Raw genomic sequence first — 57,671 nt, forward strand, 5'->3', positions numbered from 1 at the left:
CGTCGACCGGCCGTCTGGCCTCGAGGTACGCCCCGAAGGTACTCACAGGCGATCACCGCCGGACGTGTGCCGCTCGAGGCCGCCGCCGGATGATCCACGCTCGAGCCGTCCGTCCTTCGGCGTTCCGGACGCCCGATTCCGCTGGCTCCGAGTCACCTGCTGCTCGAGAAACTGCCGAACGGTCCCCATCGTCTCCTCCCACGTCGGGTGGCACGCCGCCGTCTCGAGGGCGGTCGCGCCCAGCGCCGCGAGGCGGTCGCGATCACTCGCCAGCCGCTCGACGATGGCGGTGATTGCGCCCGGCGTGCCCGGTTCGACGAGGTAGCCGTTCCGCCCGTGGTCGACGAACTCGCGCGCCCCGCCGACCGCGCTCGCGATCGGGACGACGCCGTACTCCATCGCCTCGAGATACGCCATCCCGAACCCCTCGTAGGTCGCGGGAACGGCGAGGACGTGCTGGCACTCGAGGATCGACGCGAGCCTCGCGTCGCTCACCTCGCCGGCGAACGTGACGCGGTCGTCCAGCCCGGCCTCGGCGACCGTCGCGGACACCGACTCCGCGTGTCCGGAATCGGCCTCGAGGCATCCGACGACGGTGAGTTCCCACGCGCAAGCCGCCCGGTCGAGGCCCTCGAGCAGCGTCGGGAGCCCCTTTCGCGGGATCACGTTCCCGAGGAAAGCCACCCGGAGCGGTCCGGCCGTCCGGGCACGCGCCTCGACCTGCTCGACGCCGAGTGCGACCCCCTCGACGCGTCCAGCGGGCGGTGCCACGAGCGTCGGCACGTCGGCGAGTTTCGCAACCCGATCGCGCGTATCACGGCTCGTACAGACTGCGGCGTCGACGCACCGGAGATAGCGACGCTCGACCGCGGCTTCCACGAGTCGTCGCGGATCGAGCCGGTGGCGGGACCGACTCGATGGGCCGGACCGCAGCAAGTGCACGAGCGAGACGATTGCTCCGGGACGCTCGAGCCGACCGGTATGGTGCCACAGCGACGGGTGACAGAGTTCGTCCTGCAGCAGCACGTCGAACGGGCGGTCGAGCCGTTCCCGGACCGACTGTGAGCCCCCATCGAGCAGGTGCCGTCCGTACGACCGCCAGGGTAACGCGACGACCTCCACGTCGTCACCCTGTCGCTCGAGGTGGGCGACCAGCCGCCTGTCGTAGCGAAAGCCACCGGAGATTTCCTCGAGGCCGCCGTAGACGACGAGTCCGACGTGCACGATCTCAGTCCGAGAGCGCCTCTTCGGTCAACTCTCGTTCGTAGCTTACCCGTGCGACGTCGTCTTCGTCGATGGCGACCCGGAGCGTCCGGACCCGATCGGACGATATTCGTGGGTCCGCCGCCAGCGAGTCGGCGACGACGCGGGCGAAGTGCTCGACGCTCGGATTCAGCCCGTCGAAGGCTGGGTGGTCGTTGAGCGTCTGGTCCCGGAACTCCTCGGCCACGTCGTCGACGGCGGCCGTCAGATGGTCGATGTCGACGACGTAGCCGTAGGCGTCGAGGTCCGGCGAGCCGACGGTCACCTCGAGCGTGTAGTGGTGGGAGTGACGGTCGCCTTCGGGGCCGGGGTCGGGCACCGTGAGGGAGTGCTGGGCGACGAACGACCGTGAGACCGACACGGTGTACATGCCCCTAGATACAGGCGAGTCGTCCATAAACGGTCCCCTCGCTCTCAGGAGTTCGATCTCGGTCTCGGTTTCGATTTCGCTCTCACGAACTCTCTATCCCGCTACTCCCATCGTACGTTACCAACACCTGCAGCGTCTCTTCCGGACGCTCCTCGAGCAAGCGGTAGGCCTCGCCAGCGGACTCGACCGGAACGCGGTGGGTGACCAGCGGCTCCAGATCTAGCCGCTTCAGCCAGTTCCAGGCGATCTCGTGGCGGCGCTCGCGGTCGTATCGACCTCGGTGTCGGGGGGCGATCGTGCTCACCTGGCTCGAGCGCACGTCGATCCGGTCGCGGTGGAAGCGTCCGCCGAGGTCGACCGAGACGGGGGTGCGGCCGTACCACGAGCCGACGATCACCCGGCCGTCGTAGCCCGTCGCCGCGATCGCGTCGTCGAGGGCGTCGGGACAGCCCGTCAGTTCGTAGGTCAGGTCCGCCCGTTCGTCACCGGTCGACGTGAGAACCGCCGCCGGGTCCTCGGCTGGCGGGATCGCCCGGTCGGCCCCGAGCCGTTCGGAGAGGCGACGACGCTTCGCGTGCAGGTCGACGGTCACGAGCGAATCCAGCGGCGTCTGTGCGAGTATCCCCGTGGTCAACAGCCCGACGACGCCCTGGCCGAGGACGACCGCCCGCTCTCCCAGCAGCGGTTCGCCGTCGAGGACGAACGTGACGGCCGACTCCACGTTGGCGAACAGGGCCGCGGTCTCCGTCGAGACGGTCTCGGGCACCGGGACGAGGTCGGCCGGGTCGGCGAGGAAGTGACTCTCGTGGGGATTGTACGCGAAGACCCGCCGGTCCAGCCACGACGCGGAGACCTCCGCGCCGACGGCCCGGACGCGACCGACGACGGCGTAACCGTAGGAAAGTGGGTACGACAGGTCTCCCTCGAGCGCGTCGATCGACTCGTCTGCCGGCAGCTCCGTCGGGGCCTCGTCGCGATAGAGAAGTCCCTCGGTGCCGGCGCTGATGGCCGAGACGGCGGCCTCGACGAGGACCTCGCCGGGACCGGGTTCGGGGACGGGGCCGCGCTCGACCACGGCGGTTCGTGGCCCGGTGAACGTGACCGTCCGCTGCTGTGGCTCGGCTTCCTCGTCGATGGCCGTCTCGGGGGCCGTTCGGTCGGAACTGTTCACGCGAATGACTCGTCCACCCGGGACCACTTGGCTATTGTGCGGAGTCTCCCCAGACGCGACGGATATCGTGCGAGTTGCACCTGACGCGACACGGCTATCGTATGAACACCCAGACGCGACTCCCGTGGGACGCCCCAGACACGACTCGAGTTCACCGCGACACGCGCGTCGTGACCACGAGCCAGTCCCACAGGAAATTCGCCAGAAACGGGACCGCGACGGCCGTGGTGAGCAAGACCGACTGCTCAGCGGTCGTGATCGGTGCGAGCGCGAGCCAGATCCCGAGGAGGACGGCCGCCGACACTCCAGCCCGGACCCGACTCGAGGGCAGGTCGCGAACCGGACGCCCCTGTCGCCGTCGCCACCACAGGCTCCCGGCGTAGAGGTACCGGGCGGCCCCGACCGCGAGGACGGCGATCGATGCTGCTCCCAGCGCGACCACGGCGACGGTCCCCACGAGCGTCGTGAGTGCGTCGAGTTCGGTGTCGAGGCGCGCACCGAGGTCGGTTTCCGTGCTCGCTCGCCGTGCGACCGTCCCGTCGACGCCGTCGAGGAGCCCCGCCGCGGCGAAGAGCGCGGCAGGAAGCCACCCCAGGGGCGCCGTTCCCGTGGCTACGCCGCCCCCCATGAGCATCTCGACGCCACTTCCCGGAGCAGTGGCGATACTCCCCAGTACCCCGACGAAACACGCGAGGATCGCTCCCCGTGCCAGCGTGATCCACGAGGCGATCGTGAGCGGTTCGGAGGCTCCCCCGCGAGCCGTCCGCTCGATGGTGACCCCCGCGACGATCACCACGACGGCGACTGCGAAGCCGATCCAGCCGGCGAACGTGACCGTTCGAGCGGGCCGCCAGCCGATGGTGACCCCGCCAGCGACGAGTGCCGTGAGCACGACGAGCACCGTCGCTGCCTCGAGCCAGCGACCGACCCAGGCGTCGATCCCGGATTCGGCCAGCCAGCGTCGCCCTTCGACGTCGTCGGCGGACCGCTCGTCAGGAGTCACGGGGTACGGACCAGCAGAATTGCAAGCACGACGATCAGCGCGATCTGTACGACCTTGTCGACGGCCTCGAGCGGACCGACGTCGCCGACGCCCGCCGGCTGAGCGATCACGAGCCAGGCGACGATCTGGGAACCGACGAACGGAATTCCGAGCGCGTAAAGCAGCCGGCGACGGACCTCGAGGGCGAAGAGCACGAGCGCGCCGGCGACGCCGAGCCCCGCGAGGACGAACGCCACGGCGATCGGGTCCGGGAGGAACGCGAGCCCGAGCACCACGTGGATACTCCCGGTGACCACGGCGAGACCCACGGCGACCCACTCGAGGCCCGACGCAGTTCCGGTCCTGGTCGAGACGCGTTCCCTGAGTCCCATCGGCAACGCGTTCGACGGCGTCCCAGAAGCCTCTTCGGGTCGTTCGCACGGCTCGTTGGTGTCGTGACGGTTCCTCGGTGCTCGTGACGGCTCGTCGTCACCGTCGACTACGTGATGGCCGACGTCGACGTGGGCTCGGCGATCCAGAAGTCATCCTGTACGGCAATTTCGTAGCCTGCGTCCGTCAGCAGTTCCCGACAGACGTCCGGCTCGGCCCCGTCGAGGCCGTCGCTGTGAGGCTCCAGCAGGATCGTCGGCCGGTGGCGCTCGAGGGTGTCCCGACCACCCCGGAGAACGGACGCAGCCTCGCCCTCGACGTCGATCTTGATCACGTCCGGTGGAGCCGCCTCGGCGATGAGGTCGTCGAGTCGTTCGACGGGGACCGGCTCTACCGCCGCCACGTCGGCTTCCCAGCGGGTCGCACTCGCCCGGTCGAAGCCCGAGAGCTCCGTGTACGTCGAGACGCAGAAGTCACGCTCGCCCGACTCGGCGCCGAGGCCACAGCGTCGAACCGCGATCCGATCGCCGAAGCCGTTCGCGCGGACGTTCGCCGAAAGCTGGTCGGCGACCACCGGTGCAGGTTCGACCGCGACGACGTGCCGATCCGGCTCACCGGCGGCGAGTGCGAGCGCGTAGACGCCGACGTTCGCGCCGACGTCGTAGACGACGCTCTCGGGACCGCAACGCGCCTCGAGTGCGGCGAGCATCTCGTCGCGTCCGTGGCGGTTGTAGAGTTCGTAACTGCGGACGGTCCCGCCGCGGGTCTGCTGGCGGGTCGCGAGCAGCTCCCGGTCGTAGTTCAGGTGGACCAGCCGGTAGTAGTTCCCGAGGGCCAGCCGTCGCAGCCGGACGTACAGGGCCCGGCGCACTGACGCGACCGACACGGCAGGGACGACGACAGCGTCCGGGTTGAGTGTTCCGCCGTTTACCAGTCTGGTCAGCCGGCCCGGCCAGCCAACTCGCTCACCAGTCATTGACACCCGCCTCGGACTCCCTTCCACAGACGAGGACACCGGTCCCAACGATTAGGGCCGACTACGTCGACCATCGACACGAATGCGGACGAGCGACGCCGTCGATCACCTCCCCGAACACGTTCGTCGACTCGTGGCCGAGGTCCTCGAGACGTCCATCAACTCGTGGTGCCGGCCGACCACGGGGTCGGTGTCGGAGACCTACCTGCTCGAACTCGCGGGCGAACCGTCCCACGTCGTCTGTAAACTCGACGGGGCGAGCGTCTGGACGGGCGCGGTCGTCGAACCGGCCATTCGCCGACTCGTCGCCGAGGGGACGACGCTGCCGGTTCCCGCGGTTCTGGCGTCGGGACGATTCGCTCCACGTAACACCGATGGAGAGCTGGGGAGCCCAGCCGAGACGACCTCCCAGCGCTCCTGGGCGCTCTACGAGTTTGCCGCGGGAGAGACTCCGTCGGCGGAACGGGAGTTGCTGAGTCAGTCGACCCGGCGACGACTCGTCGCCGACGCCGGATCGACTCTCGGGCAGTTGCACGCCTGGTCGAGGGCCGAACTCGAGTTCGATCGAACCGGCGGGCTCGAGCGAGCCCCGGACCATCCAACGGGACTTCGCGTCTGCGACCCGACGCCACCGTCGGCCGTCGACGCGCTCGTCCCCGTCGTTCGAACGCTGTCGGGCCGCTCTGGGGGGCAGCCGGTGCTCTGTCATGGCGACTACCAGCCCGACAACCTTCTGGTCGACCCCGACGGGTCGGTCACGGCGGTCCTCGACTGGGGGAACGCCCACGTCGCCCCCGCGGAGTACGCCGTGGCTCGAGCCGAAGTGCGGTTCGTCGAGAGCGATCGCTCGCGCTCCGCGGACGAGCGCTCGCAACTCCGCGAGACGTTTCGCGAGGCCTACCGGGAAGAGACGCGACTCGAACCCGGATACGCAGACCGGGCGCCGCTGTACAGGGGGCTGTGGCTCGTGCAGTCGGGACTCAACCTCGCGACCGTCGCCCGGACGGCGCGTGGCAGGACGCAACTCCGCCGTCAGTTGTCGACGTGGTGGGGGTCGTGACACACGAGACGGCGGTGAGGCCTGCGAGGGGCACGTCGGTACAGCGTCGAAGTTCGACCGACCTACGTTTCAGGCCGGTCTTCCCGTCGAACGTGGCCGTTACACCGGGTCGTCGGGGTTGTGCTCGTTGGCCATTCGCTCGACTTCGGTGGCGTATCGTTCTCGCAGGTCCGGGTCGTCGACGGTCCCGAGGTCGGTCGGCGAGACTTCCTTGGCGGCGCGCACGGTGTCGAGCGCCTGCGATGCGACCTCGCGACGGAACACCCGCTCCCCGTCGGGCGTCGCGTACTCGAGAACGATGAGATCCCGGTTCGTGTACCCGCGCTCGACGAGCCATACACGTACGTCGTCCGATTCCGATGCCATGGCCTCACACACGGACTGCTCGAGGGTAGTGTTTGGGCCGGACGCTCGCTTTGAACCCCGGGTGGACCGTCCGACTGTGCCCCGTCGGTGACCCGACGGTCACTGTGACGTCGTTCGATTCGCCCTCGAAACGGCTGCTCTCCACCGGATTCAATCGTCCTGTGGCGAATTCTGGACGATCGCGAACCACAACCCCTCGATCTCCAGGACGAACTCGAGGAAATCCTCCGGTTCGACCGGCTTCTGGACGTAGTGATCCGCCTCGAGTCCCTGTGACTCGACGACGTCTTTGCCCAGCTCCGAACTCAGTAGCACCACCACGGGAATCTCACGGAGGGCTGGTTCGTCGTTCAGTTCGGCAAGGACGTCCATTCCGTCCGTCCCGGGTAATTTCAGCTCGAGCAGGATGAGGTCGGGCCGTGGCTGGTCTGCGTGCTCACCGCGCTGGTGGACGAAATCGAGGGCGTCAGTACCGTTCGAGATGGTATACAGGGTGTTCTTGAGTTTCGCCTCGGTGAACGATTCCGTGAAGAGACGAGTATCGCCCGGATTCGGTTCGATCAGTAAAATGTTGGCCCGCGTTCCCTCCTGCTCGTCGTCTGGAGCCATTACGAGAAGTAACCTGTGAGCGTATTTAACGGTGCGGGCGCTCGAACCGGTAAGACGACTCGCTGTCGCCTCGCGTTCGCACTCGCTGGCCGTCTCGTCGAGCGTCAGGGAGACGGCCCGTACAGTTACCTTCGGGGCTGATCCGGTGAGCAATCCCGCTGGCAAATCTCTCCGGCAGAGTCGTCGATCGGGTCGGTCGGTACGGAACTGCGAGGGAAGTGCCCCTGCCTTTCGGGTGAGGAAGCCGTCACCCGTGTGCAGAACGCCCGAGTTCGTCTTCGACCGCCGCTACTCGATCCGTCGACTGCTGTTCCCGCCCCGGCTGGTGGTCGATCTCCAGAGACGTGATGACGCGGTCCTGATCGATGGCGTCGTGGGCTGGCGCTGCGGCCGCGAAGATCTCGTCTGCGTCGTCGGCTTCGATGACCGTATCCATCGGCGTGAGTTCGTAGGAGACGTCGAACTCGTCGAGTTCCTCGAGGGCGGCGGCGATCTGTTCTGACATTCGGTCGTCCGTCACCGGGATGATCTCGAATCTGGCGATTGCTGTCATTGTAACCCTCCGTCTGGGAACGGCGCCGCTCGCAGTTCCGGACTCCGTACGTCGACCGCCGTGAAAGGTATTCGTGCGGCAGTTGCCGCCCCCGTGGAGTCGGCTCGCCACTGGGGCCCCGCCTGGAGCGCTTCGGAATCTTACGGCTCGTCTTCGTCGCCTCGCACGGTATCACTCTCGCCGTCTCCGTCGTCTTCGGTCGGCCCGCCAGCGATGGCGAGTTCGAGGACGAAACTCGAGGCCGAGACGATGTCGCCGATGCCGACCGTGCCGGCGGGGTCGTCGACGACCCGGTTGGGACGGGCGACGACCGTCGGCGTGGTGAGCGTGCCGTCGTCGGCGTCCGCCCCGAGGTGGTCGGCGAGGCGGTCGATCGCGTCTCGGCCGTCCGCGGAGGGCTCGTAGGCCAGCCCCGTCTCGAGGTCCTCGGGTGCGGTAATTTCACCTCGAGCGGCCTTGGTCGCGGCGGCGACGGCGGCGAACGAGAGGCCGCGTCCGACGGCGTCCGGCGACAGGTACGAGTCCATCACTGCGAGGTGGTACTCCATGGCGTGCAACCGGATACAGTCGACGCCGAGGTCCTCCCGGAGCGCCTCGAGCATCCGGTAGTGGGCCAGAATTTCGCGTGGCTCGAACGGCGACGCGTTCGTCGGCACCTCTCCGATGCCTTCGAGGTCCACGTCGAGGTCGGCGTCGCCGAACAGGATCGCGAGTTCGTGGGCGTCGATGCCGACGACGTTGGCTTCCGGGAGGATCCACTCGGCGATGCTGGCCCTGAGTTCCTCGTCGTGGGTCGTGACGTACTCGACGTGGACCTCGAGGTCACCGCCGGACCGGAGTCGCCGGAGGACGTCTCGGGCGTGGCGGTGTGTCGGGCCATAGCCCGCCTCGACGTGGTCGGGGGTGAGGTTGTGGTAGCCCGCGAGCAACGCCCCGTCGACGGCGTCGCCGATCTGGTCGATGGCCTCGTCGAGCTGGCCGGCGTGCAGGTCGAACGCCGGCGGCCGCGAGGCGGCGATAAAGCGCGTGTTGCCGGTCGCCTGGACGCCGAACAGTTCGTCACCCTCGCGGAACTCGAACACCCAGTTGATCTTCGTACGCTCCGCGTCGACGGCGTCTGCGAGCGGGACGGGTCGAACCTGTCCGTCCTCTACCCGGGGGTACTGCACTGCATCCGGGTCGTCGAACTGCGAGAACTGGCGCTCGGAGAGCAGGTAGGTGTAGGTGATCGGTGACGCACCGAGCGCGGAGACGAGGTTGGTCATGATCCCTGCCTGCCCCCCCATCTGCTGGGCGTCGGCCTCGAGGGCTGCCTCGAGCGTGGCTGCGAGGTCGTCGGTCATCGCGGCCTCGTCCCCTCGCCCTGCGGCCATCGCGTGGGTGATCGCTCCTGCGAGGTCTCGCCTGGAGGCCAGCGGTGTCACCGGCGGATCGGTTCCCGGTTCGTCGGGATGCTCGAGGAACGCCTCGAGGTCGCTATCCACCCGGACGATCGCGTCCACGTTCGCGTTGTACGCGAGGAAGACCGAGACGTCCGTGAGTGCCCCGATTGCCTCCTCGAGTTGGACACCTGCAGGTTCCATGGTACCCGTCTCCCAGATCCAGCGGGTTAAAACCGACCAGCGAGGTGCCCGGCGCTCAAGCGGTGCGCTGGCGATGACGTCCAACAATCCGTGTGAAAGGTTTACCACGGTGCTCGTTGGAGCCGACGCCGGGTCTTTTGAGAGATGTACCTGAGTCCCGACAGCACGCCACCCGCGCGGCGGACGCCGTTCCGTCTGCGGGATTCGCGGGGGGCGGAACGACGCGAACGGTCGAATCGGCACCACAGCGGGAGACGGCGACCGGACAGGGAGGCGAGCGGATGAAAGCCGTCGTTCTGGCCGGTGGGTTCGCCACGCGGCTCTGGCCGATCACGCGCCACCGGCCGAAGATGTTCCTTCCGCTCGGCGAGACCACCGTCATCGATCGCCTCCTCGAGGATCTCGAGCGCGACGACCGGATCGAGGAGGTGTTCGTCAGCACGAACGAACGGTTCGCCCCCGACTTCGAGGCCCACGTGGTTGACGGGCCCTACGACAAGCCCCGACTGTCGGTCGAGCAAGCCCGCGCGGAAGACGAGAAGTTCGGCGTCGTCAGCGCGCTCGCCCAGTTGATCGACCGTGAAGGCGTCGACGACGACCTGCTCGTGATCGCCGGCGACAACGTCTTCGACTTCATGATCGAGACCTTCGTCGACCACTTCGAGCGCCACGAGGCCCCGACGATCGCGGCCTACGACGTCGGGTCACGCGACCGGGCGACTGGCTACGGCGTGCTCGAACTCGAGGGCAATCGCGTGGTCGACTTTCGTGAGAAACCCGACGACCCACCGGGGACGATGGTCTCGGTCGCCTGTTACGCGTTTCCCCGGGAGACGCTCTCGCTGTTCGAGACCTACCTCGAGGCGGACAACGATCCGGACGAACCCGGCTGGTTCGTCCAGTGGCTGCAGTCTCGCGAGCCGACCTACGCGTTCACGTTCGAGGGCACCTGGTTCGACGTCGGCACCCCCGAGAGCTACCTCGACGCGGTCGCCTGGCACCTCGGCGGTGACACACTCGTCGCCGAGTCGGCGACCCTCGAGAACGCGACCGTCGGCGAGAACGTCCACGTGATGGAGAACGCGAGGGTCGTCGACGCGACGCTCGAGCAGACGGTCGTCTTCCCGGACGTCGACCTCGAGTCGGCCACCGCTCGGCGGACGATCCTCGACGAGGGGGCCTCGGTCGCCGGAATCGATCTCGAGGGCGCGACGATCGGTGCCTACACGACGATTCCGGGGCGTCCGGCGGGGGCTGAGTCGGAGTCGGAGCCGACGTCTGGGTCGGAGTAACCGATCGATCCTCACGGGGCGTCGGCGCTCACCGGCACGCAAAACACCGGGACCGTGGCCTGCCGGACGACGTTCTCGGTGACGCTCCCGAGGAACCACTGGCCGACACCTGTCTGGCCGTGCGTTCCCATCACGATCAGGTCGACGTCCTCGTCGCTCGCGTGCTCGAGGATCGCGTCCGTCGCCGAGCCGGTCGTGACCGTTCCCGAGACGCTGACGTCTGCAGCCGCCGCTCGTTCGAGAATCGCGTCGACCGCCGCTTCCGAGCGCTGCTCGAGCGCCGCGAGTGCGTCGTCCGGACTCGTTACCTGGGCGATGGGGCCTGCGTCGACGGCCGAGAACGCGTGCAGCGTCGACTCGAGCGACCTCGCGAGGGCAACCCCCCACTGGGTTGCGATCGCTGCGCCCTCGCTCCCGTCAGTCGGCAAGAGGAGCCGATCGAAGGAGACGTCCGCGGCCGACTCGACGTCGGCGTTGGGCGGTACGGCGAGGACTGGCACGTGTGCCGTCCGGAGGACGTTCTCGGTGACGCTCCCGAGGAGGACCTTCCCGAGTCCCGTCCGCCCCGTCGTTCCCATGGTGATGACGTCGATTTCGCGTCGATAGGCGTACTCCCGGATGGTCTGGAACGGCGTGCCCCGTTTGACGACGGTCGTGACCGTGACGTCGTCGTGGTCGCTGACGAGTTCTTCGATCGCCTCGACCGCCTCGGTGGCGTCTTCCTCGAGTGCCGCGACGACGTCGTCGTCGAAATTCCGCAACCAGTCGGGGTCGTCGACGACCGCGAGGGCGTGGATCTGAACGTCGGCGTCGATCCGAGACGCGAGCGCCACGGCACAGTTCGCCCCGGCGAGGGCCCCGTCGCTGCCGTCGGTCGGGATCAGTATCGAGTCGATAGGCCGGCTCATGGGGTAGCGGTGATTCACCACCCCGGTGGATAACTGTGTGGGGGGTTGCCAGCCCGTCTCACCTACACAGGCTACACGCCAACCCCACCCGGCCACGACTCACGGCTCGCGATCGAGGACCGCTGTGAAGATTTCGAGCAGTTCCTCGAGCTGTCTGGGAAGCAGGAACTGCTCTCTGACGTGTTCTCGTGCGTTCTCGCCGAACTCTGCCCGTCGCTCGTCGTCTGCGACCAGCGCGACGACGCGGTCCCCGGCGGCGTCGGTGTCGTCGGGATCGACCAGATAGCCGGTTCGCCCGTCGTCGATCTGCAGCGGGATACCGCCGACGGTCGACCCGACGACCGGCGTACGCTTCCAGAGCGCTTCCGAGACGACCAGCCCAAATCCCTCGCGCAACGATTTCTGCATCACGACGTCCGATTCCCGTTGCAAGACGTTCACTGCCGTGTCCGAGCGGTCGGTGAGCACGTGCACGTTCGGGTCGTCCATCGCTTCCCTCGCGACGCGTTCGTACACCTCGAGTCCCTCCGGGTCGTCGCCGGCCATCCCGCCGACGAGCGCCAGCTGGAGGTCCGGACGTTCTTCTTTGGCGTGGCGATACGCCTCGAGCGTTCCGAACTGGTCTTTCCACGGATCGAACCGCGAGATCTGGGTGAGAACCGGCGCGTCGAACGAGAGCGGATCCAGTCGGTCCCGCTCGGCGGCGATCGTCTCCGGCGCGAGTGACCGGTTCTTCTCGGTGAGTGGGTCGATCGACGGATAGACGACGCTCGTCGACGGCACGTCGATCCGGTCTTCGAACGCCGACCGGCTGACGATCCCGTGATCGACGCGCCGTGTGTAGCCGGTGACGAACTCGAGGGACGCCGGTTCGGGCTCCGTGAGGTCGATGTGACACCGCCAGACGACTGGCGCATCCGGCAACCGCTCGTCGAGCCGATCGAGCATGCCGAGTGGCTGGGGATCGTGGATCACGACGAGGTCGTACTCGCCGTCGATCTCGGCGCCGTTCTCGTCGGTCACCGCCCGGTAGGTCGTTTTCATCGCTTCGGTCAGGGGCTGTCCGCTCCCCTGGAGCCCGTTGTGGATCGCCTTGGTCACCTCGAAGAAGTCGTCGTCGGCGTCCATGACGAGCCAGTCGGTGTCGATACCGAGATCCGTGCTGAGTGGCACGATCGACCGGAGCAGTTCTGCGACGCCGCCGCCGGCCGCCGTCGAGTTCACGTGGAGAATCCGGACGTCCTCCAGCGCGTCCGCGAGCGAATGCAGTCGCTCGAGGCGGCCTGTAGGCGTCACGCGGTCGTACGCCGCGATCGATCGGTCCGGGAGTGATGGCTCGTGCATCGTCCGTCCGGGTCCCTACCACGATGCCAGTGGTATCTTTGTGGGGTGCTTTCAACTGCCGCCTCGGGTGACGAATGCGAGCCGCTCAGCCGGCGACAGTCACCAGGATAGCCCCGGCGACGATCACCGTCGCGGCTCCGACCAGCCGTAGCGTCACGCGCTCGAGTCGTCGCAGGAAAATCGCCGACAGGACGATCACGATCAACGGGCTCGTCTGCATGATCGGGACGACGATGCTGACGCGCGAGATCTCGAGTCCGGTATAGTATGCAAGCAAGAACCCCGTGTTGGCCAGCCCGGCCAGCACGTACCAGTGGAAGTGAGGTGTCTGCAGCGTCCTCACCGTCGGCAGCTGATTTCGCCACCGGAGAAAGACGGCGTAGGCGACGAACGCCGTGACCGTCTTGATCGCGAGGCCCACGAACACGTCGGTCCCCTCCTCGAGCCCGACCGTAGCGAAGATCGGCTCGAGGCCGAAGAAGAACGCCGCTGCGAGAGGGAGCGCCAGCGCACTACGGGGAACGTGCGTCCCGCTGGCTCTGGCCGATAGCGACCCTTCCCACGAAACGAGCGCGATTCCAACCACGATCAGCAAGACGCCCGCCAGCTGTGGTCCCGAGACGTGCTCACCGAGGACGATGGCGGCAAGCACTGTCGCGTGTAACGGCATCGAGGCCTTGATCGGCTCGGCCCGGCTCGCACCGACGCGCTTGATTCCGGAGTAAAACAGGAGCCGACCGAGAATCGTTCCGACGACACCAGCCGCGGTGAACGCCAGAACTGCGGTCGGAGTGACCGTGAGACTGTCCGCGAGCACCGGGACGACCGGGACGAGCACTACGACGTTGACCAGCATGACGACGAACAGCACGTCGGTGGTCGCCCCCTCCCTCGTCGCCAGACGGATCGAAAGCGACTGACACGCCAGTCCGAACGCCGCCAGCACCGCCAACACTACGCCCGCTAGGAGCAACATGCCACTGCCGAGACGATGACTCATCAAGTAATTCTCGAAACCGGACAGCTACTCGTTCGTCTGTCGGGTAGGACAGTTCTGCTACAGTGACCGGTACCTGATTCTTTTACCGACAACGGTATTTGAACGCCTGCACAACTGTTCGGCATGTCCGAGACGAGCGACCGACTCCGTCGGTACCTGGCGGACGAACTCGGTGAGTGCCGTTCCGAAGACCTCGAGCGTCGCCGCGACGAACTCGATTCCCTCGAGGCGGGACTCGAAGCGGACGTCGTCTCGAAGGACGTCCAGACGCTTTCTGCGCTCGGGACTGAGACGCGATATCGGCTGGTGCGGCTGCTCGTCGAGGCCGACGAGGAACTGTGTGTCTGCGAGATCGTCCCCCTGATGGACGTCAGCGACAGCGCGGTGAGCCACGCGCTCTCGACGCTGGTCGACGCAGGACTCGTCCGAAAACGCAAGGACGGCCGCTGGCGGAAGTATCGCGCGACGGGTCGTGCACACGCGCTGCTCACGGTGCTCGACGGGGCGCGTTGACCGGAGTATCGGGCACCATATCCACCGGACCTGCCACGGTTGGCCGTCGCTCGGCCGGCGCGCGGGTGCGAAGAGATGGATAGGCTTTTGCCTGAACAGATGTTCAAACAACCCATGGCTAAAGATGTCGGGCGCACTTCGGCCGAAGTCACGAGGTTGAGCAGCGAGAGCAGACGTCAGCGCGAGGGATCGAGCAACGTCGGCGCGTTCGGCAGCCGAACGGGCGACTCGGATCTCGTCTTCCTCGAAGGAATCCTCCCCGAGTCGAACGGGACGATGATGAGCGATCGTTCAATCGACGAGCAGACGGTTCACTGTTTCGACAGGCTCGAGGAGATCCTCGCTGCGCGGGGACTGGACCGCTCGAGCGTGGTGAAGGTGACGGTTCAGGTGACCGACCCGGTGGACCTTTCCGCCGTGAACGACGTCTACCGGGAGCGATTCGACGGCGCGTATCCGCCGCGAACGACGGTCGGCGTCTCGTGGCTCCCGGGCGATGCCGGCGTCCAGTTCGACGTGATCGCTGCAGCGGAGTAACTGACTGACACTCGCCATGACCGCTGACACATTCCCGGACGGTCCTCGACGTATCGTGAGCCAGCCGCTCCCTCGAGACGGTGATCGCTGATGGGGGGACTCGAGCACGACCACGGTCCCGACTGTGGCTGTCCGGACTGTGGCGACCCGCGATCGATGGACTTCCTAGACAAGTACCTGACCGTCTGGATCTTCCTCGCGATGGGGGTCGGCGTCGGTCTCGGCACCGTTGCTCCCGGTATCGTCGAGCCGATCCAGCGGTACCACCTCGTCGAGATCGGGCTGATCGCGATGATGTACCCGCCGCTGGCGAAGGTCAACTACGGACAACTGCCGCGGGTGTTCCGCGCCTGGCGCGTCCTCAGCCTGAGCCTGATCCAGAACTGGCTGATCGGACCGACGCTGATGTTCGCCCTCGCAGTAGTCTTCTTCAGCGGGCTCGTCCCACCGTTTCCGGCCCATCCCGAGTACTTCCTCGGGCTGATCTTCATCGGGATGGCTCGCTGTATCGCGATGGTGCTCGTCTGGAACGACCTCGCCGACGGCTCCTCGGAGTACGCCGCCGGACTGGTCGCGTTCAACAGCGTCTTCCAGATCGTCACCTACGGGGTGTACGTCTGGTTCTTCGCGCTGTTCTTGCCCCCGCTGCTGGGGATGGACGCGCTGGTCGCTGGCATCGGCGCGTTCGAGATCACCGTCGGGCAGGTGTTCTGGGCGATCGCTATCTTCCTCGGCATCCCCTTCGCCGGCGGCATCCTCACCCGCCTCGGCGGCGTCCGCGCGAAAGGCGAGGAGTGGTACGAAGAGCAGTTCGTCCCTCGTATCAGCCCCGTCACGCTGCTCGCCCTCCTCTTTACGGTGATCGTGATGTTCGCCACGCAGGGCGAGGCCATCCTCGCCCAGCCGACCGACGTGCTCTGGATCGCCGTCCCGCTGACGATCTACTTCGTCGTGATGTTCCTCGTCAGCTTCGCGATGGGGCGGGCGGTTGGTGCGGACTACTCGACGACGACCGCCATCGGCTTCACCGCCGCCTCGAACAACTTCGAACTCGCCATCGCCGTCGCGGTCGCCGTCTTCGGCGTCGGCTCCGGCGTCGCCTTCGCCACCGTCGTCGGCCCACTCATCGAAGTCCCGGTCCTGCTCGCACTGGTCAACGTGGCTATCTACTTCCAGCAGCAATTCGACTGGACTGGCTTCGACACCGACCAGCTCGAGTCGACCACCGCCCCTGCCGACGAATCGACCACGACCGACCTGAACGACGACTGATACCACCACACCATGACACTCGAGTTCGAGACACTGCTGATACCAACCGACGGAAGCGAGCGGGCCGAAGACGCTGCCAGACGGGGGTTCGACCTCGTGGCGGCCCTCGAGGCCGACGTCGCCGTCTGCTCGGTCGCGGACAGTTCGATCGCCACCGGAACGGGCTACTCGGGCGACTCCGAGTCGATCCGAACACGACTCCGTGGACGCGCCACCGACCGGGCCACGCGCCTCCGCGACGAGGCCGACGACCGCGGGCTCGAGGCCGAGGCCGTCGTCCGTGAGGGGATTCCGGCGACCGAGATCCTCGACGTCGCCGACGAACTGGGCGTCGACGGGATCGTGATCGGGACCAGCGGTCGCGGCGGCGTCGCCCGCGCCCTGATCGGCAGCGTCGCCGACCGGGTCCTCCGGCGGGCCGACGTCCCCGTCGTCACGATCACGGCCGACGCTGCGACCCACTCGCCGGCCGAGACCGGATTCGAGGACATCCTCCTGCCGACCGACGGCAGCGACGCCGCCACCGCGGCCCACGACGCCGCGTTCACGCTCGCCTCCCGTCTCGAGGCAACGCTCCACGCGCTCGCGGTCGTCGATAGCCGGGTGACGGCGACGCTCGAGGCTATCACCGACGAGGACCCCGAGCGAGCGCTCCGGGACCGTGCCGACGCGACCCTCGAGTCCGTCGCGAGCGACGCCCGTGGCCGGGGACTCGAGGTCCTCACGGCGACCGAGACCGGTCGTCCTGCGTCGGCGATCTGCGAGTACGCGAGCGACGAGGCCGTCGACCTGATCGTGATGGGAACTGCCGGCCGCGGTGGTGTCGAACGAGCGCTGGTCGGCAGCGTCGCAGACCGGGTCGTCAGGACGGCACCGGTTCCCGTCGTGACGGTCCGCCCCGCAGCTGGTGCCAGTGAGTGACGAGACGGGGACACGGATGTGGGCACGGAACGGCGTCGACGGGGTCTGATCTCTGACCCGCTCGCGTGAGCGCCGGTATCGACTGGCGGTTCGACAGGTCCGTACTCCTCGTCAGAGTCACTCGAGGCGCGGGGCGGCCCTTCGAACCATCCGACAGCCTTCGTCGCCGCCACACATCGTTGGCATCGGGTTTTTCACGGTCGGGTGAAATATCTGGATGATGATCCAGTTTCAGTTTCAGCTGCAGTTTCTGCTCCAGACCGATCCACCGGCGGCGGCCACGCTCGACCTCTGGGGGATCGGGACCTCGATTCTGCTGTTCGCCGTGGGGTTTCTCGCAGTTCTGGCTCTCGGGAAGACCATCCTCGTCCCGGCCGTCGACCGAGCGTTACGCTCGCGGGAGTTCGACGAGGTGGTCCACAACCTCGCGACGAGCGGCGCGAACCTGGTCGTCTGGGTCGGTGCGGTCGTCGTCGCGTTGACCGTCGCCGGCTACGGCGCGTTTCTCTCCGCGTTTGCGATCTTCGGCGGTGCGATCGGGCTGGCCGTCGGCTTCGCCGCACAGGACCTCGTCGGGAACTTCGTCGCCGGCATCTTCATCTTGCAGGACCGGCCGTTCGAGGTCGGCGACTGGATCGAGTGGGAGGACCGCTCGGGCCGCGTCGAAGAGATCGACCTCCGCGTGACCCGCGTCCGCACCTTCGACAACGAACGGATCACGGTCCCGAACAGCGAACTCGCGAACAACGCCGTGACGAACCCGGTCGCCTACGACACGCTCCGCCAGAAGTTCGTCTTCGGTATCGGCTACGACGACGACGTCGACGAGGCCACCGACATCATCCTCGAGGCGGCAGCCGACCATCCGGACATCCTCGATGACCCGGCCCCGTCGGTCCGACTCGTCGAACTCGGCGATTCGGACGTTGGGCTTCAGGCGCGCTGGTGGATCGCGAATCCCGAGCGTTCGAACTTCGTCGGCGTCCGTTCGGAGTACGTCCAGACGGTCAAGGAAGCGTTCGACGATGCCGGGATCGATATCCCGTACGTTCACCGGGAACTGACCGGCAGTGTGGAAGTCGTCGAACAGCAGCTCCAGTAGCCCGGCTGGACGCGGTTTCACCACCCGCTTGCCACGTCGTCGATGCACCGATTCTGACCGTCGAACACGGGCAGAATTTATCCCGCTCGAGCACCTACTACCTGCTATGCGAGGAAACCCGTTCGACGATCTCGAGGAACTGATGGACCGAATCGGTCGACAGGTCGAAGAGGGAATGGTCGGCGGCGGCCTCCAGGTCCCCGGCGGCGTTCCCGTCGACGTCGTCGACGCCGGCGACGAGTTCGAGGTCACAGCGGAGTTGCCGGGCTACGAGACCGACGACATCGACCTCACCCTCTCGGAGGGGACGCTGCGACTCGAGGCGAGTCGAACGGACGAATCGTCCTACACCGAGGGGCAGTACCTCCGCCGGGAGCGCTCCCAGAAGGCGACGAGCCGGCGGATTCGGCTGCCCGAGCCGGTCGACGAGGACGAGGTGTCGGCGGGTTACGAACAGGGCGTCCTGACGGTTCGACTGCCAAAAGTCCACGGCGAGGACGAGTCGAAGTCGATCGACATCGAATAGCCCAGCCGATCCATTTTCGTCGCCGAAAGCCCACGTGAGCGGGGCTGATCGCAGCAACCAGCTACTCGAGAGCGAGTCGATGGAAAGGTATAGGGAGGGCTCTCTCGCATTCGTAGACAACAGATGAGCGACGCGGGATACGACCACGCGGCGGTCGAACGGCGCTGGCAAGAGGCGTGGGCGGACGCTGACGTCTACCGGACGCCCGACGACGTTTCCGACCCGACCTACGTCCTCGGGATGTACCCGTATCCGTCGGGCAAACTCCACATGGGACACGTCCGGAACTACACGATCACGGACGCCTACGCCCGGTACCGACGGATGCGCGGCGACGAGGTCCTCCACCCGATGGGCTGGGACGCCTTCGGACTGCCCGCAGAGAACGCGGCCAAAGAACGCGACACCAACCCTCGCGACTGGACGTTCGACTGCATCGAGACGATGCGCGACCAGATGAAGGCGATGGGCTTTGGCTACGACTGGGACCGGGAGATAACTACCTGTACCCCCGACTACTACAAGTGGAACCAGTGGCTGTTCACCCGCTTCCACGAGGAGGGACTGGTCGAACGCCGCGACGCCGAGGTCAACTGGTGTCCGGAGTGTGAGACCGTCCTCGCCGACGAACAGGTCGAAGGCGAGGCCGAACTCTGCTGGCGCTGTGACACGCCCGTCGAGACGCGCGAACTCGAGCAGTGGTTCCTGCGGATCACGGAGTACGCAGACGAGTTGCTCGAGGCTATCGACGACCTCGAGGGGTGGCCCAATTCGGTGCGACAGATGCAGCGTAACTGGATCGGCCGTCAGTACGGGTCGGAGGTTGACTTCGAAATCGAAGACCACGGCCCCGTCACGGCTTTCACGACCCGTATCGACACCATCTTCGGCGCGACGTTCTTCGCGCTCGCGCCGGATCACCCGATCAGCGAAGCGGTCGCCGCCGAGGACGACGACGTTCGCCACTTCATCGAGCACGAGGCCGATCCCGACGGCGACGAACCCAACGGCGTTGCGACCGGCCTGACCGCGACCAACCCCGCCACCGGCGAGGAGATTCCGGTCTACGTCGCCGACTTCGTCCTCTCGGACGTCGGGACGGGCGCGCTGATGGCCGTCCCCGGCCACGACGAGCGCGACCACGCGTTCGCGACGAAACACGACATCGACATCGTCCCCGTCGTCGCCCCCGAGCCCGACGACTGGGACGGTGAGACGGTCCCCGAGGCCCCCGACGTCAGCGAGGAGGCGTTCACCGACGACGGCGTCCTCGTCGACTCCGGGGAGTACTCCGGCCTCGAGAGCGAGGCCGCCCGCGAGCGCCTGACCGCAGACCTCGAGAGCGCTCAGGAAACGACGCAGTACCAGCTGCGCGACTGGGGGATCTCCCGCCAGCGATACTGGGGCACCCCGATCCCGGTCGTCCACTGTCACGACGACTGCGGAACCGTGATGGTCCCAGAGGAGGACCTCCCAGTCGAACTCCCCGAGTTCATCAACACCACCGGCAACCCACTCGACGCCGCCGAGGAGTGGAAACAGACGACCTGTCCCGAGTGTGGCGGCGACGCGACCCGCGAGACCGACACGATGGACACCTTCGTCGACTCCTCGTGGTACCCGCTGCGATTCGTCTCGCCCGGCCTCGAGGAGGCTCCCTTCGACGTCGAGCAGGCCAACGACTGGATGCCGGTCGACCAGTACGTCGGCGGCATCGAACACGCCGTGATGCACCTGCTCTACTCGCGCTTTTTCACCAAGGTGCTCGCCGACCACGAGGGACTCGAGCATCGGGAACCCTTCACGAACCTGCTGGCACAGGGGATGGTCCAGCTCGAGGGCGAGAAGATGTCCAAGTCGAAGGGCAACGTCGTCAGCCCCCAGCGGATCGTCGAGGAGTACGGCGCTGACACCGCGCGGCTGTTCATGATGCAGGCCGCCCAGCCCGAGCGCGACTTCGACTGGAGCGAGGAGGGCGTCCGCTCGACGTACGCCTACCTGACGCGGCTGACGGAACTGGTCGAGGGGTTCGTTTCCGACCGTCCCGACGGTGACGACGACGCCATCGCCAGCTACGTCGACGCGGAAATCGACGCCACGATCGCCATCGCCACCGCCGAGTACGACGACCTGACGTTCAACACCGCGCTGCGTGAGACCCAGGACCTCACGCGGACGCTCCGGCAGTACGCAGAGTACACCGAACCCCACGCCGAGACGCTCGAGCGCGGCCTCTCTGCAGTCGTTCGCCTGCTGGCTCCCGTCGCGCCACACGTCGCCGAGGAACTGTCTGAGACGCTCGGCTACGACGGCTTCGTCGTCGACGCCGACTGGCCCGCGGCGAAGATCGACCGCGACGCCGTCGAAAAGCGACGCAAACTGGTCGAGAACACCCGCGAGGACGTCCGCGACATCGTCGACGTCGCCGGCATCGACGACCCGAAGGCGATCGACGTCGTCGTTGCCCCCGAGTGGAAGTACGACGCCCTCGAGATCGCGATCGAAAGCGACGCCGACAACCTGATCGGCGAACTCATGCAGCAGTCACACATCCGCGAACAGGGCGACGCCGCCGCCAGCTACGGTCAGGACCTCCAGGCCGAACGCGAAGCCCTCGAGTTGACCCTCGGTCCCGACGCCGAACGCGAGGCCCTCGAGTCCGCGGCGTGGCTGCTCGAGCGCGAGTTCGACGCGCCGGTGTCTGTCCTGCCCGCCGACGAGGCCGACGCGGGCACGGTAAAGAAGGCCGAGCCGGGGCGGCCAGCGATCGAAATCGAGGACTGAGCGGGCTCTGTTCTCGAGGGCTGTACCCTCGAGCGTCGTCACGGGCTCGAATCGCGTTGGGACACTCGATTTTTATCGTGGGCGTGTAACTGCAGCACAATGTGTGCGGAAATCGAGATCACCGACGGGACCGACGACGTCCTCGAGTCCCTGCAGGCGGATATTCGACGAGAGACGGGACGAGACGTGACGAAAGGGATGCTTCTGGAACGGATCGTCGCCAACGCCTCCGAATCTGACGACGTCGCATCGTTGTTCGACGAGAATCCGAACGCTGACCAGTGAGTGAGGGACAGACCGGACGACCTGAACCGACTGCCAGCAGAAAAAACTCGTTCGAGACCGACGTGATCAGTCCGCCGCGACCTCGAGTTTCGCCTCTTCCTCGGCGCCGATGGCCTCGACGATGAGTTCGGCGATGTCGACGATCTCGATGTCGTCTTCGAAGCCGCCGGTCTTGCGGCCGTCTTCGTACATCGTCATGCACATCGGGCAGGCGACGACGAACTTCTCGACGCCCGCGCCGGCGTCGGTGTCCTCGAGTGCCTCGCGGATGCGCTCTTCGCTGGGTTTGGGTTCTTCTTCGAAGTCCATCCAGAGGCCGCCACCGCCGCCACCACAGCAGAAGGCGTTGGCGCGGTTGCGTGGCATCTCGTCGAGTTCACAGCCGGTCGCACGGATGAGGTCGCGCGGTGCCTCGTACTCGTCGTTGTACCGCCCGAGGTGACACGGGTCGTGGTAGGTGACGGTGTAGTCGAGTTCGTCGCCGTTCAGGTCGAGTTTGCCCTCGGAGACGAGTTCCTCGACAGCCTGCGTCCAGTGGTAGACCTCGACCTCGCCGTCTGCGTTCCACTGTTCGTCGTAGTCGAACGGCATCAGTTCGTCGTCGGCGTGTTCGTCGAAGTTGACCTCGGGGTACTCGTTTTTGAACGTGTTGTACGAGTGGGGGTCCGTACAGACGATCTTCTCGAACTCACAGTCTTCCCAGGTCTCGACGTGGTGACCGGCGAGTTCGACGTAGAGCAGTTCTTCGCCGACGCGGCGGATGTCGTTGCCGTCGTACTTTTCGTCCTCGAAGAGGATGCCGAAGCTGACGTCGGCTTCCTTGAGGATGGTCGCCAGCGAGCGGGCGACCTGCTTGTTGCGCTCGTCGTAGCTCGGGAAGTCACCGACGTACCAGAGGTACTCGACTTCTTCCTCGCGGGCGTCTGCGACGTCGAACTCGAGTTCCTCGCTCCAGTCGCCACGAGAGCGCGGGGAGTCGCCGAACGTGTTGCCGTTTTGCATCACGTTCTGGAAGACGTCTTGCATGCTCGGGGCGATGTCGCCCTGGTCGGTCATCTGGCGGTTGAGTCGGGTAAAGGACTGCAGGTGTTCGATGTCGACCGGGCAGGCGTCCATGCAGGCCATACAGGCCATGCACGATTCCATCGTCTCGGTCTCGATGACGCCGCCGTCGGCGATGATCTCCTTCTCGTCGCCGCCGTTCTCGAGATGTTCGCGGTACTTCTTCAGGTCGAGGATGACGTTTCGCGGGTCCAGTGGGCGGTTCGAGGCCTTCGCAGGGCAGACACCGGAACAGCGGCCACACTTGGTACAGGCGTCCTGGTCGAGCAGTTCGGACCAGGTAAAGTCGTCGATGGATTCGGCGTTGGTCGCGTCGAGGTCCGCCGGGACGTTCGGGAGTCGACGGCCGGCCTTCTCGTCGGCGACGACGACGTTTGCGAACGACGAGAGCATGTGGAACGGCTTGGCGTAGGGGATCCAGGCGACGAAGAACAGCGCCAGCAGGGAGTGGCTCCACCAGAGCAGCCAGTGGAGGCTCTCGGCGTTGTAGCCGAAGGAGGCGATCGCGGCGTAGTCGGTCCCCTCGAGCGTCGCTTCGACGGCGGCACCGGTGGTCGGGACGTCGATCGCCTGCAGGAGCATGGCGATGGCGTAGCCGACGAAACTGACGACCTCGTGGTCGGGCATGCCGGTCGCGTAGATGCGTGCGCCCTCGAGCAGGAAGCCGCCAACGCCGAGCAAGAACAGGGTCCAGATGAAGATGTCGTCCTCGCGGGAGGTGTGACGGCCCCAGAGGCGGTGGTTACGGACCCAGTAGCGACGGTACATCGCCATGCCGATGCCGACGACGAACAGCAGGCCCATCGCGTCGACGATGAACTGGTAGGCGAGGTAGAAGTCGCCCTCCCAGAAGACGAAGCCGAAGATGAGCTCGGTGGTGTACTGCTCGAACCCGATGATGAGGGTGGCGATCAGCAGTGTGAGGAACCCCCAGAGGATGAACGAGTGCATCAGCCCGCCGTAGAGGTCCCTGTTGAAGTTCTTCTCGTTCGTGATGACGGTCCTTGCTGCGCTGGCGATTCGTCCGCCGAGGTCGTTGAGTCGGTCGAACGGATCGTCGTCGCCCTGCGCGTAGCGGCTGAACCGCTGGTAAACGCCGTAGACGAGCACGGCGAGGGCGATCACGACGAGGAGATAAAACAGCGCGTACTCGGTGTTGCTGATCCCGAGGTAGGTCTCCCTCCCGACGTCCGACTGTGCGACGACGTTCATACTCATGGTCGGGGGGTGATGTGACTTAATTCTTGTTACAGCGGGTCAGAGTCGACCCCGACGCCGTCTTGCGGAAATTATCCCAGCGCAGATCGTTTATAATAGTTGTCCATGGTCGATTCCCCACGCCAACGCAATCTGGCAACAGGCTTAAATAGACGCCCGTCGGGAGTGTCCACCCATGAACGACAAAACCGAGGAACTCCGGGACATCTTCACGAACGTCACCGACGGTGCAGAGACGGTCACCGAGTCTCAGGAAGACACCCGCGGGACGCTCTCGTCGGCCGATCGGAGCGACGCAGAGCGCCTCGAGAACGTCATCACGCAGATGCGCGAGCGGTACGACTTCGAGACGCCGCTGGGGACGGAAGATCTGGTCGCCGTCGCCAGGGGGTTCTACGACGACGAGGACGACGCCACTATCGCCGATGGCCTCGAGGCGGACGTGGACGGGGAGACGGTCTTCGAAGCCCGGATGTCGTTGCACCTGTTCGACGAGGGCGACGCAGACGAGGTCGACCTCGCGGCGATCCGCGACCGCGAGGAAGACGACGCGACGCTGGCCGACGAGTACGACGTCACCGGGGACCAGATCCGTCGATACCGCCGCGTCGCAGCCGCAGAAGACGAGTCCCGGGCGGCGAACGACCGCTACCGCGACGAGTTCGACAGCATCCTCGCCGACGCCGACATCGCCGGTCGTATGACAGGCGACGTCCACGAGGACGGCCTCGAGGACGCCACGGAGGGCATGGAGACGAACGTCGACTTCTAGTTCGAAGCGCTCTCACTCCGGCTGTGATCCGTTTCCAGCGACCAGATCGGCGGGGTCGAAGATATCCTCGATCGCACAGTCGAAGTACGCCGCGAGTTCGAACGCCAGCTCGAGCGACGGGTCGTAGCGGTCCCGTTCGATGGCGTTGATCGTCTGGCGGGTGACGCCGACGGCCGCGGCCAGGTCTCCCTGGCTCAGGTCGGCTTTCTCCCGGCGTTCGCGAAGGTCGTTTTCCATGGCGTCAGGCTCGGAGTCGGACGTACGTGTAGGTACCGCCCCAGAGCAGCCAGACGGCCGACCAGGCCCAGAAGACCGCCAGCAGTTCGCTCGACCAGGTGAACTGGCCGAGGATCGAGCGGACGAATAGCGAGACGAACACGACGAAACCGCCGAAGCCGATCCCCGTCAGGACGAGCTCGCTCGCGCGTGCAGCCAGTTGTTCGTCGCGTTCGTCGTAGACCGGCCTCGAGGTGGCGCTGGGAATCGCCACGCCGAGGGCGAATCCAGCGACGTAGGCCACGACGCCGAGCAACGGCTGGCCGAGGGCGAGTCCGGCAACGAGAGCGACGATCCCGACGACGTAGCTCGCGTTGGACGCTCTCCGGTACGTTCGTGGGCTGAATCGGTCGGTTGCGGTGGGTTCGATCATCGGTGACACCGGGTGCCTGTGTGTAAAGCACCCTTTACAGTAAAGTGTACTTTACACACTGTGATAAAGCCTCGCACTGGTCGGGTCGACAACCTGTTTGGCGTTCTCATCGCCGACGAATCCTCCTCGAGACACTCGAGCGTACGACCGTCACGGAGTCTCGGGACGCTGTACTCGAAGGTCGACGCTCAGGTGCGAGTGGCTGGGTTCTCGGCCAAGTAGGTGCCAGCGACTTTCGCGGTCGAAACGGCCGGGTGGCCGGTAACTCCGTCCACTGCCCTCTCAGACGTTTGCCTTTGCTGCAGCGAGTGTCTCGTACAGCTCGGTAGCGAGTTCGGCCGCGCGCTCGCCGTCCCGAGCTTCCGCTGAGATGCGGACGAGCGGTTCCGTCCCGGAGGGACGTGCGAGCACCCAGGCGTCACCGTAGTCCAGCCGGTAGCCGTCGCGGGTGTTGAGTTCGGCGTCTGCGGAGTGAGCGTGGTTGGCCGCGGCGTCGAGCATCGCGTCGCGTTCGGCGGTCGACTCGTACTCGAGGTTTCGCCGGACGTTGGCGTAGCCGTCGTAGGGGGCGACGATCTCGCTGACCGGCTGGTCGGCGACGAGTTCGAGGAAGCGCGCGGCGGTGTAGGCGCCGTCACGGGCGAGCCGGTACTCCGGGAAGAAGATTCCGCCGTTGCCCTCGCCGGCGATGGGGACGCTCCGGCCGTCGGCCTCGAGTTCGCGGATGCGGGTGATGATGTTGGTCGAGCCGATGGGCGTCAACTCGAGGTCGGCGTCGGCCTCGTCGGCGACGTCGACCAGCCGCTGGGAGACGTTGACCGCGGAGACGACGGTGTCGCCGGCCTCGAGCTGGGCCGCGGCGAGGGCCGCGAGGGTGGCGTCGCCCTGGACGACCTGACCGTGTTCGTCGACGAAGATCGCGCGGTCCGCGTCGCCGTCGTGGGCGATACCGACGTCGGCCTCGGTCGCGCTGACGAGCCGTTCCAGGTCGCCGAGAGTGTCGGGGACGGGTTCGGGGTCGCGGCCGGGGAAGCGCCCGTCTGGCTGGGCGTTGACGGTGACGACGCGACAGCCGAGGTCCCGGAAGAACTGGGGGCTCGTGAGCGATCCCGCGCCGTGGCCGGGATCGAGTGCGACCGTGAGGTCGGCGTCGGCGATGCGCTCGCGGTCTGTCGCCGCGAGGAGGCCGTCGACGTAGTCGCGGCCGACGGCCTCGACGGACCGAACCCGGCCCGTTTCGTCCCACGGCGCGTGATCGTAGTCTTCGGCGAGGAGGGTCTCCTCGATCGCCGAGAGGTCGGTGACGGCCAGTTCGACGCCGTCGGGGCCGACGAGCTTGATTCCGTTGTACTGGGGCGGGTTGTGCGAAGCCGTCACGACGACGACCGGGACGCCCTCGCGTTCGGCGTAGAACTGTGCCGCCGGCGTGGGGACGACCCCGAGCCGGTCGACGTTCGTGCCGGTACTCGCGAGCCCGCTCGCGACGGCGTCGGCCAGCATCCGACCGGTTCGGCGCGTGTCGCGGGCGATGCCGGCCCGGTCGACCCCCCAGACCGTCCCCGCAGCTTTCGCCACGCGCAGGACGAACGCGGGCGTCAGTTCTTCGTTGGCGACGCCCCGCGTCCCGCTGGATCCGAACACTTCCATCGCGTACTAGTCCGTCGGGCCGCCTCAAAGGGATTCCGAACCCGGACGAACCCACACGGAGTGTAGCGCGGTCGAGACGAGCCGAGACGGTTCGCGACGGACCGGGCACGGACTGGTCGCCACGACCAGTATTGCAGACGGAACGCTTTCGGCCGTCGCGCTCGAGCCCTTCGGTATGCACTCCATCGAGGAGAAACGGGTCTACGGCGACCGGTCGGGTGCGACCCACGCCTACGTCGCGAGCGGGACGGGTGTCGTTCGCGTCCGGATCGCCGGCGATGCCGTCGGCGAGTTCTCCCTCCCCGTTCGCTGTGCGGCCCGCGACCTCGCGACGAGTCCAGACGGCCACCTGCTCGCGGTCGCGACCGACGAGGACGTCCTGTGCTGTCGCCTCGAGGCCGATGGCCGGTCCGATGGCGGCTCGAGCGATCCTGCCCACGACGAGTCACTCGAGGTCGTAGAGACGGGCTTCGGGCCCGCAGTCGCCGTCGGCGTCGACGACGAAGACCTCGTCGCGGCGGGACCCGACGGTCGACTCGCCCGGTCGTCGGGAGAGATGTGCGACTCGATCGAGGACGACGAAACGGACCGGCGAGGAGCGGGTGACCGGGATCGGGAACCGGACTGGCAGTCGCTTTCGACCGACCGAATCGACGACGTTCGCGCCATCGACGGCGACCTCGTCGGCACCGACGATGGCGTCTACCGCCTTCGTGACGACCGCCTCGAGCACGCCGGCCTGACCGACGTCCGGGACGTCTCCGCGGCTGGTATTCCGCTCGCTGCCGCCGTCGACGGTCTCTACAAACTCGGGAACGGCTGGATGGAAATTCTCGAGGACGAGACGGTCGACCGCGTCGCAGCCGACGCGGCGGCCGAGTTCGGGCGACTCGAGCGCGCCCACGCCGTCGCTGGCGAGACGCTGTTCGAACTGGGGCCCGACGACGAGTGGCGATCGGTTTCGTTGCCCGACTCGCTCGAGTCGCCGGACGATCGTATCGTCGGCGTCGCCTACGGCGAATCGGTCTACGCTGCGACCGAAAACGGCCGGGTACTGGCCCGACGCGACGGCGGCGGTGCAGCCGACGTAACCGACGTCGACGACGCGAACGCCACGACCGAAACGGCCGACCCAGACCAGTGGCGCGTCCACACGATCGGCGTCCAGAACGTGACCTCGATCGAGTGCGGACCCGACCGGACGCCGTAGTTCGACGGTCGCTCGCGGCTGTCCTCGCCCGTTCGAAACCGACCTGCAGCCACGGAGAACGAAAACGGGTTTACCCCGGGGACTGTCCCCTCGAGTATGATCGTCAGCGGATCCGCCTCACAGTCGCTCGCGGCCGAACTCGCCCGCGAACTCGAGGAGCCACTCGCAGCCGTCGACTACGACCGGTTTCCAGACGGCGAACTGCTCGCGTCGATTCCCGATCCCGATCTCGAGGGGGCCGAGCGAGCGATCGTCGTCGCCTCGACCGTCTCGAGCGACGCTCACGTCGAACTGCTCCAGTTGCAGGACGCCCTTCGCGAGGCCGAGGTCGACGAGGTCGTCACGGTCCTGCCGTACATGGGCTACGCTCGTCAGGATCGAATCTTCGAGGCCGGCCAGCCGATCTCCTCGCGCGCGGTCGCCCGGGCCATCTCGAGTGGCACCGACCGCGTGCTGACGGTCACCCCTCACGAGGCGGCCGTCTGTGACTTCTTCGAGCCGAGTGCGACGGCGGTCGACGCGGCGGGTCGGCTGGCCGAGCCGCTCCCCGAGGACCTCACCGACCCCGTCTTCCTCTCGCCGGACGCGGGTGCGATCGACCTCGCAGAGACCGTCCGCGACGCCTACGGCGACGGCGAGACCGACTACTTCGAGAAGGTTCGCCACTCGGGGACCGACGTCGAGATTACCCCGAGCGACGTCGACGTCGAGGGCCGGGACGTCGTCGTCACCGACGACATCATCGCCACCGGCTCGACCATGAGCGAGGCCGTCGCCGTCCTCGGCGACCGCGGCGTCGGCGACGTCTACGTCACCTGCGTCCACGCCCTGCTCGTTCGCAACGCCTACGCGAAACTCGCTCGAGCCGGCGTCGAGGCGATCTACGGGACGGACACGCTCGAGGGGCCGACCAGCGCGGTCTCAGTCGCTCCGATCGTCGCTGAACACCTCTGATCTGTTCTCGTCTCTGCGTTTCGACGCGGTTCCCGCTCACCCTCGAGCGACGAGCCCTCCTAAACGATTAAGTGGTCGCCGGTCGCGTCTGTTCCTAGACTGGTCGACTGAGCAACGAGTCACGAGAACTGATCCGTCGACACACCACACACTCCAATGCACGGCATCGTCCACAAGACGCTCGAGGCGTACGTCGTCGATCGAACAGACGAGGAGACGTGGGACCAGCTCCTCGAACGCGCGGGCGTCGAGGCCGCGCTCTTCTTGCCGGTCAGTTACTACGACGACGCCGACCTCGAGGCGATCCTCGAGGCCGTCACCGACGCCGCAGTCCAGGACCGACGCCAGATCGAACGCGGCTTCGGGCGGCGACTCGCCCCGGAACTGCTGTCGACCTTCGGTGCACACGTTAGCGACGACTGGGACCTCCTCGCGTTGCTCGCCTCGCTCGAGTCGGTCGCCGAGAGCGTCGACGCATCGTCTACCGAGGCGACGCTGCCGGACGTCTCGGGCCGACGCGACGGGCAGGCGACCGTCGTCAGCTATCGGTCGCGACGCGATACCCAGTACTGCGGTCTCGCCCACGGCATCCTCGAGGGACTGGTCGACGCCGCCGACGAGTCGGCCACCGTCTCGAAACACGACTGTGTCGAGACGGGCGACGAGGCCTGTACGTTCCGCGTCGCACTCGAGTGATCGGCCGGACCCGACGTCGGGTCCGCGCCGAACGAGACCGTCCTACCGACGACCGCGACTGCCCTGTCCGAGCAGCGCAACCGAGAGTCCGACCAGCAGCGCGACGAGCGCCCCGGCGACGCCGAACCCGGACACGCCGTCGACGCCCGGCACCGGCGAGTCCTCCACGACGACCGTCGCGGACCGATCGTCACTCTCTCCACCCTGCGTGCCAACGGCGACCTCGTATTCTCCTTCCCCGTCGAAGACGAGTTCCTGCTCGAGCGTCGTCGATTCACCGCCGGCGAGCAAGACCGGATGCTCGGCGACGACGCCCTCGTGGGTCCGGAACAGGACGATCGCCGCAGCCGGATCGTCGCCGACGTTCTCGAGCGTCGCCTGCGCCGTCACTGGCTCGCCGGGAGCAACCGTGGTGGGCTCGATCCCGAGCACGCTGCTCGTGACGCTCGCGCCCGACCGGACGAAGACCGTCACGCGCTCGTCGCCGACCCGGAGGTCGTAGACGCCCGGCTCGGTGGGCGTCCACTCGAGGGTCTCGGTCGTCTCTGCGCCCGCCTCGAGCGTTGGCTGGGCGTAGTCGACCACGCGGCCATCGACCGCGAGGGTGGCGTCTGCGGTCCCGTCGCGGTCGCCGACGTTCTGGACCGCCACGTCGACCGTCACCGACTCGTCGACCGGGACCGCGGTGACGGCCTCGTTACCCTCGTCTTCGAGGAACTCCCAGGCTCGGCTCTCTCCCTCGAGGGCATCGCGCTCGAGTTCGTACGCGAAGGTCACTCCCTGCAGGTCGAACGCCTCGCCGTGTTCGTGCTGGCTCCACATCTCTGGCGTCGCGCTCGTCTCGACGTACCGTTCGGCGATCGCGCGGACGTCCTCGCCGCCAGCCTGCTCGAGCACCACCATGTAGGCCTCGCCGTCGAGCGTTCCCTCGCCGGCGTTGATTACGCGGAAGACGTCCTCGGCAGTTCGATCGCCGTGGGTCGAAAGCCTGAGCTGGCGGTCGATCTCACCGTAGACGAGTCGGCCTTTCGCGTACTCCGTGTACTCGTCGTCCCACGTATCTGGCTCTGTGAGGACCGCGTCGGAAAACGGCGCACGCTCGCCGACCGAGAGGAAGCGGCTGTACTCCTCGAAGTCGATCAGCCCCTTCTCGAAGGCGAGCGTGGCCGCGTAGTAGTCGGCCTGGGCTTCCACGAGCCACCGCGTTTCGTCCGTCACGCCGACGTCCTCGCCGCGGTAACCCTGCCGAACGTGGACGTACTCGTGGAGCCAGACGTTCCCTGCCTCGGCGAGCGCGTTGTCGGCACCCACCCAGACGTTTCCGTCGCCGTAGTGGACGCCCTGTGGCCCCCAGTCGTCGTGGGCCGGCACCGCCACCACGAACACTTCGCCGCTGCGCTCGCCCACGTCGAGTCGCTGGCTGGCCCAGGCGAGCGTCTCGAGGATCTCTCCGGGATCGTCCACGAGGTCCTCTTCGGCAGCCTCGGGGACGACCAGTCGGATCGTCTCCCCGCCGACACTTCGCTCGTACTCGGTCACCGGCCCGAAGAAGGCGATATCGCCGCCGGTCGCCCCCGGCCCGTCGACGACGACGGTCTCCTCGAAGCCGACCGAGGAGGTCTGGCGCACCGAGACGCTGATTCCCGGCACCTGCACGACGGCCCACTCGCCGGTGTCGAGGAATGCGTAGCCGTCGTGGTCGCCGTGACCCCCGCCGACCCGGTCTGCCGGCATCCCGAACCGGATCGACGGCTCCTCGCTCTCCTCGTCCCAGCGGTAGGTCCCGTCGGCCGTCTCCTCGAAGCCGTCCAGCGCGACCACGTCGGCTCGAGAGCCGAGGTCGACCTCGAAGCCGACGACGGCACCGGGCACGTCGAAGGTCTTCTCGGTCTCGAACTCGCCCGGTCGGTCGGGCAGGTGTCTGAGCGTCGTCGTCCGGTGGAGGACGTCCTCGCTACTGCCAGTCGTCGTGCTCGCGACCGGCACATCCGGGCCACGGAGGAGCGTCGGCTCGAGACCGGACCCGGAAGCGACGTGACTCGAGGCGATTCCCTCGGCGTGGACGCTACTCCCGGCGCGGTCGCCGGTCCCACCGTAACCGGGACCGACGCCAGCCGCGCTGGCCACACCAGCCGGCAGGCTGACGACCAGCAGTGCAACGAGAACGAACGGGACCAGCTGCTTCATCGGGAGTAGTCAGCCGGTCAGCCAGCATGACTGTTGCGCTCTCGAGAGAATCCACCAAACAGACGAACACTCGATTCGGTGCCCAGCGATCAGTCCGACGCTTCCGCAGCCGCCACCGCCTCGATCGCAATCTCCATCGTCACGTCCTCGACCTCCCACTCCTTGCGGTGACCGTCCTCCACGGTTCGAAGTTCGTCGGCGCGAACTTCCTCGCGGATCAGGTCCTCGCGCTCTGCCACGAGGTCGGCGACGCGGTCGTCGTCGATCTCGAGATCGAGTGCGATCCGTTCCTCGACGTCGAGCTCGAGGTCTTTTCGCATCTCCTGAACGCGGCGGATGACCTCGCGGGCGTACCCCTCGCTCTCGATGTCGTCGGTGAGTTCGGTGTCGACGTAGACGACGCCGAGGTCGTCGCCATCGTGACCGAAGGCGGTTCCAGCGACGCCCTCGGGCGTCTCGGTGACGAACGAGACCATTTCCTCCGTCAGCTCGTCCCCACCGTCAAGGACGTCGTCGACCGCCTCGGTGAGCGTCTCGAGGCTCGGCTCGTCGATCCGGGCCTCGTTGAGTGCGGTCATGACCTCGCCGGCGCGACCGCCGAAGGCCGGGCCGAGTTCACTCATGTCGGCCTCGGCGCTGTAGGCGAGTTCTTCCCACTGGTCTTCGGCCGAGACGAGTTCGATCTCGCGGGCGTTGAGCCGGTCCTCGAGCAGGGTGGTGTGTCGGGAAACGGCCTCGGCGACGCGGTCGTCGTCTGCCGCCACGACCACCCGCGGGACGGGCCAGCGCAGCTTCCGACCGGCCTGCTGGCGGGCGTTCGCACCGGCCTCCTCGATCGAACGCAGGTACGCGAGGTCGGTCTCGAGCTGGTCGTCGACCCAGTAGTCGTCGACGGCGGGCCAGTCTTCCATGTGGACCGTCGGGTGACCCGCGTCGCCCGTGAGGTGGCCATAGATCTCCTCGCTGATGAACGGCGCGTAGGGTGCGAGCAGCGTGACCGATTCCCGGAGGACGTGGTAGATCGTCGCGTAGGCCGCCTCTTTCGAGGCGCTGTCCTCTTCTTCCCACATGCGCTCGCGGACCGCCTGCACGTAGAACCGGGAGACGTCCTCGACGACGAACTCGAGGAGTGCCTCGAGCGCGCGGTCGGGACGGAACTCCTCGAACGCGTCGGTCATCTCGGCTTTCGTCGACTGCAGCCGGGCGAGGACCCACTCGTCGACCAGCTCGAGGTCTTCATCTACTGCGTCCAGGGTCGTCTCATGCGGGTCGAACTCGTCCAGGCGCATGTACGGCAGCGGGAACCGGAAGACGTTCCAGAGCGTCCGGAGGTGGTTCTCCATCGTCTGCATGCCGTCCCAGGAGAAGCGCATGTCGTCGCCCTGCGGGTTGTTCGACAGCAGGAACATGCGCATGACGTCCCGGCCGTGGCGGTCGATGGCCTCGTGTGGGTCGACGAGGATGTCTTTGGACTTCGACATGGCGCGGCCGTCGGGCATCAGCGCGTGGCCGTGCATGAGGACTCGTTCGTAAGGGCTCTCGCCGAGTGCGGCGGTGGCCATCCCGAGCTGGGACCAGAACCAGCCGCGGGTCTGGTCGTGGGCCTCGAGGATGAGGTCGGCAGGCCAGAGTTCGTCGAATCGCTCCTCGTCTTCGGGGTAATCGAGGGTGCCCCACGTCGCCACCGAGGAGTCGAGCCAGACGTCGAAGACGTCGGGCACGCGGGTGTAGGTCGTGCCGTCTTCGGTGATCGTGAGGTCGTCGACCGTGTCCTTGTGGAGGTCGATCGTCTCGGGGTCGACGTCCTGGTCGACGCGCTCGGCGAGTTCCTCGCGCGTGCCGATCACGATGGCGTCGGCCATGTCGCCGTCCCAGCCTCCGGCGGCGTCGCCGCCTCCGTTCGCGGACGAGTCCGCGCCCCCCTCCGGAACCCAGATCGGCAACGGGATGCCCCAGTAGCGCTGTCGGGAGACGTTCCAGTCGGGAGCGTCCTCGACGAAATCCCGGAAGCGGTTGTCCCGTGCCCAGCCGGGATACCACTCGCTATCCTCGATGTTCTCGAGGAGTTCGTCCTTGACGTCCGTGATCGTGATGAACCACTGGTCGGTGACGATCTGGATGATACCCGTGTCACAGCGCCAGCAGTGACCGTAGCTGTGGGTGATCGTCTCCTCGGCCACTAGATTCCCGTTCGTCTCGAGGTCTGCGGTGATCTCCGCGTCGGCGTCCTTGACGAACTGCCCCTCGTACTTCCCGGCCCCGTCGGTGTAGACGCCGTCGCCGCCCACCGGACAGAAGATCGGGAACTCGAGTTCGGTGCCACGCTCGAAGTCCTCCTCACCGTGTCCGGGTGCGGAGTGGACGAGCCCCGTGCCGTCGCCGTGAGTGTCGACGTAGTCGGCGGTGTAGACCTCGCAGGCCCCCTCGTGGTCCGGGTGTTCGGGCACCTCCTCGGCGAGCGGGTGCTCGTAGGACCAGCCGACCATGTCCGCGCCGGTCAGTTCCTCGACGATCTCGTAGTCGTCGTACCGGCCGGCAGAGAGGACGTCGTCGACTTTCGGTTCGGCGAGGTAGAGCAGTTCTTCCTCGCCGTCCTTCTCGGCGCGGACGCCGACGTACTCGCCGTCTTCGTCGACGGCGACGAAGGTGTTCGCGGGGATGGTCCACGGGGTGGTCGTCCAGATGACGATCGAACCCTCACGTCCCTCGAGGTCGAATTTGACGTAGACCGAGGGGTCTTCGACGTCGTCGTACTCGACCTCGTTGTTCGCGATTCCCGTCTCACACCGTGGACACTGCGAGATCGACCGGTGACCCTGATCGACCAGCCCGCGGTCTGCGGCTCTCGAGAAGCCCCACCAGGCCGCTTCCATGTACTCCGGTGCGACCGTGCGGTAGGGGTCGTCCCAGTCCATCCAGACGCCGAAGTCCTGGAAGTCGGATTGCAGGCCCTCGAGTTGCTCGTCGGCGTACTCCTTGCAGGCCTCGATGAACTCGTCCTCGCCGAACTCCTCGATGTCTTTCTTGTTCTCGAAGCCCAGTTTCTCCTCGACCCGGGTTTCGATCGGCAGGCCGTGCATGTCGTAGCCCGGCCGGTCGGTGACGTCGTACCCCTGCATCCGGAAGAAGCGCAGGAGAACGTCCTTCAGCGACTTGTTCCAGGTGGTCCCCATGTGGGCCGACCCCGAGGTGTACGGTGGCCCGTCGACGAAGAAGAAGGTCTCACCGTCCGAGCGATGCTCGACCGTCCGTTCGTAGGCGTCGACGTCGTCCCAGTACTCGAATACCCGGCGCTCGACCGCGTCCGGATCGTACTGGTCGTCGACCTCGCCGAACCTGCTCATACCAGACGTGATTCGCTCCGACATTAAAGGGGAATCGGTCCGGGGGGCGTGAGAGGGACTCGAGCGCTGGCGTCCGTTGTCCCGCCGACTGCGAAAGACGAGGCGGGCGAACGAGGCGTCTGAGGTGACCGATGAGAACGATGAGAACGAGCGGAGACGCCTCTGTTGAAATCCTTCAGAGGTGATACGAACTGCCTGCTGAATACACAGCGCGAATGTCGCACAAGATTCGACTCAATCTACGACGGTATTGATCGGTCAGTATAGGCCATCCAGTTACCAAAACTAAATAAAGAAGGTTTATACCCACCCTATATGACATGGTAATTTAATGTCCCTGTCCCGGCGTGGAGTCCTCCAGCTCAGTGGTGCGATCTGTAGCACGAGTTTAGCTGGGTGTATTGATTTGTCTTGGTCTGATGAACAGGAAGCAAGGCTGACCAAGATAGAACTTCAGAATCATACTGAGTACGATCAGGTAGTGTTAGTGATCGTGGAAGATAACGGGGAACAGGTGTACGGTGAGACCACGGCAGTTCCGCCTGCTGAGGGTGATTCACCATCGGTTCGGGAGGTAGAAGACATACCCGACGAACCCGGAGTCTATGACGTTTATTTTAATCTTGCTCAGCGGCCTGAAGATATTGAAGGCGAGTTTTGGGCTAGGGCTGATAATACAGACATCACTTGCCGTGAATATCGCCTCAATATCAAGCCAGATGATGATAGAGAACCACAGTTTGGCATATATCGTTCAGATGGTTGTTGAATCTCCGTGATGCATAGCCACACCCACTCGCTTTCACTATCCCTGTCTATCGTTCTACAGAACAGTTGATTCATTGGCTCCGTCGTGAAATAGATGTGGTCGTCGTGCTGCACTCACGCTCTGGATGTTGCACGCGATCTCTATCAGACACTAGACAGATTGAACGAGACGTGCTGAATTGAGAGCGCGAATGTGGCACAGGCTGAGGAGCGATCAATGCGGAAGGTCGAATGCTCAGTATAGGGGAAGCAGTACCGGAGCAATCGTCGAATTCTTTAGTATCTGTCAAAAGTTGCCTGCTGACTATAGGGGATAGAGGATATATCGCCCAGCATTTCCTTCAGAGTCAGCCAGGTTGAAAGCACCAGGGTAGAGATACTATTTGACATCCTTGACAGCAATGTAGATAGATTCTGCTACGAATCGGGTCTGAATATTGCGGCTATTCCATCATCAGCGGTGGACCAGCTGGGAGAACGGCTTTGCTACAGGACGAACTTCGACTGTGCGACCGAGTCAGGAGTGTTCTTCGAGATGAATCGATTCATCGCCGTTGATGGTGACTATATAGCCCTCGTACGAGAACGTGACCGAAACTTCCGCGGCGGTACACAATGCATCGAGCGCGTCCGGATCGACAACGTCGTACAGCGGTCGCAACTCCTCGACGGGGATCCCCCTTCGCTGTGCGACGGCCATGACGACTGCAAGACTCACAGATTCAACTGATTCTATTGGATCTGTACACACTGGTCATCCCTCTTCTTGATCGTCGTATCTGGCCAGTTCGATTATCTCTACTTCCCACTCGTGGGTTGACCCTCGCGTTCGAAACTCCCAGGCACCGCGCACGTCCACGTCAGCCTCGACGGCCTTCTCGACCACCTCGGCGAGGGCGGCCTCGAAGTCGTCGGCGCTGGTAATCGAACCGTCACCGGGGTGATCTCGTGTCATGATGGGTGGGCCACGATCCTCAACCCGAAGATATGGAAGCTAACCCACGACCACATCCACACAACTGGGTCACACTTCGCGCAGGGCGTTCGGTCCATCCTCACCAAGGGACGCCACACCCATATCTCTGCCGTTTTGCATGGTACACCATGCTATTTATTCAGAGTTGGTAGACCATGCTGCCTATCTTTACCCGTCTCGAACTCCAACGCCTAGCAAGGAATGGCAGTCATCGCGCATCTTCGGGTCCCAGCCGACTCATTTGAGCTCGGCCGGATCCTCGAACTGGAAGCAACCGGGACGATCGAACTCGAAAACATGGTCCCGCTGGGCGAGAAAGCCGTTCCGTTCTTCTCAGTGAGTGACGCAGTCCGAGAATCGTTCGAGCAAAACGTCGAGAATCACCCGTCGGTCGAACGCATCGTAGAAGTGACGCGCCACGACGACGAGCGTCTGTATTCGCTGGACTGGAACATCGGCCGCGACGTGTTCTTACAGGGGGTTATCGAACTGCAGGGACAGCTCCTGAGTGCTACTGGAACGGTCAATACGTGGGAGTTCGAGATCCGGTTTCCCACTCACGAGGCGCTCAGCGATTTTCAGGAATACTGCTCGAACGCCCACATTCCCCTCGAAGTCGGACGTATCTACAATCCCGTCCGTCCGGGAACCGGCATGTGGTACGGAGTGACAGAACCCCAACGTGAAACGCTGATGCGCGCTGTTCAGGGTGGGTACTACTCCATTCCGCGGCGAATGTCCACGCAGGATCTGGCCGATGACCTCGGGATCTCCGACCAGGCCGTCACAGAACGACTGCGCCGGGCGATCGAAACGCTCACCGAAAACACGCTCATCGCAATGGAAGAGGAACTTGCCGAGGAGTTCGAACAGCCCCAAGAATCCTGATCGCCACAACCCTCTCAACCCGAGCGAGAGGACTACTGATCCGGGTGTTACTGAATAACAACCTTGTCCACCATGCAGCGGAAGGAACCGTTTTGGACGCCTGTATAGGTATGTGAGACTACACATGGGGTTTGATGACATAACCGAAGCCCTCGGGGGCCGAGCACGGCGGCAGGTACTTGTGGAACTACTGGATCACAATCCAGTGGACCAACCAGAGGCGGTGACGAAGGATAATGCGCAAGAAGACGAGGTACGGGAGCTGCAGCTTACTCACACACATCTCCCCAAACTCGATGATATGGGCTACATCGTGTGGGATAGAGACCACAGGACTATCGTAAAGGGGCCAAATTGGGAAGAGATCGAACCGGTGGTTCGATTACTCAGCGACAATAGGGACCAAATCCCCAAGGACACGTTCTAACACTCTCAAAGATAACTATGTGTCTTCTGTGAACCCGCGCTGTGTATCATTGTATGGCCGAATACTTCATTCAGATTTGACAGAATTCACAGCACTAACTACGCACGTGTAGTGAGCGAGTGGTTCACCAATTTCAGCGTGAAACAAACAGAGCCGTCGTGCTGCACTAATCCTCTATATTCAGCAGGCGGCTTTTGACATATTTCAGACAGACCGATAGCTGCGTCGGTAACTACTTTCCCTATACTGACTGATTTGGGACACTGTATAGTGCCGGTCAGTCATCTCTGCGTGTGCACGTATGGAACTGAGGACTGGTCCGCCGAATTAGAGCGTGTCAAACGATTTTATTACATCACTCGTTGAGTACGTATCGACTAGGTCCTGTGTATCGAAGTCAGAATCGTCGCTCCAAATAGCAGCATCGTTGGCGATCGCACACGCGAGGTACAACACATCGTCAGGGTCGGTGTCTCCGATTGCTTCGTCTGCCCTCTCGATAGCCGGGTAGAAGTCGTCGGCAGGAACGACCTCAATGTACTGGAACAGGAGGTCGATAAATTGTGCCACTCGGTCCGGTTCCATTCCGGATTTCTCTACGATCAGGCCTTCGTAGTTTTCGACTTCGTCGTGGACAAATGCGGGCGTCAGGAGATCTGGTTCGAGTGTCACAATGAGCTCCCGCGTCTTCGAATCAGCGATGAGTGCAGAAATAACGACGTTGGCGTCGATGACCAGCTTCATTCGTCGAGTCTACGCCGATTCTTCGTCGACGCGCTTGCGTCCACGTTCGTTGATCTTGTCGGCGATTTCCTGCACGTCGCGCCCGGAGAGTTCGCTCTCGCTGGTGAGTTCGTCCATCATCTCAAGCGCCTCTATCTTCTCCTGGATGGCCTGTCGCGTGACCTCGCTCCAGTTGATCTCCGGGTGCTGTTCCATCCGCTCTTTGAGGGCGTCGTCCACGTTAACCGTGATACTGGGCATACAGGAATCTATGTGGACACAGAATACTGTGTCTTTCGGTGCATCCCGTGTTAAGCGACATTGAGTTCCTCGCACTAGATAGGACGGGAAAGGTCGAGTCGATAGACCTACAGAGTGTCAAATTCCACTGGCTCAGAACCCTGCACATTCTGGATGATCCCCTCACCCGGAAATAAGTTAAGTGGCAAATTTAGACGGTTCAGTACCCAAGGGCCGATTTTACGGGTGCCATGGGCCCTGACGGGGAACGTCCAGAATCTTCCGGGCTCTCAGCCAGCTGTTAGTGCACGCGAGAAACGGTCAAACAGGCGTTTAGAACTCGCTGTCTTCGGCCTTCAGTGAGAGAACCATGACAGACCACCTCGAACCCCTCGCACCAGCTGAGGCAATGCAGATGTACCTCGACGAACGGAGTCACGAACTCGCGGACGCGACGATCCAATCCCATCGGTATCGTCTCAAGCAGTTCGTCCAGTGGTGTGAACAGGACGGCATCGACAATCTCAACGACTTTAGCGGGCGAGACATCCATCGCTTTCGCGTCAAACGCAGGAACGAAGACGAGCTCGCAACTGCCAGCATGAAGGGCCAGCTGGCAACCCTGAGAATGTTCCTCCGCTTCTGTGCGACGATCGATGCAGTCGAACCAGGACTCGACGAGAAAATCATCCTTCCGACGACGACCGAAGACGATGCTCGATCCGAGTTACTGAATCCGGATCGCGCTCAGCAGGTACTCAAATTCCTCGACCAATATCGCTACGCGCGCCTGGAGCACGCGTTGGTAGAAGTTCTCTGGCACACGGGGCTTCGTATCGGCGCAGCGATTGGGCTCGACATTGAGGACTACAACAACGACGAGCAGTACCTCACGCTCGCCCACCGACCCGAGGAAGGAACCTCGCTCAAGAATGGACGGAAGAGTGAACGGCTCGTCGCACTGAGTGACTCTGTCTGTGAGGTGTTAGATGACTGGCTGTCAGTCAATCATCCGGGAGTCGTTGATCAGCATGACCGTGAGCCGCTGTTTGCGACGAAAATCGATCGATTGAGTCGAACCCGTGGCCGGACGATCGTCTACCAGTACACGCGCCCGTGCGTCTACACTGATAGCTGCCCTCATGAGCGGGATCTGGATAATTGTGACGCGCTACCCACCGAACGCTCGCATGCGTGTCCCTCCTCGTTGAGTCCCCACCCAGTTCGACGTGGTGCGATCACGCATTTTCTCAAATCTAACGTTCCCGAGAACGTCGTGAGCGATCGGATGGATTGCAGCGAGGCAGTCCTTGACCGCCACTACGATCAACGGTCGGAACGTGAAAAACTTCGGCAGCGGAGACGCTACCTCCCCGGCAATTAAGGCAGAACCGAGTCAATAATTATAATCACGGTTAAATTTTCCCTACGTATGATGATGTAAAACTCGCCAGACCAAATATAAAATTCTCAAACGAGAGTTAGAATCCAGCGACATTAGGGACTCGGCGGAAATGTACGGACGTTGGATGGCGAGCTGTGCTCTTCTTGTGTGGGTTTTCGTCTGTAGTGACTGCAACGGCGGGAATAACGATTCGGGATGCATATAATGGAAATGTCTCAGAGAACCTATCCCCGACATCAACGATGAAGGGAATCTGAGTTTTAAATTGGTGCCCATACATAGAAAAAGAGAGTTGCCACCAGACAATTCGCGTCTCGTGGAGAAGTGTAATCCGAGCAGATGTATGAAACGAGGATTCATTTTCTTGAACCCAGTTTCGAATCGCATCGTGAAATTCAGATTCAGTTAGACCGCTAGTAGAAGAATTTGTCAAGAGTCGGTGTCCAACCGCAGCGATATCATAGGTTGTCGACAATTCGAGTTCATTTGTGGTGGTTTCTAGAGAAACCAGATCGAGATGATGCTGATAAGGCTCATCTTTGGAACTGCGTCGGGCAAATTTTCTGAAATCGTCCACATTTGACAGACATCCTTCAAGTTCGATGAGAATCGGAAACATACGAGGTGCGGAGATTTCTGTTGGCTCAATCCAAATAACCGAATCAGGTACCCCCCTTTCATTTCCGAATCCACGTGGGATCGTTTTGAGTGTGACATCTGAACTAGCCAAGTGGTCCCGGAGATGTACCGCCTCTTCACGACTCATTGCTGCAGTTGAATAACGATGGGGACTGTCTCCCGTAATTCTCTGAGCGCATCGAAATCAACAGATGATAACAGAATTGTATCTTCAGTGTGTAAGCGTTCGAATAACTCGCTAACTTCTTTGCCAGTAAACTCATCAGATAGATCATCAAATGCTGTATCGACCCACTCACGATATTCAGTAATTGTCTCAAATGCTTTCTCAGGGTGCTCCCGAATCGCCGTCCGCTTGAACCCAGAGAGGGATTCACTCGGCACTGGTGATTCAAGATCTTGTGTATTGTTCCCTTCTGCAATCTGCGAACACATCGTATCAAGCATTTCTAACTCCGCTACAATCTTATCGACAAAGTTCTCGTATTCCTTTTCGACCGTGCTTGCGGCTCCTAATAACTCACCTACGGAATTATATTTTCCAGAGTGGAATTCTTCCAACTCAGTGCTCAAGTTGACACTCGCTGATCTCAGGGAGTCTGGAACTGAAGCCATACTCGTGACACTGTCGATCTCAAGGAGCGTATCCTCAACGTTCGCCGAGAACGTTCCCAGCTTAGTTGCGACTGTATTCAGTTCTGATTGGAACTCTGAGAGTGCAACTCCATCCAATCGGGCTTCGACATCGTTCTCCACCACAGCAACAACACCGATCGAAATCTCAATATTGTTAACCGCTTCATCGATCGCCTCTATCTCGGTTTTAATAGATTCAATCGCCACAGTACTGTCGGGATCACTGTAGTAGGATTCTGTTTCCTGGAGAGTACACAGTCCGTCGGGCACCCACTCCCCAGCTGAAGCAAATATTTCTTCGAGGTTTTCAAGAGCCTCGCGCCGATTTTTTATATTTCCAATGAGGGGCGTCAATTCTCTAGTCGGACTAATTAAGTAGCGTGAGCTATCCGTGTCAACCCTTGAAGATATGAGATTAACAGTGAAGTTAGTCTCATCCTGTAACATCGTCACCGCATGTTGGTACCCTTGTGCATCCTCCTGAAGGTCGCTCGGGGTTCGGCTTCGAACACTTTCACGTAGCTCATCAATACGGCTTCTGGGGAGTTCTATCTCAAGTATGTCTACCGTCTCTTCAAGACCCCGGAGGGCGGATTGTTCGACAGGTTTTGAAAATGAATCTTTGAACTGTTCTCCAAATTCAATAAGGTCTTCAGGAGTGTCAAGAATGCGTAACTGACCCTTGAGTTCGCTCGCTTGTTTTTTAACTGCTGCTCTATCTTGTGCATTCATCGCTTCCAGATCTGCACTCGCTGTCTCTGTCCACCCTGAGAGAGCCGAGATCTCTGTCTCTGTAGATTCTAAGTCTTCGATCGCGGTTTCAAGCTCAGCTGTAAGGTCATCAAGTGAAGTCGTAGTCTTTTGATCCGTCATGCTGTGGCCTCCTGATCCTCGACAGCGTGTTGTAGAAGTTCACGAAGATCGACTTTGAGATCCTCTGCCGCGCTATCGACAGCCTGTTGCTGGCTGTGCAACAGTTCGACAAGTTCTCGAATGTCTTCAACTTCTTCAACGTATTTTTGAGAGCTTCTATCAATCGTACTCAGTTGATCAATGTGGCTTGGAAGGGGAATATTGCTCATACTATCGAAATTGAAAATGTCGTTTCCAACACCTTCAAGCTGGGCTAGGAGCTTATTTTCTGAACCAAAATTTTGAACAATGACATCAGATCCTTCAACTGCTTGATAAAGATCTGTGTAGGTTGCTTTAAGGAGTTTGACATTACCGAGGGTGACCGAATTGAGTTCCATCTCATACTTATCTACTACATCAGAAATTTGATCAACGAACTCTCGCAACATAAGCAGGTATACCCACGCATATGGACTGATTCCACGATTGAGTTCACACTGTTCACGAAGATCATCAACGCCTTTCGAGAGGTTTCCGAGTGTCTGTTTGTATGCTAGATATTTGTTTGAGTCTAGATTCGGCCAGTTGCCAACATCTGCACAGGATGGTTGAGTTAGAACATCATCGTGCGCATCAATTGTGTCCAAGTGAGCATCGAAATCCGATTTGTATACTTCCAGTTTGTTGCCAAGATCTCGGAGCTCGCCTGCCAAGTTGAACACTTCCCCACCATCTGTGGCAATCTTGCTCATCAATAGCGCTCGGAGGAAGGCTAGTGCATTTTCTGGCACGTTGATATCAAGGACGGTGATGTCGCCACTCTCAGCAGTTGCATCAAGATCATTGAGCGCGTTCGTCGTTGTTTCTATATTGAATTCCATCGCCAATCTAAACAGTGCATTTTGGGTATTCCGAACCCCGTCAACCAACCGACCCTCATCAAAATAGTGATTTCGCTCAGTAGTCAACGTTCCAGAGAATCCGGATTCACTGTAGAGTTCGCTGAGAAATTCCGTGTACGGAAACGCCTTTCCGCCAGAGATTAAATCTTCGTCAATTGCTGCTTGGACTGTTGTGTGGAGATTTCCGTAGGGGCGACTGAACTCAGGGAGGTCTGAAAGGACGAGTAGATATGCCTGTGTCCGTGTTAGTTCACGGATTGTGCCAGACGTCCAGAAGGGACTGTCATCTTGGAACCGTGCATTTTCCCAAAGCAAGGTTGACTCATTGGGTAGCGAGTAACGGTTTATATATTCTTGTGTGGCCTTTGTTGCTTCTTCAGTGGCTACTCTATATAATTGATCAAAAAGGGTATCTATCGTATTTCGAGCGTCACGAGTATCAACTGCTTCCAGTAGCTGTTGGCGGGACGCTTCGTTGACTGCCTGATCTGGATTAAGCCCCTGTTCTTCAAGTGCGCCCCGAAGATTGATCACGAAATCCCAAAGCATGCTCGATTCGTTCGAGGCGATGGTGAGCAAGTCGAGTTGTCGAAATGTATTATACTCCTCTGAGATGTTTTCTGTAAGTTCTTCCGGCGCAATCACCACATTTGGAGACGTAATATCGTACTCGTTCTTCACCACTCGGAGCTGGTGATTCAAGACATCTTCAGTCGGGCAAAAGTAGACGCTCATGTCGGAATGAGCAGCCTTCGAATCAAATTCTAATGCAAACTCCATCGACTCCCGGAGCGATTCTGTGCTTTCAGTTGTGACAAGGTCTGGATTAAGTGCAATCGGTTGAAAGGCATTATCAAGTATGGAAAGCTTCGGAGAAAGACAGTCGCCTTCGATCGGTGTTTTTGAATCTTCGAGAGTATAGAACTCGGTGTTGAACTCATCAGGAGATACGTCGAGTGCTTCGATAGCAGTCCTGCGAGTAGGACCTTTCGGCTCAAACGTAAGAATCTGGTCCTCAATCAGCGAAAAAAGACCTTCAACTTCCTCATTCTCGAACATTAGACCTTTATACGGGAAGGTTGGCTGGGCTGGTCGAGTGACAGCATCGAATACACGCTCAACGTTTCGTCTGATAATCCGCTTCACAGTTCTGTCTTGATCTATATCTGCAAAATCAGCTGTCTCGAAGATGACATTAGTCACAAGATTACTCATCGTTTCCGCAGAGTAGCCTTGAGTGTCTTGCATGAGCCACTCCTCGTAGCCACGTTGGAAGGCAAGCGTCTGACAGGCTGTTTCCCAATGTTCAGACTTGAGATTGGCCCAGATATCGTTAATTATGGCTGTTCCCTGAGACTCAGTATCAGCCATCGACTGTACCCACTCAGCAAGATTCTCGTTGATATCGCTCGGGAGTTCATCGATGAGTTTGATAATGAGACCTGTACGTCCCCTTCCCATCCACCAGATAATGTTTGCTAAATGAGTCGGCGACTCATCGTGCTCTTCAAGTCGATTAGTTATTTCTGTGATGTCAAGGGGTGGGACACGGAGTTCTTTTAGGCGCCGCCAGTCTGCTTCGCCGAGGAACTCGTATGCCGATAGCATTCCGAAGCTCCATACTTTGAGCGTGTTTGGTACTTCGTCGTTGATTACACGGAGTGGATTATTATCGTCTGTTTCAATGGCTGCGAGGAAGTCTTCGTAGTGTTGCTCAACTTCGTCGACAAGAATAGTGTATTTTGTAATATCGGTTGGATCGTCGATGGTAACCATCGTTTCCAGCCAATCACGTTTTTGTTCGGGCTCTGTGTTCGGGAACCACGTAACATCCTCCGGATCACCTCTAACGTAGTATTCGATTTCTTCCTGAATTCGATCTTCAAGCCAGACTTCAATTTTTGACTCGGCTGAATTCTCAAATTCGGATAAAAGTTTTCCCGGGTCACCAATATAAACGGCGCCGATATTGCGCTCCCATGCCTCACGGAAGATTTGGTACATCAACTGGGTTTTTCCAGATCCGTACGCACCAACGACAGCTAATGGATCGGGTGAATCTCCTCCTGTTAACTTTTCAAAAGATTTTCGATAATCCACAATCACATCTTCATGAGCAGTTGTGATATCCACCCATTCTCGATGAAGATCTGCGTTCCGTGAAACCATACCTCCATCAATACCTGTTATCAAATTAAACCTACTGGCTCAACATATATTTGGTACTTCCCGAACGTCGCTTTGTGAGCTGTGCTGAGTCATAGACATCCGGAGTGAACGCTGGTACAGTAATTAAGTGAGGGAACCAGCACTTGACGAGAAGATCATCCTCCCAACCACAACCGAAGACGATGCTCGAACCGAATTATTGAACCCGGAGCGCGCTTGGCAAATTCTAACATTCTTCGATCAATATCGCTACGCGCGCTTAGAACAATAGTTGCCCTCATGAGCGGGATCTGTGTTCCTGATATATATCGGGAAAGATTTAGTCAAATAGTGTGAACTAGGGGTATGGAAGATATTGAGGAGTATCAATTAGAGATAACTGAGGATATCCGGGAGACGGTCGGATCAAAGCCAGTTCAACCAATCTTATTCGTCGGTTCAGGCCTGTCAAAAAGATATTTCTCAGGACCAAGTTGGGACGGCTTATTGTCTAATCTCGCGGCCAGCTGTCCAAAGCTTGAATACAATTATGGGTATTATCGGCAAAGCCGCGATCCACCTGAGATGGGTAGTCTACTTGCTGACCGCTTTTCACAGTGGGCCTGGGATCAAAATGAGCGAAAATTTTCCGATATGAAACCTGACTACGAACAGAACCCAGACATATTTCTGAAAAAAGAGATTTCAGACCGCTTTAAAGAGCTTACACCAGAAACTGTTGATGAACTCACGGAAGAAAAGCTTGATGAGGATTTAACTATAGAAGATGCAGCTAACGAAATTGATCTATTGAGGGATATACAACCGCATGCTGTAATAACAACTAATTATGATACGTTTTTAGAGACGATATTTAACAATGATGGCAAAGAAGACGAAAAATATGATGTTATCGTTGGTGAGAAAATACTGAGAGCACCCCACAAGAGTGTTGGAGAAATACTGAAAATTCATGGATCCGTGACTCAACCAGAGTCATTAATTTTGACATCTGAAGATTATGATGAATTTGTCAACAGAAAAAGATACCTTAGTTCAAAAATGCTCACCTATTTTGCTGAACACCCACTTCTAATTGTTGGGTACAGCGCCACTGATCCAAATGTTCGTTCTATCTTGTCTTGGGTAAATCAGCTGTTGCCCGGAGATGAGATGGTTGCTGAGGACATCTATTTCCTTAACTTTTGCCGTAATATTGAGGAGTTAGACGAATATTCGCTGAGAAAACGAATTCCACTCGGTGAAGAACGATATATTTCTGTAAAACAGATCATGGCGAAAGACTTCGGATGGGTCTTCGAAGCGTTTGCGAGCGGCGAAGGATTCGAAGTTGACATCCGTTACCTCCGGAAACTATTGGCAAATACCTACGAGGTGGTGCGGTCTAAATCCTCTCGCGAACGCGTTGTTGATCACCAGCGCTTGGAGGAGGTTGCAGAAGACCAAGGAGAACTGGCAACGGTACTTGGTATCTCAGCAGAAGAACGAGATCGAGGGTTCCTATTTGACCATGATCTTTCACCAAGCGATCTCTACGATGAAACCGGACTCGGATCAGCACACAAATTCAAAGAGAAAGTGCTTGTTCCGATTTATCAAGATAGCGGAGTTAACATCACCGGATTCAAGAATTCCTATCATATCGCCTTCTGGAATGAAGGTGAGAGTCCTGACTACCGACGATATTCTAGTGCAGCAGTTGGTCTATGTAACCGGGTTATGGAAGGCGAAGAATATAATTTGAACATCCCAGAAAGCCGAATAAATGAGGATCATATGGAACGTGGTTTAGACCTGAGTCCATTTATTGATTGATATTCTCTATCGATTAACATAGGTCCCTTGTCTTCCTGATTATCGTAGCTTAGTGGGAACTTTGTTCATTGACTACAAGCTTTTCTGATCATAGATTTTCAGGGAGTAACACCGAGAATGGGTTTCAGCGCACTGTGTCTGTTTTCTATAGGATTTTTGGATAGCGGACGCGACCGTAATGGTCAGGACTCTAGCGTTTGTATTCGTGAGCAATGCGACGATTCGAGGTAGGAGACCGCGTACGTATTGATATCCCGGATACAGCTGATCCAGACCATGACCGATTACATGACTTGCATCCGTTCTAGCTTAGCGACTAACTGAGACGGTGATCACGCCGAAAATGCGTCGAGTCTCACCGCAATCATACCGAGATAGCTGCTGCTCAAGCAAACCAGCCGGTTCTTGGTCATGTCTCCCGTCGAAGGCGGCGCACTCGCAGTCGTGAGTGCGCCGCCGTTCCAGAGCCGTCGCTGACCAGCCTGGGCGATCCAGCCCGTCTCGTCAGGCGAGTTCGTTACCAGAACTCGCCTGACTCCACCTGTTCACGTAACCTCGGACGGTGTGGATTTGGATCTCGTGACGACCACAGCAACAACGAATCGAGATCCGGTAGCTCGTACCCCAGATCCAACATCAGGTACAACTGGATCAGATGAGCGTGGCGTTCGACAGCGTGTGAACATCGTCGTCGAGGAAGCCGCGTCGACGACGCCGCGGCGTCGTCGGCGCAGTCTCGCTGCTTTGCGTCCAGTTTCTGGAGTTCGTCGACGATAACCCGGCTCATCAGCAGCGAGAGTGCTGCCATGATGATCAGCGCCTCGATGATGTAGGCGTCGGTCGTGTTGATCTCGTCCAGACCGAACCGTGATTTGAGTTCTTTGAACAGCAGTTCGATCTCCCAGCGCGCCCGATAGAGCTGTGCGATATCGGGCGCGCGGTAGTCGTCTCTCTCCAGATTCGTCAGGTACAGATGATACTCGCCGCTGTCATCGTTGCGAACGCCGACTAATCGGAAGGTTCGGGTCGCGCTGGCGCCCGACCCTCGTTTGCGGTCGAACGAGAGCGTGATCTGTACGTCAATTTCCTGTCGCTTCAGGTCGTCGAGGACGGCCTGCAGCGACTGGCCTTCTAGCGGAATGCTGTTCCCTCGCCACGTCCGGAGTTCTTCGACGATTTCGAAGTCTGCGTTTTCTTTGACGCGAGAGACGAACCAGCCATCATTGGCGTCAATGCGGTCGAACAGCCAGAAATCGTAGTAGCCGAGATCGAACAGAATGAGGGCGCCAGCTACCCACTCGCCGGTGGGTAGCTGGCTCCGTTCATGGGTGCTCGCGTCGGTCGTCCGAAATCGCGTTGGAAGTCCCGTTGAGAGCGATTCGGTGAGATGGAGTTTCGCCCCGGCTCGGTCATCATCGAGTGCGTAGACATCTTTGGCGTCTTGGTAGAGCGAGATGATCGTCGCGTCGACGATGAGGACGTCTCGAAATCGTTCGAGACGTCCGCTCAGCTCGGTTTGGCCGGTGTCGAGATTCTCGATGGCCTCATCGAGAATCTCTCGAAGGAGTGCGACGAACCCTGGTTTGAACCAGCCGTGAAACGTCGCATACGAGAGTTCGTCGCAGTCAGCCATCTCGACGTAGCGTTCGAGAAACGCCTGAATGGATCGATCAGAACCAGCGGCAAAGCCGAGGGAGAGCGTGTAAAACAACGCGACGACGTCGAGTTTCCGCTCTCGCTGGATAAGATTCGTTGCGCGAGCACGCTCGCGCAACTCATCGGATGGAAACGCTCTTTGAATTCGGTTCACAACTACTGAATCCGGTGGTTTGTACACACTTCCCACCGGATTCTCACATTCCTAGTTACTGACGATTCTAGCTTGGCGTCTCTGGATACCCCGACCTGTTAAACTAGAACGGATGACATGACTTGAATGGGATCATAGTAGACATCATTGAGGACGACGCTGGTCAGGAGACCAATGATCCAAGAGATTCCTACATTTTCTGCGTGGAAACTACGGATGGCAATGTCGCTCACCTACGCTGGCGGGATCTTCGTCCTGCCCCTGAATAATAGTTCGACCGGCTGTCGTTCGACGGACTCTCCGCACCACTTAAGAATACTCAATGAACACATCTCTCGTAGATGGTCGAGAACTTTAGAGAGAAGGCTGATTTCATTTGGTCTATCGCAGACCTTCTCCGTGGGGATTACAAGCAGTCCGAGTATCAAAAAGTCATTCTGCCGCTGACGGTACTTCGTCGCCTCGACTGCGTGACGCAGCGCAACAAGGAAGACGTTTTAGAGCGCTACGAACAGCTCCAAGAGCAGGGCATCGAGAACGTCGCACCCGCACTAAAGAAGGCGTCTGGTGAGAAGGTGTACAACATCAGCGAGTACACTTTCAAGTCGCTGTGTAACGACCCCGACCAGATTGCGAGCAACCTCCAGTACTATATCAACTCGTACGACGAGGAGACGAAGGAAATCTTCGATAAGTTCGATTTCAACCACCAAATTCAGCGCCTCGATGAGGCGGACCTCCTGTACCAGGTCATGGAGGAGTTCAAGGAGATCGACCTGCATCCAAATGAGGTCCCCAACGAGGAGATGGGGTACATCTACGAAGAACTCATCCGGAAGTTCAATGAGCTCAGCAACGAGACCGCCGGGGAGCACTTCACGCCCCGAGAGGTCATCGAGCTGATGGTGAACCTCATTTTCGACGAGGACGACGAGGTACTGACCGAAGAGGGCGCAGTCCGCACGGTCTACGACCCCGCCTGTGGGACTGGTGGGATGCTCAGCGTGGCGGAAGACCACGTACGAAGCTTCAATGAGGAAGCAAACCTCCACGTCTTCGGCCAGGAGTTAAATCCGGAGAGTTACGCTGTCTGCAACTCAGACATGCTGATCAAAGGTCAGGAGCCCGATAATATTGTCTACGGTAATTCTTTTACTGATGATGGCTTCTCTGGCAAAAAATTCGACTACATGCTGTCAAACCCGCCGTTCGGTGTTTCCTGGAAGAAAGTCAGAGATGAGGTTGAGCGAGAGCACGAAGAACAGGGGTTCGCTGGCCGGTTCGGTGCTGGTACGCCGCGCGTTAGCGACGGTGCTCTTCTGTTTCTCCAACATATGATCAGTAAGATGAAGCCGCCTGAAGAGGGTGGGTCGCGGACAGCAATTGTGTTTAATGGATCACCTCTGTTCACGGGTGGTCCGAACAGTGGTGAATCCGCTATTCGCCGATGGATCATCGAAAATGATTGGCTAGAATGTATTGTGGGGCTCCCTGAGAGTTTGTTTTATAACACGGGTATCTATACGTACATCTGGATTCTCAACAACACTAAGCCTGAGCATCGGGAAGGAAAGATTCAGCTTATCGATGCCCGGGACATGTATGAGAAGATGAACGAAAGTCTCGGTGATAAGCGACATAAACTCTCCGACGAGCAAATTGCAGAAATCACTAGCATTTTCGGTGACCTTGAGGCAAACGGTCGCTCAAAAATCTTCGACAATGAGGAATTTGGCTACCGCCGCATTGTAATTGATCGCCCACTCCGGATGAGTTTCCAAGCAAGCCAAGAACGTATTGAGAGCTTGGGGGACGAACGGGCATTCACGAACCGTGATGAAGATACTCAAAAAGCAATCAAAGATGCGTTATCAACGTTTGACTCTGAGAAGGAATGGCTGGATCGAGACGAGTTCATCGACGAAGTAGAACTCTGCTTCAATATGCATGGTGTTGAGGTACGCAAGAGTGTATACAACGCCATCGAACGAGCGTTAGGGGAGCGTAATCCGCAAGCAGAGATTGTAACAGACAGTAATGGAGAGCCAGAGCATGATACCGATCTCCGAACGAGAGAGCGAGTACCATTAGGCGAGGATCCCCACGAATACTTTGAAAAAAATGTCGAACCATATATTGAGAATGCGTGGATCAATGAAAGTAATAAGTACTTTGACGATCAGGACGGCAAATTAGGAGTAGTTGGTTACGAGATTAATTTCAATCGTTATTTCTACAATTACGAGACCCCTCGTTCATTAGAGGAAATCGACGAAGAGCTTCAGAAATTAGAAGGTGAAATTAATGATCTACTCCAAGAGGTGATGGAATGAACAAACAGTGGTTCGGCAGTGTACCCACCCATTGGGAGTCTATTCCGCTAAAGTACCTCTTCCAGTTTACTGGAGGAGGGACTCCATCCAGAAGCCAGTCAGCGTACTGGGATGGCGATATCCCATGGGTCTCTCCAAAAGACATGAAATCAAGTGAGATTAAGGACTCGGAGGAATATATCACGCAAAAGGGGTTAGAGGACAGTTCCTCCTCCCTCGTTCCGGAAGGCTCACTCTTGATTGTCGCTCGCTCCGGGATTTTGAAACGTACTATCCCTGTTGCTATAGCTTCCCAGCCAGTAGCTATCAATCAAGACCTTCGAGCACTCATTCCCACAAGAGATGATTTTGACGTACGATTTATCCGACTGTTCATACGCGGGTACCGAGATACATTACTTAACCTGTGGCGATCAAAAGGTGCCACAGTAGAGAGTTTGGATTCTAATGAAATAGCGGCAACACCGTTTCCTCTTCCACCATTAGAGACACAAAAAGAAATTATTGATTTTGTTGATCATCACGGATCTCATATTGATGTTTTAATTGAGAAGAAGGAACACATGGTTGAGAAGTTGAAAGAGAAGCGGGAAGCAATGGTCACAAAGTCGGTTACTAAAGGAATCGACTCGAATACAGAGATGAAGGAGACAGAGGTAGAGTGGATCGGATCAGTTCCTTCTCACTGGGAGAGGTTACGAATAGGCAGCCTTATTGAAGAAGTGAAGCACCCAGTGGAGGTTAGTGACGATGAGGTATACCAAGAAATCGGCATCAGATCTCACGGGAAGGGGATATTCCATAAAGATCCCGTCACAGGCGAAGAAATCGGGAACAAAAATGTCTTTGAAGTTGTTGAAAAAGCATTGATATTTAATATTGTTTTTGCTTGGGAAGGTGCGGTCGCTGTAAGTACTGAGGCTGAGAATGAAATGATTGCTTCTCACCGTTTCCCAATGTACGTTCCAAGAAATGAAGAGATAAGCCTAGAGTATTTGAAATACTTTTTCACGCATGGTTACGGACAAGGAGTTCTCGATTGGAATTCACCGGGAGCAGCTGGTCGCAATCGAACACTTAACCGAGAGGCAATGTTGAGCGAGGAGTTTTGGTTCCCTCCAGCAGACGAACAGCAAAGGATCGCACAACACATTTCGGACAACTTGTCCAAGATTAATTCACTTATAAATACGATAGAACAAGGAATTCACTTACTCAAGGAGAAGCGCCAGACTTTCGTCAAGCGTGCTATCACTGGACGAACTGATTTAAGTGACTGGGATGTGTCAGAAGAGATGGAAAGTCTCGTATGACGTACGGCACTTACGATGAAGAAAGTTTTGAGGACTTAATCGCATCCAATCTCGTAGAGCACAGTGATTACGGGTACTTGCCGTCCGAGGAGTTTGACCGGGAGAGGGGTATCTTTCCGGATGTCGTCGTATCCTTCGTCAAAGAGACACAGCCGGAGAAGTGGGAGAAATTGGAAACCGCGTACAAGGGTAACGCTCGGAAACGATTCCTCCAGGACCTCACGAGTGCGATGGAGGGACGAGGGACGTTGGAACTACTTCGCCACGGTCTTCGGACCACCGGGACCACGATCGACCTCGCGGCTTTCAAGCCGAACACCGGACTGAACCCTGAGGTTCAGAAACGCTACGAGGCGAACCGTCTGGGTGTCACCCAGCAGTTCTACTATTCGACGACCGACCCGAAGAAGAGTATCGACCTCGCGTTGACCGTCAACGGAATTCCGGTGGCCACCGCGGAGTTGAAGAACAAGTTCACTGATCAAAGTGTTATTGACGCAAAGGTTCAGTACAAGTCCGACCGCGACTCCGGTGAACCTGCACTAAAATTCAAGCGAGGGGCGCTAGTGCACTTTGCCGTTGACCAAGACGAGGTCGAGTACACGACCGAGTTGGATGGTGACGATACCCACTTCCTCCCATTCAACAAGGGGCACAACGGTGGTGCCGGGAATCCCCCGCGAGAAGATAGTCACCGGACGGCCTACCTCTGGGAAGAGGTCTGGGAGAAGGACAGCTGGATGGAGATTCTCCAGCGGTTCATCCACATCGACACCGAGGAGATTCGGAAGGGCGGTGTGAAGGTAGACGAAGAGGAGACCATCATCTTCCCCCGGTACCACCAGTTAGAATGTGTCCGACAACTCGTGGACGCTGCACAGGAAAACGGTGCTGGTGAAGACTACCTTGTTCAGCACTCAACCGGCAGCGGGAAGAGCAAGTCTATCGCATGGCTCGTCCATCGACTTGTCTCGCTCCATAACGATGCCGATGAGGCGGTCTTCGATGGCGTTGTTGTGGTCACGGATCGAACCGTACTCGACGAGCAGTTACGGAACACGATCTACGAACTGGACCACAAGACCGGCGTTGTCCACGCGGTCAAAGGCGAACAGGGATCGAAGTCCCAGGAACTCGCGGAAGCTATCGAAGCTGGCAAACCGGTTATCATCACTACGCTCCAGACGTTCCCTCACGTCATCGAACACGCGAAACGACTCCCCGAACGTGATTATGCCGTTGTAGTGGACGAGGCACATAGTAGCCAGTCCGGCGAGATGGCCCATGAGATGAAGCAGATCCTCTCCGGCATCGATATCGATGAAGACGACGATGCTGAGGATCTTATTGTGAAGAGTGCAGAGACACGAGGCAATCAGGAGAACCTCAGCTTCTTTGCGTTCACGGCGACGCCAAAGGGGAAAACGCTGGAAGCGTTTGGAACCGTTCCTGAGGGAGGGGACAAGCCTGAACCGTTCCACCTGTATTCGATGCGCCAGGCCATCGAAGAAGGATTTATTTTGGACGTCCTTCAGCACTACACGACGTATGATACGTTCTACAACGTAGCGAAAGTCATCAAGGAGGACCCGCAAGTTCCCCAGAAGAAGGCGGTCAAGGCAGTTTCGAAGTTCCTGAAACTGCATCCCCACAATATCTCTCAGAAGGTCGAGATCATCGTTGAGCACTTCCGCGAACACGCGCAGCACAAGATCGGTGGGAAGGCAAAGGCGATGGTCGTGACGTCGTCGCGCGTACACGCTGTGCGGTACAAGAAAGCGATCGACGAGTACATTGAAAAGAATGGATACAATCTGAGTGCCTTGGTTGCGTTCAGCGGGACTGTTGAGGATGACGGCTTCGAGTACACTGAACGGGAGATGAATAACGGAATCAAGGAGTCCGAACTCCCGAGCAAGTTCGATACCCCAGAATATCAGGTTCTCGTTGTTGCCGATAAATACCAGACAGGGTTCGACCAGCCGCTTCTACACACGATGTACGTGGATAAGAAACTCTCTGGTATTCAAGCCGTGCAAACGTTGTCCCGCCTGAACCGAACTCATCCTGGCAAAGAAGACACCTTCGTCCTTGATTTCGAAAACGACCGTGAGGACATCTATGAGGCTTTCGAGCCCTATTACGAGAAAACCACTCTCGAAGAAGCAACCGACCCACAGCACATCTACCAGCTGGAGTCGGATTTGAACGCGTCCCAGATCTACACCCAGCAGGAGGTTGATCAATTTGCGGAGGCATTCTTTAGTCCGGAGAATAAGGGAACTGAGCAAGCACACGCGAAGTTGAGCAGTCTCATTCAACCGGCACGTGACCGGTTCATGGTGTCCGATGAGGAGACGCAAGATGAATTCCGTTCCCAGCTCCGTTCGTTCCTCAGGCTGTACAAGTTCCAGTCACAGGTGGTGAACTATTCAGATACCACTTTGGAAAAGCTCTATACGTTCGGTCGTTTCCTCTACAAGGAACTCCCTCGAGATTCACGCGAGTCGAGGGTAGAGTTTAACGACGAACTTGCGCTCCAATACTACCGATTGGAGAAATCGGACGAAGGAAGTATTGAACTCGATTCCAGTGGCGGAGGTGTATCTTCACCGACGGAAACCGGTACGGGCAGTCAAGACGACGAAGAAGTCGAGCTTTCAACAATTGTTGAGAAAATCAATGAAAAGCTGGGTACGGACTTCACTGAGGCGGACCAGCTTTTCCTTGACCAAATCAAAGAGGACGCTCTCGAAGATGACCACATCCGACGATCGGCTCAGGTCAACACTAAAGAGAATTTCGCGCTTGAGTTCGATGACGTATTGACCGGGATGTTCATCGACCGGATGGACCAAAATCAGGATCTCTTCGCTAAATTCATGGATAACGAAGAGGTTCAGGAAGCAATAACAAAACATCTCCGGCGTGAGGTTTACAAAGAAAGTCAACAGGCGAATGGCTGACTTCATTTGATAAAACACTATTGCTGTCTGGAACCCCGGTTAATTCGCACGTGTAATGAGCAGTATTTTCCGAGAGTTAAAGAAACGAGTTTCAACAAAGCCGTTCTGTGTAATTGGTATCGTAGCTTAATCCCACGACTGCTTGACTGCTTCACGTCGATCGTTGAGACGATCTTGTTCCGTGCGAGGATCGTAATGCTTCTTGATCACCTTCACAGAGACGTCAAATCGCTCACTTGCTCGTTCTCTCCGGAGGCCACCGCTGAGATGGCTGACAATCGATCCTCGACGGATCGCATGTGGGTAATAAGACTCTGGGCCATCCGTTCTAGCTTAGCGACTAACTGAGACGGTGATCACGCCGAAAATGCGTCGAGTCTCACCGCAATCATACCGAGATAGCTGCTGCTCAAGCAAACCAGCCGGTTCTTGGTCATGTCTCCCGTCGAAGGCGGCGCACTCGCAGTCGTGAGTGCGCCGCCGTTCCAGAGCCGTCGCTGACCAGCCTGGGCGATCCAGCCCGTCTCGTCAGGCGAGTTCGTTACCAGAACTCGCCTGACTCCACCTGTTCACGTAACCTCGGACGGTGTGGATTTGGATCTCGTGACGACCACAGCAACAACGAATCGAGATCCGGTAGCTCGTACCCCAGATCCAACATCAGGTACAACTGGATCAGATGAGCGTGGCGTTCGACAGCGTGTGAACATCGTCGTCGAGGAAGCCGCGTCGACGACGCCGCGGCGTCGTCGGCGCAGTCTCGCTGCTTTGCGTCCAGTTTCTGGAGTTCGTCGACGATAACCCGGCTCATCAGCAGCGAGAGTGCTGCCATGATGATCAGCGCCTCGATGATGTAGGCGTCGGTCGTGTTGATCTCGTCCAGACCGAACCGTGATTTGAGTTCTTTGAACAGCAGTTCGATCTCCCAGCGCGCCCGATAGAGCTGTGCGATATCGGGCGCGCGGTAGTCGTCTCTCTCCAGATTCGTCAGGTACAGATGATACTCGCCGCTGTCATCGTTGCGAACGCCGACTAATCGGAAGGTTCGGGTCGCGCTGGCGCCCGACCCTCGTTTGCGGTCGAACGAGAGCGTGATCTGTACGTCAATTTCCTGTCGCTTCAGGTCGTCGAGGACGGCCTGCAGCGACTGGCCTTCTAGCGGAATGCTGTTCCCTCGCCACGTCCGGAGTTCTTCGACGATTTCGAAGTCTGCGTTTTCTTTGACGCGAGAGACGAACCAGCCATCATTGGCGTCAATGC

General features: G+C 60.4%; 53 protein-coding genes (2 of these 53 running past the window's edge). 24 read left to right on the top strand and 29 right to left on the bottom strand.

The window, feature by feature from the left end:
- The 7 genes from B1756_RS05675 to B1756_RS05705 all read right to left on the bottom strand — a co-directional run.
- Positions 1–46, bottom strand: the 5' end (the start) of a protein-coding gene (locus B1756_RS05675) for a class I SAM-dependent methyltransferase (protein WP_086887668.1). It extends 911 nt beyond the left edge of the window; only the first 46 of its 957 coding nucleotides appear in the window; the start codon lies at positions 44–46; its stop codon lies off the left edge, out of view.
- Positions 43–1,224, bottom strand: a complete 1,182-nt coding sequence (locus B1756_RS05680; protein ID WP_086887669.1) for a glycosyltransferase family 4 protein — start codon at positions 1,222–1,224, stop codon at positions 43–45. The genes B1756_RS05675 and B1756_RS05680 overlap by 4 nt, the downstream gene beginning before the upstream one ends.
- Positions 1,225–1,228: 4 nt before the next feature.
- Entirely contained in the window at positions 1,229–1,633 is a 405-nt protein-coding gene (locus B1756_RS05685; RefSeq protein ID WP_086887670.1) for a 6-pyruvoyl trahydropterin synthase family protein, read from the bottom strand.
- 82 nt (positions 1,634–1,715) lie between these two features.
- The gene (locus B1756_RS05690) at positions 1,716–2,768 is read right to left on the bottom strand and encodes a zinc-binding dehydrogenase (RefSeq protein WP_186336533.1); all 1,053 of its coding nucleotides are present in this window, start codon (positions 2,766–2,768) and stop codon (positions 1,716–1,718) included.
- 187 nt (positions 2,769–2,955) lie between these two features.
- A complete protein-coding gene (locus B1756_RS19355) occupies positions 2,956–3,807 on the bottom strand; it encodes a CDP-alcohol phosphatidyltransferase family protein (RefSeq protein ID WP_161493149.1) in 852 nt (283 codons plus the stop codon).
- Positions 3,804–4,178, bottom strand: coding sequence for a DUF7475 family protein (locus tag B1756_RS05700; protein WP_086887672.1), 375 nt, complete (start codon positions 4,176–4,178; stop codon positions 3,804–3,806). Before B1756_RS05700 ends, B1756_RS19355 begins: the two co-directional genes overlap by 4 nt.
- A gap of 107 nt (positions 4,179–4,285) precedes the next feature.
- A complete protein-coding gene (locus tag B1756_RS05705; RefSeq protein ID WP_186336504.1) occupies positions 4,286–5,152 on the bottom strand; it encodes an FkbM family methyltransferase in 867 nt (288 codons plus the stop codon).
- An 82-nt stretch (positions 5,153–5,234) separates the two neighbouring features.
- Here B1756_RS05705 and B1756_RS05710 point away from each other — a divergent pair, with 82 nt between their 5' ends.
- Entirely contained in the window at positions 5,235–6,212 is a 978-nt protein-coding gene (locus B1756_RS05710; RefSeq protein WP_086887673.1) for a phosphotransferase family protein, read from the top strand.
- Positions 6,213–6,311: 99 nt separating this feature from the next.
- Here B1756_RS05710 and B1756_RS05715 read toward each other — a convergent pair whose 3' ends face one another.
- The 4 genes from B1756_RS05715 to B1756_RS05730 all read right to left on the bottom strand — a co-directional run bounded on the left by B1756_RS05715 (position 6,312) and on the right by B1756_RS05730 (position 9,323).
- On the bottom strand, positions 6,312–6,578 hold the full coding sequence (locus tag B1756_RS05715) for a DUF7967 family protein (protein WP_086887674.1): 267 nt from the start codon (positions 6,576–6,578) through the stop codon (positions 6,312–6,314).
- A 150-nt stretch (positions 6,579–6,728) separates the two neighbouring features.
- Positions 6,729–7,187 carry a response regulator gene (locus B1756_RS05720; protein ID WP_086887675.1) on the bottom strand — a complete coding sequence of 153 codons (459 nt, stop codon included), beginning with the start codon at positions 7,185–7,187 and terminating at the stop codon, positions 6,729–6,731.
- A gap of 247 nt (positions 7,188–7,434) precedes the next feature.
- Complete coding sequence (locus B1756_RS05725; protein WP_086887676.1) at positions 7,435–7,740, bottom strand: thiamine-binding protein; 306 nt, start codon at positions 7,738–7,740, stop codon at positions 7,435–7,437.
- Positions 7,741–7,880: 140 nt separating this feature from the next.
- On the bottom strand, positions 7,881–9,323 hold the full coding sequence (locus B1756_RS05730; protein WP_086887677.1) for an ADP-dependent glucokinase/phosphofructokinase: 1,443 nt from the start codon (positions 9,321–9,323) through the stop codon (positions 7,881–7,883).
- Between the two features lie 281 nt (positions 9,324–9,604).
- On the opposite strand from B1756_RS05730, the gene B1756_RS05735 reads away from it, so the two are divergent.
- Positions 9,605–10,615: a nucleotidyltransferase family protein gene (locus B1756_RS05735; RefSeq protein WP_086887678.1), complete on the top strand. Its 1,011-nt coding sequence runs from the start codon at positions 9,605–9,607 to the stop codon at positions 10,613–10,615.
- Positions 10,616–10,626: 11 nt separating this feature from the next.
- On the opposite strand, the gene B1756_RS05740 is transcribed toward B1756_RS05735, so the two are convergent.
- The 3 genes from B1756_RS05740 to B1756_RS05750 all read right to left on the bottom strand — a co-directional run bounded on the left by B1756_RS05740 (position 10,627) and on the right by B1756_RS05750 (position 13,843).
- Complete coding sequence (locus tag B1756_RS05740; RefSeq protein ID WP_086887679.1) at positions 10,627–11,523, bottom strand: universal stress protein; 897 nt, start codon at positions 11,521–11,523, stop codon at positions 10,627–10,629.
- Positions 11,524–11,622: 99 nt separating this feature from the next.
- The gene (locus B1756_RS05745; protein WP_086887680.1) at positions 11,623–12,867 is read right to left on the bottom strand and encodes a glycosyltransferase; all 1,245 of its coding nucleotides are present in this window, start codon (positions 12,865–12,867) and stop codon (positions 11,623–11,625) included.
- A gap of 85 nt (positions 12,868–12,952) precedes the next feature.
- Entirely contained in the window at positions 12,953–13,843 is an 891-nt protein-coding gene (locus B1756_RS05750) for a DMT family transporter (RefSeq protein WP_161493150.1), read from the bottom strand.
- Positions 13,844–13,990: 147 nt separating this feature from the next.
- Between B1756_RS05750 and B1756_RS05755 the strand changes: the two genes are divergently transcribed.
- The 8 genes from B1756_RS05755 to B1756_RS05790 all read left to right on the top strand — a co-directional run bounded on the left by B1756_RS05755 (position 13,991) and on the right by B1756_RS05790 (position 21,807).
- Complete coding sequence (locus tag B1756_RS05755) at positions 13,991–14,380, top strand: ArsR/SmtB family transcription factor (RefSeq protein ID WP_086887682.1); 390 nt, start codon at positions 13,991–13,993, stop codon at positions 14,378–14,380.
- A 114-nt stretch (positions 14,381–14,494) separates the two neighbouring features.
- A complete protein-coding gene (locus tag B1756_RS05760; protein WP_228434486.1) occupies positions 14,495–14,917 on the top strand; it encodes a RidA family protein in 423 nt (140 codons plus the stop codon).
- Positions 14,918–15,007: 90 nt separating this feature from the next.
- Positions 15,008–16,189 (top strand): ACR3 family arsenite efflux transporter, encoded by a 1,182-nt coding sequence (gene arsB / locus B1756_RS05765; protein WP_086887684.1) that lies wholly within the window; start codon positions 15,008–15,010, stop codon positions 16,187–16,189.
- Positions 16,190–16,201: 12 nt separating this feature from the next.
- Positions 16,202–17,110: a universal stress protein gene (locus tag B1756_RS05770; protein ID WP_086887685.1), complete on the top strand. Its 909-nt coding sequence runs from the start codon at positions 16,202–16,204 to the stop codon at positions 17,108–17,110.
- Positions 17,111–17,330: 220 nt separating this feature from the next.
- A complete protein-coding gene (locus B1756_RS05775; protein WP_086890063.1) occupies positions 17,331–18,212 on the top strand; it encodes a mechanosensitive ion channel family protein in 882 nt (293 codons plus the stop codon).
- A gap of 106 nt (positions 18,213–18,318) precedes the next feature.
- On the top strand, positions 18,319–18,738 hold the full coding sequence (locus tag B1756_RS05780) for an Hsp20/alpha crystallin family protein (protein WP_086887686.1): 420 nt from the start codon (positions 18,319–18,321) through the stop codon (positions 18,736–18,738).
- 123 nt (positions 18,739–18,861) lie between these two features.
- A complete protein-coding gene (leuS, locus tag B1756_RS05785) occupies positions 18,862–21,522 on the top strand; it encodes a leucine--tRNA ligase (protein WP_086887687.1) in 2,661 nt (886 codons plus the stop codon).
- A 99-nt stretch (positions 21,523–21,621) separates the two neighbouring features.
- Entirely contained in the window at positions 21,622–21,807 is a 186-nt protein-coding gene (locus tag B1756_RS05790) for a hypothetical protein (RefSeq protein WP_086887688.1), read from the top strand.
- A 66-nt stretch (positions 21,808–21,873) separates the two neighbouring features.
- Here B1756_RS05790 and B1756_RS05795 read toward each other — a convergent pair whose 3' ends face one another.
- Complete coding sequence (locus tag B1756_RS05795; RefSeq protein WP_086887689.1) at positions 21,874–24,081, bottom strand: heterodisulfide reductase-related iron-sulfur binding cluster; 2,208 nt, start codon at positions 24,079–24,081, stop codon at positions 21,874–21,876.
- Between the two features lie 181 nt (positions 24,082–24,262).
- Here B1756_RS05795 and B1756_RS05800 point away from each other — a divergent pair, with 181 nt between their 5' ends.
- A complete protein-coding gene (locus B1756_RS05800) occupies positions 24,263–24,859 on the top strand; it encodes a conditioned medium-induced protein 4 (protein ID WP_086887690.1) in 597 nt (198 codons plus the stop codon).
- 12 nt (positions 24,860–24,871) lie between these two features.
- On the opposite strand, the gene B1756_RS05805 is transcribed toward B1756_RS05800, so the two are convergent.
- The 3 genes from B1756_RS05805 to glmM all read right to left on the bottom strand — a co-directional run bounded on the left by B1756_RS05805 (position 24,872) and on the right by glmM (position 27,155).
- Positions 24,872–25,096 (bottom strand): helix-turn-helix transcriptional regulator, encoded by a 225-nt coding sequence (locus tag B1756_RS05805; RefSeq protein ID WP_086887691.1) that lies wholly within the window; start codon positions 25,094–25,096, stop codon positions 24,872–24,874.
- A gap of 4 nt (positions 25,097–25,100) precedes the next feature.
- Positions 25,101–25,508 carry a DUF2178 domain-containing protein gene (locus B1756_RS05810; protein WP_086887692.1) on the bottom strand — a complete coding sequence of 136 codons (408 nt, stop codon included), beginning with the start codon at positions 25,506–25,508 and terminating at the stop codon, positions 25,101–25,103.
- Positions 25,509–25,790: 282 nt separating this feature from the next.
- Positions 25,791–27,155 (bottom strand): phosphoglucosamine mutase, encoded by a 1,365-nt coding sequence (glmM, locus tag B1756_RS05815; protein ID WP_086887693.1) that lies wholly within the window; start codon positions 27,153–27,155, stop codon positions 25,791–25,793.
- A 175-nt stretch (positions 27,156–27,330) separates the two neighbouring features.
- Between glmM and B1756_RS05820 the strand changes: the two genes are divergently transcribed.
- From B1756_RS05820 to B1756_RS05830, 3 genes are all read left to right on the top strand, one after another.
- Entirely contained in the window at positions 27,331–28,365 is a 1,035-nt protein-coding gene (locus B1756_RS05820) for an HVO_0234 family beta-propeller protein (protein ID WP_086887694.1), read from the top strand.
- Between the two features lie 96 nt (positions 28,366–28,461).
- Positions 28,462–29,319: a ribose-phosphate diphosphokinase gene (locus B1756_RS05825; protein WP_086887695.1), complete on the top strand. Its 858-nt coding sequence runs from the start codon at positions 28,462–28,464 to the stop codon at positions 29,317–29,319.
- A 156-nt stretch (positions 29,320–29,475) separates the two neighbouring features.
- Positions 29,476–30,015: a heme NO-binding domain-containing protein gene (locus B1756_RS05830; RefSeq protein WP_086887696.1), complete on the top strand. Its 540-nt coding sequence runs from the start codon at positions 29,476–29,478 to the stop codon at positions 30,013–30,015.
- Between the two features lie 42 nt (positions 30,016–30,057).
- Here the strand turns inward: B1756_RS05830 and B1756_RS05835 are convergent, their stop codons facing one another.
- Positions 30,058–32,202 carry a CARDB domain-containing protein gene (locus B1756_RS05835; RefSeq protein ID WP_086887697.1) on the bottom strand — a complete coding sequence of 715 codons (2,145 nt, stop codon included), beginning with the start codon at positions 32,200–32,202 and terminating at the stop codon, positions 30,058–30,060.
- 89 nt (positions 32,203–32,291) lie between these two features.
- A complete protein-coding gene (ileS, locus tag B1756_RS05840; protein WP_086890064.1) occupies positions 32,292–35,546 on the bottom strand; it encodes an isoleucine--tRNA ligase in 3,255 nt (1,084 codons plus the stop codon).
- Between the two features lie 331 nt (positions 35,547–35,877).
- Here ileS and B1756_RS19150 point away from each other — a divergent pair, with 331 nt between their 5' ends.
- Positions 35,878–36,315, top strand: a complete 438-nt coding sequence (locus B1756_RS19150; RefSeq protein WP_152031257.1) for a hypothetical protein — start codon at positions 35,878–35,880, stop codon at positions 36,313–36,315.
- 516 nt (positions 36,316–36,831) lie between these two features.
- Here the strand turns inward: B1756_RS19150 and B1756_RS05845 are convergent.
- Entirely contained in the window at positions 36,832–37,032 is a 201-nt protein-coding gene (locus tag B1756_RS05845; protein WP_267128227.1) for a HalOD1 output domain-containing protein, read from the bottom strand.
- Between the two features lie 36 nt (positions 37,033–37,068).
- Positions 37,069–37,269, bottom strand: coding sequence for a hypothetical protein (locus tag B1756_RS05850; RefSeq protein WP_086887699.1), 201 nt, complete (start codon positions 37,267–37,269; stop codon positions 37,069–37,071).
- A gap of 222 nt (positions 37,270–37,491) precedes the next feature.
- Here B1756_RS05850 and B1756_RS05855 point away from each other — a divergent pair, with 222 nt between their 5' ends.
- Positions 37,492–38,178 (top strand): helix-turn-helix domain-containing protein, encoded by a 687-nt coding sequence (locus B1756_RS05855; protein WP_086887700.1) that lies wholly within the window; start codon positions 37,492–37,494, stop codon positions 38,176–38,178.
- Between the two features lie 124 nt (positions 38,179–38,302).
- A complete protein-coding gene (locus tag B1756_RS05860; RefSeq protein WP_086887701.1) occupies positions 38,303–38,605 on the top strand; it encodes a DUF7344 domain-containing protein in 303 nt (100 codons plus the stop codon).
- A gap of 327 nt (positions 38,606–38,932) precedes the next feature.
- Here the strand turns inward: B1756_RS05860 and B1756_RS05865 are convergent, their stop codons facing one another.
- Both B1756_RS05865 and B1756_RS05870 read right to left on the bottom strand, forming a co-directional pair.
- Positions 38,933–39,349 (bottom strand): PIN domain-containing protein, encoded by a 417-nt coding sequence (locus tag B1756_RS05865; RefSeq protein WP_086887702.1) that lies wholly within the window; start codon positions 39,347–39,349, stop codon positions 38,933–38,935.
- A gap of 9 nt (positions 39,350–39,358) precedes the next feature.
- Entirely contained in the window at positions 39,359–39,589 is a 231-nt protein-coding gene (locus B1756_RS05870) for a hypothetical protein (RefSeq protein WP_086887703.1), read from the bottom strand.
- Positions 39,590–39,938: 349 nt separating this feature from the next.
- Here B1756_RS05870 and B1756_RS05875 point away from each other — a divergent pair, with 349 nt between their 5' ends.
- Complete coding sequence (locus tag B1756_RS05875) at positions 39,939–40,952, top strand: tyrosine-type recombinase/integrase (RefSeq protein ID WP_086887704.1); 1,014 nt, start codon at positions 39,939–39,941, stop codon at positions 40,950–40,952.
- Positions 40,953–41,049: 97 nt separating this feature from the next.
- On the opposite strand, the gene B1756_RS19155 is transcribed toward B1756_RS05875, so the two are convergent.
- From B1756_RS19155 to B1756_RS05885, 3 genes are read right to left on the bottom strand one after another with little or no spacing between them, the layout of a single operon-like run.
- Positions 41,050–41,739 carry a hypothetical protein gene (locus tag B1756_RS19155; RefSeq protein WP_152031258.1) on the bottom strand — a complete coding sequence of 230 codons (690 nt, stop codon included), beginning with the start codon at positions 41,737–41,739 and terminating at the stop codon, positions 41,050–41,052.
- The gene (locus tag B1756_RS05880) at positions 41,736–43,121 is read right to left on the bottom strand and encodes a hypothetical protein (protein ID WP_086887705.1); all 1,386 of its coding nucleotides are present in this window, start codon (positions 43,119–43,121) and stop codon (positions 41,736–41,738) included. The genes B1756_RS19155 and B1756_RS05880 overlap by 4 nt, the downstream gene beginning before the upstream one ends.
- Entirely contained in the window at positions 43,118–46,174 is a 3,057-nt protein-coding gene (locus B1756_RS05885; protein ID WP_152031259.1) for a hypothetical protein, read from the bottom strand. The genes B1756_RS05880 and B1756_RS05885 overlap by 4 nt, the downstream gene beginning before the upstream one ends.
- Before the next feature lie 345 nt (positions 46,175–46,519).
- Between B1756_RS05885 and B1756_RS05890 the strand changes: the two genes are divergently transcribed.
- Together B1756_RS05890 and B1756_RS20340 are read left to right on the top strand one after the other, a co-directional pair.
- Positions 46,520–47,989 (top strand): SIR2 family protein, encoded by a 1,470-nt coding sequence (locus tag B1756_RS05890; protein ID WP_086887707.1) that lies wholly within the window; start codon positions 46,520–46,522, stop codon positions 47,987–47,989.
- Between the two features lie 212 nt (positions 47,990–48,201).
- Positions 48,202–48,297 carry a DUF8139 family protein gene (locus B1756_RS20340; protein ID WP_479687228.1) on the top strand — a complete coding sequence of 32 codons (96 nt, stop codon included), beginning with the start codon at positions 48,202–48,204 and terminating at the stop codon, positions 48,295–48,297.
- A gap of 209 nt (positions 48,298–48,506) precedes the next feature.
- Here the strand turns inward: B1756_RS20340 and B1756_RS05895 are convergent, their stop codons facing one another.
- Positions 48,507–49,835 carry an IS4 family transposase gene (locus B1756_RS05895; protein ID WP_086887708.1) on the bottom strand — a complete coding sequence of 443 codons (1,329 nt, stop codon included), beginning with the start codon at positions 49,833–49,835 and terminating at the stop codon, positions 48,507–48,509.
- Positions 49,836–49,921: 86 nt separating this feature from the next.
- Here B1756_RS05895 and B1756_RS20345 point away from each other — a divergent pair, with 86 nt between their 5' ends.
- From B1756_RS20345 to B1756_RS05910, 4 genes are all read left to right on the top strand, one after another.
- On the top strand, positions 49,922–50,068 hold the full coding sequence (locus tag B1756_RS20345) for a DUF8139 family protein (protein WP_479687229.1): 147 nt from the start codon (positions 49,922–49,924) through the stop codon (positions 50,066–50,068).
- Between the two features lie 72 nt (positions 50,069–50,140).
- Positions 50,141–52,132: a type I restriction-modification system subunit M gene (locus B1756_RS05900; protein WP_086887709.1), complete on the top strand. Its 1,992-nt coding sequence runs from the start codon at positions 50,141–50,143 to the stop codon at positions 52,130–52,132.
- Positions 52,129–53,445: a restriction endonuclease subunit S gene (locus B1756_RS05905; protein ID WP_086887710.1), complete on the top strand. Its 1,317-nt coding sequence runs from the start codon at positions 52,129–52,131 to the stop codon at positions 53,443–53,445. Before B1756_RS05900 ends, B1756_RS05905 begins: the two co-directional genes overlap by 4 nt.
- Positions 53,442–56,411 carry a type I restriction endonuclease subunit R gene (locus B1756_RS05910; protein ID WP_086887711.1) on the top strand — a complete coding sequence of 990 codons (2,970 nt, stop codon included), beginning with the start codon at positions 53,442–53,444 and terminating at the stop codon, positions 56,409–56,411. The genes B1756_RS05905 and B1756_RS05910 overlap by 4 nt, the downstream gene beginning before the upstream one ends.
- Before the next feature lie 541 nt (positions 56,412–56,952).
- Here the strand turns inward: B1756_RS05910 and B1756_RS05915 are convergent.
- Positions 56,953–57,671, bottom strand: the 3' portion of a protein-coding gene (locus tag B1756_RS05915; protein WP_086887708.1) for an IS4 family transposase. The gene runs 610 nt beyond the window's last position; the window shows 719 of its 1,329 coding nt (coding positions 611–1,329); its start codon lies off the right edge, out of view — the gene reads right to left on this strand; its stop codon occupies positions 56,953–56,955.

The sequence above is a fragment of the Natrarchaeobaculum aegyptiacum genome (assembly GCF_002156705.1).
Lineage (GTDB): Archaea > Halobacteriota > Halobacteria > Halobacteriales > Natrialbaceae > Natrarchaeobaculum > Natrarchaeobaculum aegyptiacum.

Coding starts and splice junctions, on each gene's coding strand:
- B1756_RS05885 (WP_152031259.1), bottom strand. CDS start 46,174: ATGGTTTCACGGAACGCAGATCTTCATCGAGAATGGGTGGATATCACA.
- B1756_RS05740 (WP_086887679.1), bottom strand. CDS start 11,523: ATGAGCCGGCCTATCGACTCGATACTGATCCCGACCGACGGCAGCGAC.
- leuS (WP_086887687.1), top strand. CDS start 18,862: ATGAGCGACGCGGGATACGACCACGCGGCGGTCGAACGGCGCTGGCAA.
- B1756_RS05855 (WP_086887700.1), top strand. CDS start 37,492: ATGGCAGTCATCGCGCATCTTCGGGTCCCAGCCGACTCATTTGAGCTC.
- B1756_RS05730 (WP_086887677.1), bottom strand. CDS start 9,323: ATGGAACCTGCAGGTGTCCAACTCGAGGAGGCAATCGGGGCACTCACG.
- B1756_RS05725 (WP_086887676.1), bottom strand. CDS start 7,740: ATGACAGCAATCGCCAGATTCGAGATCATCCCGGTGACGGACGACCGA.
- B1756_RS05790 (WP_086887688.1), top strand. CDS start 21,622: ATGTGTGCGGAAATCGAGATCACCGACGGGACCGACGACGTCCTCGAG.
- B1756_RS05850 (WP_086887699.1), bottom strand. CDS start 37,269: ATGACACGAGATCACCCCGGTGACGGTTCGATTACCAGCGCCGACGAC.
- B1756_RS05880 (WP_086887705.1), bottom strand. CDS start 43,121: ATGACGGATCAAAAGACTACGACTTCACTTGATGACCTTACAGCTGAG.
- B1756_RS05710 (WP_086887673.1), top strand. CDS start 5,235: ATGCGGACGAGCGACGCCGTCGATCACCTCCCCGAACACGTTCGTCGA.
- B1756_RS05745 (WP_086887680.1), bottom strand. CDS start 12,867: ATGCACGAGCCATCACTCCCGGACCGATCGATCGCGGCGTACGACCGC.
- B1756_RS05705 (WP_186336504.1), bottom strand. CDS start 5,152: ATGACTGGTGAGCGAGTTGGCTGGCCGGGCCGGCTGACCAGACTGGTA.
- B1756_RS05750 (WP_161493150.1), bottom strand. CDS start 13,843: ATGTTGCTCCTAGCGGGCGTAGTGTTGGCGGTGCTGGCGGCGTTCGGA.
- B1756_RS05800 (WP_086887690.1), top strand. CDS start 24,263: ATGAACGACAAAACCGAGGAACTCCGGGACATCTTCACGAACGTCACC.
- B1756_RS05870 (WP_086887703.1), bottom strand. CDS start 39,589: ATGCCCAGTATCACGGTTAACGTGGACGACGCCCTCAAAGAGCGGATG.
- B1756_RS05905 (WP_086887710.1), top strand. CDS start 52,129: ATGAACAAACAGTGGTTCGGCAGTGTACCCACCCATTGGGAGTCTATT.
- B1756_RS05900 (WP_086887709.1), top strand. CDS start 50,141: ATGGTCGAGAACTTTAGAGAGAAGGCTGATTTCATTTGGTCTATCGCA.
- B1756_RS05805 (WP_086887691.1), bottom strand. CDS start 25,096: ATGGAAAACGACCTTCGCGAACGCCGGGAGAAAGCCGACCTGAGCCAG.
- B1756_RS19150 (WP_152031257.1), top strand. CDS start 35,878: ATGTCCCTGTCCCGGCGTGGAGTCCTCCAGCTCAGTGGTGCGATCTGT.
- B1756_RS05890 (WP_086887707.1), top strand. CDS start 46,520: ATGGAAGATATTGAGGAGTATCAATTAGAGATAACTGAGGATATCCGG.
- B1756_RS05770 (WP_086887685.1), top strand. CDS start 16,202: ATGACACTCGAGTTCGAGACACTGCTGATACCAACCGACGGAAGCGAG.
- B1756_RS05780 (WP_086887686.1), top strand. CDS start 18,319: ATGCGAGGAAACCCGTTCGACGATCTCGAGGAACTGATGGACCGAATC.
- B1756_RS05715 (WP_086887674.1), bottom strand. CDS start 6,578: ATGGCATCGGAATCGGACGACGTACGTGTATGGCTCGTCGAGCGCGGG.
- B1756_RS05875 (WP_086887704.1), top strand. CDS start 39,939: ATGACAGACCACCTCGAACCCCTCGCACCAGCTGAGGCAATGCAGATG.
- B1756_RS05795 (WP_086887689.1), bottom strand. CDS start 24,081: ATGAACGTCGTCGCACAGTCGGACGTCGGGAGGGAGACCTACCTCGGG.
- ileS (WP_086890064.1), bottom strand. CDS start 35,546: ATGAGCAGGTTCGGCGAGGTCGACGACCAGTACGATCCGGACGCGGTC.
- arsB (WP_086887684.1), top strand. CDS start 15,008: ATGGGGGGACTCGAGCACGACCACGGTCCCGACTGTGGCTGTCCGGAC.
- B1756_RS05820 (WP_086887694.1), top strand. CDS start 27,331: ATGCACTCCATCGAGGAGAAACGGGTCTACGGCGACCGGTCGGGTGCG.
- B1756_RS05735 (WP_086887678.1), top strand. CDS start 9,605: ATGAAAGCCGTCGTTCTGGCCGGTGGGTTCGCCACGCGGCTCTGGCCG.
- B1756_RS05835 (WP_086887697.1), bottom strand. CDS start 32,202: ATGAAGCAGCTGGTCCCGTTCGTTCTCGTTGCACTGCTGGTCGTCAGC.
- B1756_RS05720 (WP_086887675.1), bottom strand. CDS start 7,187: ATGGCTCCAGACGACGAGCAGGAGGGAACGCGGGCCAACATTTTACTG.
- B1756_RS05910 (WP_086887711.1), top strand. CDS start 53,442: ATGACGTACGGCACTTACGATGAAGAAAGTTTTGAGGACTTAATCGCA.
- B1756_RS05865 (WP_086887702.1), bottom strand. CDS start 39,349: ATGAAGCTGGTCATCGACGCCAACGTCGTTATTTCTGCACTCATCGCT.
- B1756_RS05700 (WP_086887672.1), bottom strand. CDS start 4,178: ATGGGACTCAGGGAACGCGTCTCGACCAGGACCGGAACTGCGTCGGGC.
- B1756_RS05825 (WP_086887695.1), top strand. CDS start 28,462: ATGATCGTCAGCGGATCCGCCTCACAGTCGCTCGCGGCCGAACTCGCC.
- B1756_RS05755 (WP_086887682.1), top strand. CDS start 13,991: ATGTCCGAGACGAGCGACCGACTCCGTCGGTACCTGGCGGACGAACTC.
- B1756_RS05810 (WP_086887692.1), bottom strand. CDS start 25,508: ATGATCGAACCCACCGCAACCGACCGATTCAGCCCACGAACGTACCGG.
- B1756_RS05685 (WP_086887670.1), bottom strand. CDS start 1,633: ATGTACACCGTGTCGGTCTCACGGTCGTTCGTCGCCCAGCACTCCCTC.
- B1756_RS20340 (WP_479687228.1), top strand. CDS start 48,202: ATGCGACGATTCGAGGTAGGAGACCGCGTACGTATTGATATCCCGGAT.
- B1756_RS05760 (WP_228434486.1), top strand. CDS start 14,495: ATGGCTAAAGATGTCGGGCGCACTTCGGCCGAAGTCACGAGGTTGAGC.
- glmM (WP_086887693.1), bottom strand. CDS start 27,155: ATGGAAGTGTTCGGATCCAGCGGGACGCGGGGCGTCGCCAACGAAGAA.
- B1756_RS19155 (WP_152031258.1), bottom strand. CDS start 41,739: ATGAGTCGTGAAGAGGCGGTACATCTCCGGGACCACTTGGCTAGTTCA.
- B1756_RS05775 (WP_086890063.1), top strand. CDS start 17,331: ATGATCCAGTTTCAGTTTCAGCTGCAGTTTCTGCTCCAGACCGATCCA.
- B1756_RS05860 (WP_086887701.1), top strand. CDS start 38,303: ATGGGGTTTGATGACATAACCGAAGCCCTCGGGGGCCGAGCACGGCGG.
- B1756_RS05830 (WP_086887696.1), top strand. CDS start 29,476: ATGCACGGCATCGTCCACAAGACGCTCGAGGCGTACGTCGTCGATCGA.